The sequence below is a fragment of the Saprospiraceae bacterium genome (assembly GCA_016717265.1).
Lineage (GTDB): Bacteria > Bacteroidota > Bacteroidia > Chitinophagales > Saprospiraceae > Vicinibacter.
Genome location: JADKFX010000001.1, coordinates 3,097,987 through 3,155,657 on the forward strand (window position 1 = coordinate 3,097,987; position 57,671 = coordinate 3,155,657).

A 57,671-nucleotide genomic window follows, 5' to 3' on the forward strand; every position below is an offset into this window, starting at 1 on the left:
AGATATCCAGTGCATAAAACGAAGCCAAATTTCATTAAATCGTTCCTTCAATAATGGGTAGGAATCATTAAATAAAGTAATTTGAGCAGAAATAAGATAAACTATACTTAATACTACTAAGATTGCTAAAAAAACTACAAATGAAATGGCAACTACGCGATTTATATTCTTGCGCACCAACAAATTAACCAAAGGATTTAATAAAATTGCTATGATGGTTGCATAAATTAAAGGAACAATAATATGTTGCCCGAAATACATAGTACAAACAACTGCAGTCAAGCCAATAACAATAAAGGCAAATTTAGCGTAAAAAGGAAATTTCAAAGTGGTATTCATAGGCAAGCTAAAGGAAAATAAAGTGTAAACCCCAAGCATTTATTTATCCATACAAAAATATCGAAAGAATTAGATATTAAACTTACATAAAGTAATCAATTTATTACATCTATCACATATGTTCATGCTTGTTGCCGGTTTAAACCAATCGCTTATACCCAAAAAATACTATATTATATAATCAGTGCTTTCTAGAGGTTTAAAAATTCTACCATATTGCTTATTCCCGAACATTACCCAGATTAAATTAAATCCAAAAGACAATTCCTGCCAAGATTTACAAATTGTTTTTCTTTCCAATATGGCTTCTATACATCCTGTGGGAACAAATAATGTTAAACAACTTTTATAAAGGAACACTTTATGCCGCTCTTAATTTCAAGCTTAATTAGATTTTTTTTCTTTGTTACGCTTGCCGAATATAGATTCAATAAAATTCTTCTTATCCGACTTAAAACTAGCATTTTTAATACTAATAGTATGATCTAAATTAGGTTTCAATGCTTCAATATAGGCATTAACAATGACATATTTCAATGCAGTCCATATACCAACTTCTGTATTTTTAAAATCACCTTCCATATTTATTTTCGTTGCAAATTGCTCCTTACTTTGATTCGTCAATACAGAAGCTAAACTGGCTACAATAGTTTCCCAGACTATTTGAAAGAAATTACCTTCCTCCTTATTCCATTGAACCACATCAAGATCTTTCAATAATGGTTTAATATAACCTTTAAATCTGCCATCCCTACCAGCAAATTCAGCATATACATTAAAGGAACCTTTTGCAACATCAAAATTACCGTATGCTTTCAGAAATGTATTTATTCGAGACAATTCTAAGTTTTTCAGTTCTGCATTCAAATCAAACGTAGGATGCTTATTTATTGGATCCAAATTAATGGTAGTTGTAAACGTTCCTCCATAGGAATTTCCACTGCCAACAATTTTGGCAGGAAGTAAAACATCGCTGTTTAAAACATTTGTTAAATTGGTGGCTGTACATTTGATATGATTCATTTCTATGTCCACTTTTGGTTTTGAATAATTGTCGACATAATGAATTTCACCATCGTCAAATTTTAAGGTATTTATAGTAAGTGGAATTAATTGACGAATTAATTTATGAAATGTTGCAGTATCTCCCTTTAAAGTAGAAGCATTCGACTTATGATTTCGAAATATAATAATTGGTTTATTCATTAAAATTTCACCAGTTAGTCTCCGGTGAAACAGAGATTTCCATTCCAATGAAAGATCCATTATAGCTGCTTTAAAAAAAGGAAGCGAATCCTTTCCTTTAGTTTCACTATCCGTTTCCCATATATGAATATCTTTTATAGAGTAAGCACCTCTTATGAGTCTTACATCAATATCTTTTACATGTCCATTATAGCCTTTCATATCTGCCAATGAATTATTGACATAACGCAGTAATATATACGGTAATAAAATTCGAAAAACAATCAAAATGCAGATAATCAAGAGGACCCACCATTTAAACAATTTTCTAAACTTCCGTTTAAAAGTTAGCCATCTATTCATACGATCCGCTTAATAGAAATTCTATGTTAGAAAATGAAATATAAAAAATTACAAATTTTCCTCAAACTCCCTCTGACAATCCAGTGCCAAAACCGAATCTGCTTGTAAATCCACAAGCGTTGAAATTGCCCAGGCTTGAATATCTAAATCAAAACTTTGGTAAGTAGCTTCTTTGAAAATATCAACAGCAACTAAATGACTCCTTACTAATCTTTCACAATACCATTTATTAAAATCTGGTCCAGATTTAATTCCTAAATCATTATATTGTATTAGCGCTTTATCAGTAGGATTTGTAGGAATTAATATTGCTATGCTTTTTGAAATTTCTATTAAAGATACCATATATTTCTCATGATGAACTTCTATTATATTTGCTGCTTTTTTTACAAAACTCAAAGTACTTGTTTTTTGCGCTAACCTACCTAATAGTGCTTCCTCTAAATTAATCTCAGCAGCATTTACAAGAAATAATGCATCCAGTTCCTTGCTTTTGACAATAATATTTGCTTCATTCTGTTCCTGAGCAATTACCTTCGTATCTTCAGCCTTTTGGTTAAATCTACAGGCCGCAAGAATAGAAAATAAAATTAATATTAAAACCAAATTAGACCCTTTAGGTTTCACTAAATAACGCTGCCTATTAAACAAATATTTCATTCAATTCTTTATTTAAAATTAAAAAAATCATGTAGATTAAAGGATCTCCTTTGAAAGAAAAAGGAATTCCCTGTTAGCTCCTATTATGCCCACAGCAACAAGCTAAATAAGCTTGCATTTAGGTCCAACAAAATTGATGATTACTATAGACAATAAATTACAAAAAACGATGAAATAATTACATAATTTACACTACAATTATGAATTGATTTTCTTTCAAAATACTCCAAAAAAAGAAATAATATAAAAATATTTGCTAGCAAGATAATTTGACTTCTATAGAGTTCCTGTGGAATACAATGAGCCTAGACAAATATTTCAAGCTTGGAATTGAAATATCTAATTAAATAATACACACGTGATAGAAATATAATTCTTTAATAGAAGATATCATTAAAATCAAGGCTTCTTCTCTGCCCATTTTTCTCGAATAATATTAAATAATCCTTTGCCTAAGTCTTTAATTTTATCAGGATGTTTGGACACAATACTAGAAATACCAAACATTAAAGCAGTCCCTGCTAACTTTCTTAATGGACTGTGTGATAACCCTTGAAATAATATTTTAGAAATATATCCTGTAGCAAGTCCGATAGAAGAATTAAGAAGGTCACTTCTCATTTCTTTCGAATCAGCTATATCTTTAAATGTACTTTTTATTAAATTAATCGGTTTGACACTTTCATATGTTAATTGAAAGTGATTTCTTAATTGCTTACCTTCTTCTTCATGCTGCAGTTCCAATTTACGAATTGCCTCCCTTAATTCATCTAATGTATTTATTGCTTGCATAATCTGTATTTTAAAGTGCTTGTTCAATAATCAATTCACTTACTGGTTTTCTAATCCACTTATGAAGATAGAAATGAAATATAATTGCTAACAGCAAATAAAAGCCTGCCACAATAAAAAATCCATAATACAATTTTCCGAGAAGTTCCCCTAAGTAATAAGCAACGCCTAAACTAAAGACAAAGACAAACATACTTGTCATAAGCAGAAAACTGATTTTTGAAATCAGAACCGTTGCTACTTTTGTTGTTTTTTCTACAGATCTAAGCTTTGAAAGTTCGTATGTACTTTTGCCATATGCTTCCACTTTATCAATCAAGGTTTCTATTAAACTCGCAGGAGTCTCCATTATACTTTTAATTTAATAATATTATAAAATTGGTATATAATCCTAAATTATCTTAATAAACAGAAACATTTGTTATAATAATCAAAGTAAGAAAATTATAGAATTAAACTTTAGTCGAAGTAAATTTTTTAGAAAAATCATCTACTTTATGTTTACCATTTTCGGCGGCATCATTTAAATCGTCCTGTACTTTTTCAATTTTATTTGTGACATTCTCCACAAATTCATTGAATTTATTCTCTAATTCATCAATATAATCATCTCGTTTTTGAGATAATTTATGTCTTAATGACGAACCTTTCTCTGGAGCAAATAAAATACCTAATGCTGCACCTGCAGCAAATCCAACTAAAACCCCTAAAACTAATTTTCCTGCACTCATGATTTAAAATTTTATAGATGATCAATAATATATAACAAGGAAACGAAATAAGGCGTTCAATAATTTAGTGAAATAATTTAAAATTATTGGTATAAAAATTATATTTCTCAGAAAATCAATTGATTACAATAAATAACATGAAATATAAACCGTTTTTTACACAGTTTTAATAGGAAAAATATTAAATTTCTGTACCGAGTAAAATCAGCTTTAATTACAAACTTTAGCCGATCGAAGCTATTCCATAAATTGCAATTACAAATTGGTAGCGAAAAATATATTTGCATATCAAACTTTAACGGGCAACATTTGCTATTCGTCATAATTTTACCTCAAATAAAGAAAAACTTCCTTCACTGGTGAAGGAAGTTGCTGTAACTATTTTAAACTCTATTTTATTAATATTAATTTTCGATTTATGATTTGTGTACCATTTATAATTCTATAGAAATAAATCCCGTCCATTAACTTTTCAGAACTTAAATCTACCGAATACGTCACATCCTTTTGCACCGTCCCATCAAACAAAGTACTTATTTTATTACCGCTTACATTGTATAATGCAATCGTTATTTTGGAACTTGCTAGTGTATTTTGAAATAACATTATGGCTGTTGTACTAAATGGATTTGGATAAACATGAACGTCGATATTTCCATTTTCAAGGGAGATCGTATCCATTTCAATTTCAGACCTGGATGTTGAACCTTTAGATAGGTAACTTACAGTTGCAGAACAAGTGCTGGTGCATCCATTTGCATTTGTAGTGGTCACAACATAGGTACCAGAAGTATTTACGGTGATACAGCAAATTGTTGATCCCGTACTCCACTTATATGCTACCAAACCCGGTGTTGCACACAGTGTGGTACTTTTTCCTTTCCATGGATGTAGATTTCCTGTGATAACACAGTTCGGATTTGGTTTTAAAATAATGGTTTTACTGCACGTGCTTTTACAGCCATTCGCAGCAGTTACTGTAACAAAAAATTTACCTCCGGTACTTACTGTTATGCAATTTGTTTTAGCTCCTGTGCTCCATGAATATGAAGCAGCTCCAGAGCTTGCACATAATTGAACAGTTTGGCCTTCGCAAAGTATTGTATTTCCAGTGATGGTGCAAGCTGGCAGTGCATTAACAGTCACTAATTTAGTACAAACATTTGAACACGTTCCATTTGTTACGGTAACGGAATAGTTGCCGCCTTGTGATACGATAATATTTGAATTTGTAGATCCTGTACTCCAGAGGTAGGTATTCCCTGAACCTGTTGGTACACTTAATAAAGTAGATGAACCTTGGCAAATTATACCATTTCCAGTAATTAAACAAGAAGGGGAATAAGACACCGTCCGACTGCATACACTGCTACATCCATTAAAATTTGTTACCGTTATTGAATAGGTGCCAGCAGTATTTATTATAATACAATTTGAGCTTGATCCGGTACTCCACAAATAATTTGCAGAACCTGTAGTTGCACATAATTGAGAAGATTGTCCTTGACAAATTGTTGAATTACCAGATATAATACAATTCGGAAATGGAATTACGGTAACGGTAACTGAATGTGTATTTTGACAAGCTGTGGCTGTAATTGTTTCGGTTAATGTGTATATGGTTGTTACAAATGGATTTGCTAACGGATTTGCAATGGTTGATGAACTCAAACCAATTGCTGGAGTCCACAGATAGGTATGTCCTGAAATCGGGGCTACCCCAAGCATAACACTATTGCCATTACTATTTGAATTACAAATTGTTGAATTTGGTCCTACTATTGCTAAAGGAAATGGATTTACAGTTACTATAATATGATTTGATTCATCGGTTCCACAACCATTCGAAACGGTAACAAAATAATTGCCGCTTGTATTCACTGATATGGTTGGAGTAGTTGCTCCTGTGCTCCAGGTACCACATATGTTTCCAGATAAAATGACAGACTGCCCTTCACATAATAAAGTACTACCATTTGCGGTGATCGTAGGTGCTAATGGCTCCATTCCAATGGTTACAACATTATTATGAAGTGAAATTGCACCTGCTCTCGACAAAGCTCTACCTAATAAAGAAGATCCTTCTAATAAACTAATGGCGCCATTAACGAGCAATGTACCTCTAAAAACACTACCATCACCTAAAGCAAATGCACCATTAACTTGCCAATAAACATTACATAATGACGCCGAATTAAGGAGCACTACATTAGAAAAAGTACTCGTAGATAATGCACCATTTATTTTAAAAATAAATATAGCATTTGGATCCCCTTCGCCATCTAAAATTAAATCACCATTTAAACTGGAAGCGGCTCCTAAACAATAAATATTAGGTGTTAAAACTTGATTATTTCCTAAGGTAGTTCCGATGACCATTCCACAAGTGAGACTACTTAAATAACTATATGCAACATCAACGTCCGTTGCAGCTTGGGCAGAGGTAGCATCCGCAACATGTATTTCACCTACTAAAATTCCAGGAGGAAATCCTGAAAATGCTCCTACATCTGTTCCAATATCGCCGACAATGGAAGTATTACCTAAATTATTAAAAGCTCCTGCAGCCGTAAAAAGTGCAAAACTTGTGGCCTCTCCTAAGTTCGGAATTTGTCCGAATACAAAATTCGGCATCATAAAAAGCAGCCCAAATAAAATACTAAATAAATTCTCTCTTCTCATGGTTTGAAATTTAATTCCCGCAGATGGCGGGGCATTGGTGAAACAATTTTCAACTACTAAAGATGAGAATTTTTAAATCACAGAAATTACATAAATCTCCGAAAGAATTACATAGTTTCCATATTTAATTTATTATAATATAATTTAAACAAATAGATAGAATAGCCTTTATTTAATCAACTCATCAAAATTGCAAAGGGATAGCTTCACAACTAGAACTTATAGTAAACACAACAGTACTTAATGCAGAAAATATTTTATACTTAAACTTGTATGTTTATTGTGCCAAATAACCGCCTTCAATCTCCAAACTAGTTCCAGTAATAAATGAACTTTCATCTGAAGCAAGAAAGATAAATGCATTTGCAATTTCTTCAGATTTTCCTAAGCGTTGCATAGGATGTAAACCAATAATACGCTGTTTAACTTCCGGGCGATCATCGATTCCAACTTTTTTCAATAATGGGGTATCAATAAAACCAGGACAAATTGCATTGATTCTAATTCCTTTTGCTGAATATTCTAATGCAGCTGTTTGCGTTAATCCTATCACTCCATGTTTAGCAGCAACATAATGAGCAGAACCAGCGATGCCAACTTTACCAAGAATAGACGACATATTTACAATAACACCATGCTGCTGTTTAAGCATTTCCTGCAATTCAAATTTCATGCAATTAAAAACACCATTCAAATTTACTCCCATTACTTCTAGCCAGTTTTCCAGACTCATATCTCCTATAACGGCAGATTTTCCACCAATACCTGCATTGTTTAATGCCACATCCAATCTGCCAAAGGATTGAATAACTGTATCCATTGCTAATTGCACTTGCGCAAATACAGAAACATCACATGGAATAAAAATTGCAGTAGGACTCACTTTCAATAAGGCATCCATAGTCTCACTCAAAAGATCATTCTCAATATCAAGTAGCGCAACTTGAGCACCTTCATTTACTGCAGAAAGCGCACATGCTTTCCCGATTCCAGATGCTCCACCAGTAATCAAAACTACTTTGTTTTCAAGTCTTCTCATAGTAATTTAACAAAGATACAGAAATATATTTCAATAAAAAACCTTCCAAATTAAGCAATCTGGAAGGCGAATTTTAAACTATTAATCTAGTCTCAAATATTTTATTTTGATTTAGCTTCCGTAAATCCTTTGAAGGCACTGCCAAGTTCATCCATATCCTGTTTAAACTCTGTCTTAAATTTTTCCCAATTATCCTTCCCTTCTAACTTGTAATCATCCAATTTCTTCTTAATATCAGAATTTTTTTGCTCTAGCTCTGCAATTCTTTTCTGATACTCAGCTTTCGCTTCCTTCTTCTCATGCTCAATCCTTGATTTAAATTCTGAAATATTTTGTTCATTGGCAGCAATTTTTTGTGCCGTTTCGCTTTTAAAGTCTTGCATATCCTGGATATACTCCTGATTTGCCTTTTCCAAGTCAATCTTTGCTTGTGTCACTTCATTCTGAGCATTCGTCACTTTTTCTGCCGGACTATTACAATTTGTCAATAATGCACATGAAAAAAAAGCAAAAGTTACTCCTGTTAAAATTGATTTATTCATTTAATTAGATTTTACGGTTAGTAATATAAAAATATTTAATTTTATTGATCCGCAAATGCTACAATTCCATCCTTGCAAAAAACTTTGTAATTCAGAAATAGGAGATTACTCTATGTTTTAAACGTCGTAATATGTTACACTTTCTTAGATCTATTTACGATGATCAATATAATTCCTGAGACCAATAACAAGGCACCTAAAATAGGAGACCATTGTACTGGATTATTAACTTCTTTAGTAATTTCTATGGGACCAATATCCACAATTTTTTTGCTGGTCATAAAATGAAAACGGGTATAGATCATCATGACAACCCCAAGTACTACGAAAACTATTCCTATGGTTCTTGTTTGCATAATATAATTTATTTCATTCTTAACTTTAAAATAAATAATTTAAGTAAATAATAATCCAAAAATTTAAAAAGCAATCTCAAAAACCAAAGTCATACTTATAAGTCAATGGTTATTGGACTATTAGGTTAAACAATACAGGGACAAACAATTAGAAGAATACAATAAAACGAAGAATTCTAAACTGGTTCCTTTCCCTGGATAATTCTTAATAGAATTACAATAATTGCAATTACTAAAAGAATGTGAATAAGGCCCCCTGTACCATAACCTAAAAAGCCAATAAGCCAAATAAGTATTAAAATAACTGCTATAAAGTAAAGTAAATTCCCCATTGAATTGCAACTTATAATTTCAAATATTCAAAAATAATAATAACAATCGCACCATAATGCAATAGGATTAAAACAATAAAATTAAAATTAAAACGATAATAATTATTGCGCCTACGGAAAGATAAACTCCACTAAATCGCTGCAACTTATTCTTTATATCTTGTAATTCTTTACGAACTTGTTTTTTCTCTGTATTGTTAAGTTTTGATCTATCCAATGTTTTAATCTCATTTACACGAAGTAAAAGCGATTTGTATTCAGTTGATTCTATAGGCTTTGAATTCGTCCTTGAATTTAAATTAGAATCTGAACTAGCGCTTAATTGCATTGGCAACATAGACATCAACAGAAGAGCTGCCAACAAATAATTTCTTACTTTTTTCATTTTGTTAAGTTTAATAATTAAATAATTTAAAGTAAGCAAAGATCCACATAATGAATGCAGATACGTTATACAAAAAATAGTATTAGTTACATTTTTTACAGATTGAATGGAGATTTCTATGATAAAATAAAGTATAACCCAGTCTTCTTAATGAATTCGAAATGACCATGCAGACTTTTTATAAAATACTAGAATTCAAATAAGGAAAATAGACATTTGAAATAAAATTACATTCGATCCATATACCAGTTTAATTCGGACTCCATAACTTTAAACCGAATTATCCCATCGAATATCTTTTGTAATCTTAAAAAAGCAGTTTCACTTTTGACTACATAATCCATAGCCAAATGATGCATACAATTTATGGCTATTTCAATACTATCTTGAGAAGAAAGCATAATAACTGCTATATCTGCGTTCCTTTGTTTTATAATATCTAAAGTATTTAGACCATTCATCGCATTTTTTTCAATACCATTAAGCCAATAATCCAAAACAATAATATCGGGTTGAAGATGCAAATTTTCAATGCATTGCTCCCCTGTAATAAAAGTTTGTATTTCAAAGTTTTCAAGCGCTTTAAATTGAAGTTCCAAGGTCTTCAAATAAAGTGCATCGTCATCTACTAGAAATACTTTTGCTTTGCGATTATTCATGACTTTATCGATTTATATATTTTAATCTCTTCTTCTAATTCAATACAAGCTTGCAAACAAATAGTTTCAATTTGTTGGACCATATCATGAATTTCTTCTGAAAATTGTTGCGCAATGGCAAAATCTTGTATTTTTTTTGCAATATTCTCAAAATCAGAACTTATACCTACAATTGAAAAGGAAGGAATCATCTTGTGAATAGCTGCATGTAAAGCAGACCAATCACTATTTTGCAGACTTTTTTTCATTTCCCGAATTAACGGAGGTGTTTGTATCAAATACAATGATATCATTTCCTGCATTAATTTAGGATCTGACTTTGTCCTATTCATTAAATAAGCTAAGTTTATGCATTTCAATTTTCTGTCCATACCATTTTCCAATATTTTCGATTCTGTATCCACGTTATATTCCTGACTTTTTAATATGGTAACCATTTTACTAAACAATAAGCGGTCATCCACTGGTTTAGAAATATAGTCATTCATCCCAACTGCTTTACATTTTGACAAATCTGCTGTAGTCACATCTGCAGTAAGTGCAATTATTGGAATATTTGACCTTAGTACGTTCCGAATATATTCAGTAGTTTCAAACCCATTCATCTCTGGCATTTGAAGGTCCATTAATATAATATCAAATTTCATTGGGTCACCGAATTTATCATTTTGTGCCAATTTTTCTATCGCTTGTTTACCATTTGATGCTATTTCGCATGTAAAACCAAAATCATCCAATAAAGTTTTCATCAGCAATTGGTTCAAAGCAATATCTTCAACAACCAGGACATTTAATGCATATATTCCTGTATCCAATTCCTCAATTCCCAATTCTGTAACCGCCAAGCCATCTGTCTTTTGAAAACTTAAATCAAAACTAAAGAGGGATCCCTTTCCCTCAGAACTTTGAACTTGAATGGCACCCCCTTGATGCTCCACTAATTGTTTAACAATAGCCAGACCTAGTCCTGTACCCCCATAAAGTCTTGATGTGTCACTACCAGCCTGCTGAAAATTTTCAAAAATAAAATTAATTTTATTCTCGGCAATCCCAATACCTGTATCTTCTACAGAAAACATAATTCTGACCGAAGTATCATCAGCCTCCAACATATGTACACCTACCGTTATACTTCCTTTGCCTGTAAACTTCACAGCATTACCCACCAAATTTAAAATAATTTGATGCAATCGAACGGGATCACCCATTAATACTTCCGGAATGTTTTTATCATAATTTACAATTAGCTTCAAATTCTTTTCATGAATTTTTGTCTCAAACAAATGGAGCATTGCAGAAATAGATATGGCCAATTTAAAAGAAGTTTTTTCAAAAATCATTTTTCCTGAATCAACCTTAGCCAAATCCAATATATCATTAATAAGCACAATGAGTGCATCTCCACTTATTTTAATAGATGTTAAATACTCTCTTTGCTTTTCTGTTAAATTAGTTTTTAGTATCACCTTGGTAAATCCGATGATAGCATTCATAGGAGTCCTGATTTCATGACTCATATTAGATAAGAATTGCTGTTTTGCTTTGACTGCATCTTCTGCAATTTGCGTAGCTCGTTCAGCCTTAAATTTTGCCTCTTCAGCAATACCTGTAGCGAGCTCCGCAAAGATCATTGCTTCTGTAAGCTCTCTTTCAATCCTTTTGTGCTCTGTTATATCTCTAGCAACAACAACAGCCCCCATAACATTTCCTAATTCATCCTTATAAACAGAGCCATTAAATAAAACCTCAGTAAGTTGATGATCTTTAATAGTGAGTGGATAATTAGTTACAAAACCTTTCGCAAAAACCTCCTGGTAGACTTGTCTAGCTTTACTAGGATCTGTAAAATAATCTTTAAAATCAGTACCTTTAAGTTGCTCCCTTGAAACACCGGTAATACTGGTTAAAGCCTCGTTCATATCTGTAATCTTGCCTTCAGTACTTATCGTAACTAATGGGTCTAAACTTGCTTCAATTAAACTTCTAGCATACATCGACTTTTGTTTTGTATCCATATTTTTAAGTGCATTTATTGAAATCTTAGATTAAATATCTTTTAAAATAATTTCCTGCGAAGCTTTATACCGCTCTTCTTTCACTAATTTAAAATGCGAAGGAGAAAGACCTGTAATTTTTTTAAATTGATTTGACAAATGCGCTACACTGCTATAGTTTAATTTCCATGCAATTTGCGTAATACTTAATTCTCCGTAAATTATAAGCTCTTTAATTAATTCGATTTTTTGAATGTGCAAATATTGCAAAATAGTAATTCCTTGCATTTCTGAAAACAAGGAGGCTAAGTAATTGTAATCTAAATTTAATTTTTGACTTAAAATTGTTGAAAATTCTGCCTTGTTAAACTCCCCTTCAAGGTTTAAAATTTCAGCAATTGCAATTTTAATACGTTGAATCAAAAGTCCTTTTTTATCATCCATCAATTCAAATCCAAAACCATGAAGCAACTCTTTTAAGGTATCCCATTGTTGAATCGACAAGTCCTCCATAATCTCAACTTCCCCTAAATCTATAACAATAAAATGAAGTTTCAATTTATTCAATACCTCCTTCACTGCTATTTTGCAGCGGTTACTAACCATATATTTAATATGTAATTTCAAATAAGAAAAAATAATAGTGAAGAAAGTACAAAGTTCAATCAGATCAGCACTAAATATTTACATCTAAATTTCAATAAGTTACATTTATCACATATATTCCTAACAATTTGGAATATATGAATAAAAAACGAGCCCATGACTGATCCTCGATATATAAAACTAATGGAAAAGCTTCATATTTTTAGAAATTCTTCTGATTACCCTGAAAACAATAAAAATATTAGAAGATTCAATACAAAAAAATAAATACATTCTAAAGCTTGAATTCCTTTAGTTCTGGATTGAAATATGCGAAATTAATATTAAAAACAGCAGCAAAACTCCAATTAAAGTGACACTAATCATCACGACTGATCTTCTAATGACTATGATCTCAGTTTGTAATTCGTCAAGTTCTTCTAGCTTGATATTTCTCATTGGAACAATTAAATAAATACTATTAAATACAAAGATTAAACAACAAAATAAATAAAAGTTATATTTAATTAACGATAAATTGCATTTTTCACTGAAAATTAATATAAACTAACAGAAACATTGAATTGCATTATGGCAAAGAAAAGGCAGTTTAAACTTGAAAATTACCAACTCGCATTTTAAACAAGATTATTTAAATGGCGTTCAAGTCTAAGATTAATTTCCTTAAGCAATTCAAACTGCTTTTCTTGAGTATCAAAAAGGGTTTTTATTTGGTCTTCTAGTAATAAGTCCATTTTTTGATGAAGACTTCTGATTTGCATTTCAGCTTTTAAATTTATCAAATAATCATTTTCACTTCTCATGCGATCTTTTTCTTCCTGACGATTTTGACTCATCATTATAATAGGAGCTTGCAAAGCAGCTATACAAGATAAAATTAAATTCATAAAAATAAAAGGATAGGGATCAAACTTAAATTTATGAATAATAAATATATTGAACAATATCCAGATAAAAAGTACAATAACAAAAAGCATCATAAAACGCCAACTTCCTCCAAACCGAGCTATTTTATCTGAAATCAATTGACCCTGACTCAAGGTTTCAATAGGAGGGTTCAATAAATTTTGTATTATTAATTCTTCCGATTCCAAAGTATTCTTTACAATCTCATGCAACTTATTTAAATGATTTTTCTCCTCCCAAAGAAATTAATCCATTTCATTATTTGTCTTGAGTGTCATAAACAATTCTTTAGATCTTTTATTTAGTGCCAAATGAAACAAGGTGACAACCTAGAACACGTAAGCCCATTACGATTCGTAACGGGCTTCGTGCTCTATTAGTAAAGCTATTTCAATTAAACCAATTGATTTTTAAAATAAAATGGATACTCCAATATATCCTGAATAAGTTTTTAAATGTGTACGATCCAATATATAATATGAATTTGTAGATGTAGAACCACTATTATCACTGATATCGATTATTCCCAGAACACCTCTGAAGCCTAAACCAAGTCGGAATAATTGATCTGCAGTAATTCCAAAGTCAAGTCCTGCTCCATAAGCAAAACCTAAATCTCCTTTTTTAACAGAAAGAACTGCTTGTGACGACCCATTTCCTCCAGAAGTAAGTAATTTACTTCCAACGCTTATGCCGATTTGTGGCCCCGCTACAATGTTTAAATTCACAGCATTTGTTTTACCAGTGTTAAGTGAAAGCAACAAAGGAATATTAATATATTTCAATTTGATATTTTGCTCAACATCTTGCTCTTTATACTTTTGATTCAAAGTACTGTAGATCAATTCTCCCTGAACACCTACATTATCAGAAAAATTAAATCCCAATAAGGCACCAATTCCATATCCTAATGTTACTTCACCAGAAACGGTTCCTCCTGAAGATGATCTTAAGCCAAAAGATGTAAATGTTGGCATAAATCGCAAACCGAATTCAGCTTTTTGAGCATCGCTAATAAATGAACTGCATACAAACATAGTCACAAAAAAAATGCTTGCGTAAATCTTGTTTTCCAAAGTTTTCATAATTAATAATTTAAGATTAGATTTCATCACAAAATTGAGACTATAAAATTTAATCCAGTTACATTCTTAAAAGAAAGAGTTACATTTTTTACATATGACTGTTCAAAAATTTTCAAAGGTTAATTTTGAAAATAAGAATGCACTATATTATTTATACAATTCTCCGTTTGCAAGTTCTTTGATATTTAACCACAAATGTGAGAAATATGTAAATATTTAATAAATTTATGTAAATCAAACCACCCTTAATGTTAAGTATCTTTGAGAAGTTTAATTTTAAACCAATTAAAAAACAAAATCATGGGAAATTTACTTTATATCATTGCAGTAATTCTGGTCATTGCTTGGCTTATTGGATTTGTGGGTTACGGAACAGGAGGAATCATTCATATCCTTTTAGTAATTGCGGTAATTGCTATAATCCTTAGAATAATTCAAGGAAAACGGATTATTTAATTAAAACTCAATATTTAGTTCTGAAATTACTAACTGAAAGTAATTTTGTCATTAATATGGCGGGGCTAATTCGTTTTATTATACCAACGGATACTTTCCTTTTATTTTATTCAAACTTTAAAGCATTTAAATCCTAATGATCAAAATGTTGTCAAAGTAAAATACACAATAATCTCATGAATCCAACAAACATGGCTAACGCTGACAATTCAAATAAAACCAAATGGGGAATTGACCTTGCACATAGTGAATTTGGCTTTAAAGTAAAACATTTAATGATTGCTAGTATTCGCGGTAATTTTAAAGAAGTTGAAGCGAGCATTTATACTACAGGTGAAGACTTCATGACTTCCGAAATTGATCTGTGGTTAAATCCAGCAACCATTGAATCCGGAGATCTTAAACGCGATGAACATTTAAAGGGTCCGGATTTCTTTGATGTAGAAAACTATAAAGAAATCAATTTTATTGCAAATACATTTGAAAATTTAGATGACGATGGAAGCTATGAAATGCATGGTGATTTAACGATTAAAGGCATTACAAAAAGAATTAAACTTCAAGTTGAATTTGGAGGTGTTGTAAAAGACCCCTGGGGAAATCATAAGGCTGCGTTTTCAGTGCACGGTAAAATCAATCGGAAAGATTGGGGCCTCAACTGGAATGCACCATTAGAAACAGGTGGCATCCTGGTTAGTGAAGAAGTTTCTATTGTTTGCGAAATTCAATTGGTAAAACAATCTTAATTTTCCAGATGTTTTAAATTTAGATGCTATAGAATTTATAATTTTCTATATCTGCTTCCTAAAGCTTTCACGCTTGATCTTCTATCCTCCATTCCGCATATGAATTAGTTGTTTCATCTAGTCTAATAGCAACTAATTCAAGTTCGTCTGGTATATCATTACATATTAGTTTCATAAAATCTATCAATAAATTTTCACAGGTTGGCTGGTCATTTAAAAGTACTAATTTTTCATACCGCTGTCCGATTTTATGAACAATTTCCTTATCTTCTTTATCCGATAAAACCAAGCAATGATCAAATTGATCTAGAATTTTCTTTTCAATAAGTTTTTTAATATTTGAAAAATCATATACCATACCATCCTTTGGATGTCCATGATTATGCATAATCAAACCTCTAAAGGTAACGGCTAATTTATAGGTATGACCGTGAATGTTTTTACAGGGTCCGTCATAACCAAGTAAAGCATGCGCCATGTCAAAAACAAACTTCCGTGTTATTCGTATTCTTTGCATATCTATTATAATGTTCCTCGACGACTTTGTTCCTCTTCGATACTTTCAAATAAGGCTTTAAAATTTCCTTTACCAAATGATTTTGCTCCTTTCCGTTGTATGATTTCAAAAAACAAAGTAGGACGATCCTCTACGGGTCGGGTAAATATTTGCAATAAATAGCCATCTTCATCGCGATCCACCATGATACCAAGCTTATGCAATATCTCCATATCCTCTTCAATTAAACCCACACGTTCACCAACCGTATCATAATAATTTCCAGGTACATATAAAAATTCTACGCCTCGTCTACGCATTTCACTTACTGTAAAAACAATATCATCCGTAGCAACTGCGATATGTTGACATCCCGGACCTTTATAAAAATCAAGATATTCTTCAATCTGTGATTTTTTTAATCCGTGAGCAGGTTCATTAATTGGAAACTTAATACGGCCGTTCCCATTCGTCATCACTTTACTCATTAATGCCGTATACTGTGTAGAGATATCTTTATCATCAAATGTTACTAAATTTGCAAAACCCATGACATCTTCATAAAATTTGGCCCATTTATTCATACCTCCAAGTTCCACATTTCCAACCATATGATCAATATACTTTAAACCAATTGAATCCGGACAATATTCAGAATTCCAGGAAACATAGCCCGGCATAAATAGACCTTTATAATTTTTTCGTTCAATAAAAAGATGGATGGTATCACCGTAGGTATGAATTCCAGATTTAACAATTTCTCCATATTCATCTTTAACTACAGAAGGCTCTAAGAATGATTTGGCACCTCGGGAAACTGTTTCTTCATAAGCCACTCTGGCATCATCAACCCAGAGTGCTATATACTTTACACCATCCCCATGAATCCGTATGTGATGAGAAATTTCACTATCCGGATTAAACGGTGTTGTTAATACTAATCTTATTTTATCTTGTTGCAAAACATAAGATGTTCGATCTTTATTCCCGGTTTCTAATCCAGAATATGCCAATGATTGGAAACCAAATGCAGTTTTATAATAATGAGCAGCCTGCTTTGCATTCCCTACGTATAATTCTACGAAATCGGTCCCATTAATAGGCAGAAAATCTTTTGCTTTTGCAAATATTTTATCACCAGCATAATTATAATTCTGTACAGTAGTGAGATCTTTCATAAAGTCAATTTATCTTATAATTAAATATAATATTATACCTTGAATCCTTTGTATTAAACAAAAGCGGGTTCTTCTAACCAAGATTTATAATAATCTTTAACTTCGATTTGCATCGCATCTTTTGTAATACTAACCGGGCTAAATGGATCAATCATTACAGCTAATTCTTGGGTCTCTTTTTTACCGATACTGCGTTCAATAGCACCTGGATGTGGGCCATGAGGTATACCTGAAGGATGCAAGGTCAATTGTCCTTTTTGAATATTATTCCGACTCATAAAATCACCATCAACATAATACAAAATTTCATCAGAATCGATATTAGAATGGTGGTAAGGAGCAGGAATAGCATCCGGATGATAATCATAAAGCCGCGGTACAAAAGAACAAATTACAAATCCTTTAGCCTCAAACTGCTGATGAATCGGTGGAGGCATATGAATTCTTCCAGTAATTGGCTCGAAGTCAAAAATAGAAATACCATAAGGATAATTATAACCATCCCACCCAACAACATCAAAAGGATGATTTGCATATAAAAAAGGATAAATCATACCTCGCTTTTTGATACGCAATAAAAACTCCCCTTCTTCATCATGCGTTTCTAGATTTTGTGGCAACTTAAAATCGCGTTCACAAAATGGAGAGTGTTCAAGATATTGGCCCATATTATTTCGATATCGTGAAGGGGTTCTAATAGGCCCATGAGACTCAACGATGAGATGTCGGTTTTCGGTAGTATCAAATTCCATCTGATATACTGTTCCTCTGGGAATAATTAAGTAATCCCCATACTCAAAGGCAACCGTTCCGTAACTTGAAATTAAACGCCCTGATCCCTGATGAATAAAAATCATTTCATCAGCATCTGCATTCTTGAAAAAATAGGAATCTAGATTCGCATTCGGAGCTGCAATACTTACAGACATATCATGATTTAAAAACAATGTTTTTCTACTTTCTATATAATCAGCATGCGGCAAAACCTTAAAGCTTGAAAAACTCAATGCTTGTAAATTATCTTGTATGGCAATTTCAGGTCTTATGGACCAAGGTTTTCCAATCTGGCGTACCCTTGTGGGTGGACGAAGATGATATACTAATGACGAAGTAGATGAGAAACCTTCTGTTCCAAATAACTCTTCATGGTATAAACTACCATTTTTTTGACGAAAAACTACATGCCTTTTGTGGGGTATTCTACCCTGCGTATGATAAACTGCCATACAAGATTTTTTACATCGCAAATAAACTATTTTACTACCTATGAAGGTATGATCAACATCATTATATAAAATGACCTTGATCAACCTAAAAGAAGATATTCAATTAGAAATTCAAAAAAAATAAAATTTGTTAAATCCAATAAAAACATTTAGACACAAAAACAAAAATATTATCCATTCCATGAGCTAAAAAATAAATATACTTATAAATTCAATACCCCAATAATACTACTCTAATTATACGTTTAACCAAAATATAAATAGCTTTAAGAATCTGTAAACAATTTAATATTGCTTGCTGTTATTGAGTATATGAAAATACTTGCATTTGCTGGAAGCAATAGTGTCCAGTCTATCAATCGGAAACTTGTTATACATACACTTACTTATTTTCAAAATATAGAAATCAATCTTTTAGATTTAAATGATTATGAAATGCCTTTGTTTTCTGTCGATCGACAGTTAAAGGATGGATTTCCTCAAAAAGCCTATAATTTTCTTGCACAAATAGAGTCTTGTGATGCTATAATTCTATCATTAGCCGAACATAATCGATCTTATACCGTAGCTTTTAAAAACATATTTGACTGGTGCTCCAGAATTGATATTAATATTTTTAAATCAAAACCGATGTTTATCATGAGTACTTCACCGGGAGGCTTTGGCGGCGGCAACGTAATGGCTGCGGCGATGGCTTTCTTCCCTAAATGTGGCGCTGAAATTATTGAAAGCTTTTCGCTTCCATTATTTAATCAAAATTTTAAGGATAAAATTGGGATAACCAATGAGGAATTAAAAGATCAATACGAAACTAAAATAAGCAATTTTAAAAACAATCTCGAAAATCAAAAATTGCTAATAACTTAAGTTTGTAATCAAATCAAAAACCACTAATTTTATAAAATCCTGAACAGACATGATGAAAATTATTTACTTTGAAAAAATAATTAAAATCAAAATTATCAATACCTAGTAAGTTCTTATAAAATTATTAATTATGTTTAATTCCTGATCGCATGGCAACTATCATAGATTTTAACCCAACCAATAGAAGCGCTATTAAAACTTTAAATATCGAATGGCTTGAAAAACACTTTAGTGTCGAACCCTTAGATCTTATTCAACTTTCTGATCCAGAAAATGAAATTATACTTAAAGGCGGTCATATTTATTATGCCAAGATGAATAATGCTATTGCTGGGACTGCCACCCTTCTTAAAATAGATGAATTTACATTTGAGTTAGGCAAAATGGCGGTTACAGAAAATGCGCAGGGAAATGGCATTGGAAACAAATTAATAGAACATTGTTTGCAAAAGGCCAAGGAATTAGGGGCAAAAAAAGTCATCCTCTTTTCAAATACAAAATTAATTCCAGCTATTAATCTATATAAAAAATATGGCTTTAAGGAATGTGAATTTAACAATTCACATTACAAAAGATCAAATATTAAAATGGAACTTTGTTTAACTTAAATAATTTTACCATATGCTAGAAATAAGACCTATTTGTGAAAATTGCGGAAAGGACTTAGCAAATGAAAGTAAGTTTGCAATGATTTGTTCTTTTGAATGCACCTTTTGTTCAGATTGTGTTGCCAACATCCTATTCAATGTGTGCCCTAACTGCGGAGGAGGATTTGAGAAAAGACCACATCGACCAAAGGAAGCTTTATTAAAATACCCCCAAAACCCAGAAAGGTATTTCAGACCAATAAACTTAAATAAATTTAAAATTACCTTTATAAAAAATAACAATATAGATCCAAGTGAAAGATGAAAGCAGATCCAAATTTTATTGCAATTTAAGACCTAAAAACAAAATCCAAAGAAAACTATAATTGCGTCTCACCGCAATTAATTTTGAAATTAATATAATTATTGATCACCATATTGCCAGACAAGACTTCCAAATAGGAACTTTAAAATGATAATAAATGCAGCCACTTGTTGATTTTGAAATTCTATCAAACAAACAATTATCAAATTTATGTAGAAAGCATGGGCTGCTTTCTTTCAAACAAGCAGCTATATATATCCAGCAGCTAGCTTACAAACGAAATCAAAACAAACTAGAGTTCTCTAGTCTATTTAATGAGCAATGTGGTACCTGTAGTACGAAACATGGATTTCTCAAATTACTTGCGGATGAAAACAATTTCAACAAGCTAAAACTTAAACTGTGTATTCTAAAATTGAATTCAAAAAACACCCCAAAAATAGAAGCTATACTATTAAATCATAAGTTAGTATATATTCCGGAAGCGCATACTTATCTACAATTTGAAAATCAAAATTTAGATTTTACCTTCCCAAATTCAAATTTTTTTAACTTCAAAGAAGATATTTTAACTGAAATTGAAATAAGTCATACTCAAATAGAAGACTTTAAAACAAGGTATCATAAAACATTTCTCGAAAAATGGTTATGTGAAAACGAACAATTAAAACTATCTCTAAATGAACTTTGGGCGATTCGAGAGCAATGTATTGCGGCACTTTCCACATTCTAAATTGCGAGCCTGTATATTACCATTGGAAGCAACTAAAATACAAATACTTTAAATAATCTAAGCGACCTGAAGCATCTCTTAGAATAAAATCAAATATTCGATTACAGCAAGCCATGAAGTCATAATAGTTTGGTTTTTTGCAAACTAAATTAGCAGCTAAAAAGTATACTTAAAGTCCTGGGTGAATAGCTTATTGACAAAAAAAACAGCTCTGTTAAGAATCAGACTATTCTAATTCATAAATTCTCATGGCAAATAATTTATAATTTTACCATGAAATAGATTCTTTATATTTTTAAAATTGAACAAATTACAATACCCTATTCTGGAACGCTCTAATGATGCTTTTGGTTTTTAGAATGAATCTAAAAGAAGTACAAATAACAAGCTTAAAATAAAAAATAATTATTAGTAATTCCTGCTAATATGGTCATTCTATCTTATATTTGTTTTTGTAGAGATTAATCAATTCATTCAAATTAAAAATTTGAAAACTGAACCGTTTTATACTTAAATTTTATTCATTCATAAAATAAAATATAATAAAATGAAAAAATCAAGAAATTTACTTTTTATACTCGTTGGACTTCCAGTTAGTATATTCATGTTTTCATTAAGTTCTTGTAATGAGAACAAACCAACTCAAAACGAAACTAAAATTCAAGAAGTGCCAAAACCTGCAGTCCCAACTGAAGTTATTTGGCATATTAAAGCAATCCATCCAGAGGGAAAATTATTAGATGTAAAAGCATTTGATAAAGATGGTAAAATTTATGATGTAAAAGCGATCGTTGAAGAAGGAAATTTACACCTTATCGACATCAAAGCTCTTCTGGGTGTTAAAAGGCTACCTGTCAAAATGCTAGCAAGTGCTGATAAATATGCACCTGTAAAAGCTATTGGCGAAGATGGAATGATCTATGATATTAAAGCAGTCGGTTCAGATGGTGAAAAGTTAGATGTGAAAGGTGTCAGTAATAACGGAAAAATTGTCAATATAAAAGCGGTGAATAAGCAAGGTGCTTTTTATGGAATCAAAGCCATTTCACCAAATGGACAATTCTATGATGTGAAAGGAATAAAAATGACGAATGATAAAATAGAAGGCAAAACCAATGGGGTCGATATTTATGCGCATATTAAGGCAATACCACAAACAAACGGATCTAAAATTGATTCCATTTGGCATATAAAGGCAATTCACCCCGATGGAAAAATATTAGATGTTAAAGCGATTGATAAAGATGGGAAAATTTATGCTGTTAAAGCGATCGTAGAAGATGACAATCTACAATTAATGGATATTAAAGCTTTAGTTAATGGAAAATTACTTCCAGTCAAAGTGATCTCCAGTGAAGATAAATACAACCCAGTGAAAGCTATAGGCGAAGATGGAATGATTTATGATATTAAAGCATTGACTTCAGAAGGCGAAAAACTTGATATTAAAGGAATTAACCGAGCTGGAAATATAATTAATATTAAGGCAATCGGTAAGGATGGGCAGTTTTATGGTGTTAAAGCAGTATCCCCAGCAGGTAATTTACATGATGTAAAAGGAGTAAAAATGACAAATGATTTGGTTGAATCCAAAGTAAATGGAGTCGATGTTTTTGCACATATCAAAGCTTTACCAGAAGTTATACAATAAAAAATATTTAAATTCTTTAAAATAAGACAGGCATTAGATGTAAATCCAATGCCTGTTTTGTTTAAAAAATACTTATGCATTATTCAAGATGAACTGAATTGTTTATACTACTTTCGGAATCAGTATCAAAATAAAGTCAATAAATAATTTCCTATTTACATACTATGATAGCTGATTTAATTCCAATTCCGTTACTTTTACAATAAATTGAATTAATTCAATTAGAAAATACCTGAAATTTCTTCAGCTATTTAAGGATACAAAACAAATATTGTGCGCTATGAATAATTTTATTAACCAGGCTTTGATTTTAATATTTCTAATTTTGTGGTCCGCAATTCAAAGCCAAATAGCAACACCAAATTTACCGAATACCTCATCGATTTCAAGTTGCTTTCCTGATACAACAGGATATCTTCGTTTTACAGTCGGGCCTACAGGTCGAGATTTTAAAGATTTGCAACTTGCAATTAACACCGCACAGCCAGGCACCGTTTTGATACTAGATGCAGGTGCCCGATTTAATGGTGGATTTACACTTCCTGCAAAATCAAATGCCCCGGGTTGGATTATCTTAATTTCGTCTCGAATGGATTTACTCCCAAAAGAAGAAATTCGTGTGGCTCCTTTTGCTAGTACAGGAAATATGACATTTAAAACACAAGCGAGTGTCATGCCTAAAATTGTAACATCAAATCTTTCAGGAATCCCCTGTCTAGTCACGCAAACAAATGCACATCATTACCGAATTGTTGGAATAGAAATAACAGCGGATCCAAGCGTTTTAAATAGTTATGGTTTGATTAATTTTGGAGATGGATCTTCTGCACAAAATTCACTGACTAATATTCCACATCATTTGATTGTAGATCGCTGTTACATTCATGGACACACCAAAGCTACCATTATGAAATATGGTGTCCGTTTAGATTGTGCAAATGCTGCAATTTTGGATTCCTATATTTCCGATTTTCATAGCATTGGATTTGATGCCCAGGCAATCTCAGGAATCAATGGACCAGGACCTTTCAAAATTATTAATAATTATTTGGAGGCTTCCGGAGAAAATATTCTTTTTGGTGGCGCTGCTACAGCAATTCCAGGACTTATTCCGTCTGATATTGAAATTCGACAAAATTACTTTTACAAACCCTGGTCCTGGAAAGTTGGACATCCAAGTTATGCAGGAACCCATTGGACAATTAAAAATTTATTTGAATTAAAAACTGGAGTACGCGTTTTACTGGATGGAAATATTCTTGAAAACTCATGGGCAGATTTACCAATAGGTCAAAGTGGTGCTGCTATTTTACTGACGATTAGAATTGAAGGAGGCAGCTCGCCTCAAGCAGATGTTAGTGATGTCACAATCACGAATAATATTATAAGACATGCAGGCTCCGGAATTTCTCTTTCTGGAAGTGATGGTGGCCTCGGAACGATCTCTAAAAGAATAAAAATTGCAAATAATCTTTTTGAAGACATAAATGGTCCTGCATTTGGCGACCAAAATATTGCTGGTCCTAATGATGGAATTTTTATTAAAATCGGTGAACCAATGGATATCATTCTGGATCATAATACCATTTTTCAAACAGGTGCAATTACCTGGGCTTATGATATCGCAAAAAACTTTACATTCACCAATAATATTTGCAATAGCTACGTATCTGCAGGTGGATATCAAGGAATTTATGGACCCGGTTATTCACAAGGCAATAATACGATTGCCCATTATTTTCCTGACATTACAGATTCCAATAAACGCTTTCATAAAAATGTACTTATCGGCGGTGATGCCAGTAAATATTCGAACTTCAAAATGATGAGTCAAAATTATTTCCCTGCAAACGTTTCCAATGTTGGTTTTACAGACTATCCAAATGGCATTTTGGATTACAAAAATTATAAATTAAAAAGCAACAGTTTGTATTTTAAAAATGGGACCGATCAATTAGATCTTGGAGTTGACTTCAACAAACTCGATTCAGCTTTTTTTCAATCCAGAAATTGCCCTCCAATAACAACGTATACAACAGAAAAAGCGAATCCTGAATTCATAAAAATTGAGCATTTTGTAAGCAATGATAACATATCTTTCAAAATACAAGGAATGAAAGCGAAATATATCTTGCTAACGGACTTAACCGGAAAAAGAGTTTTACATAATAATATGAATTCAAATGCATTTGAATTAAAAACAAACTCATTTTTACCAGGCCTATACATTGTAACTTTTGCCTCTGATCTTAAATCAATTAGTAAATTAATTAGTATTCATCCTTAATAAAATGCTTAATCAGAAAATTGTCAACAACCAACAGGTTTGCCAATTGGAAATTATCGTTAATCCAAAGGTTTAATAAATGAATTATAAATCCGGAAGATTTGAAAAAATAATGACTACACGATTTAAGCAGATTTTTTAATCATCATCGGGTCAATGCGTTCCAAGACATAAGGTCGGTCAATCATCAATTTTCTATTTTTTTCATTCCGATCCGTTTCAAACATTGCTTCCTTTAAGATGGTTTCACATATGGAGCGCAATCCTCTTGCGCCTAACTTATTTTCAAACGCGAGTTCCGCTATAGTAGAAATTGCCTCCTTCTTAATATCTAACTGAATCCCATCCATTGCAAAAAGTTTTTGGTATTGCTTTATAATTGCATTTTTTGGTATAGTCAGAATTTCCATAAGCGAATCTTTTGAAAGATTTTCAAGATATGCTAAAACGGGAAGTCTTCCTAATAGCTCCGGGATGAGCCCAAATTTTTTTAAATCTTGATGGTTTACATATTTGAGTAAACTTTCAGTGTCTGTTTCTTTGCGATCACCAGCTTGTGAATACCCAATTACATGCGTGTTTAAACGTTTTGCAATAATCTTTTCCAGACTATCGAAAGCACCGCCACAAATAAATAGAATATTCTGTGTATTGAGTTTTAAAAATTGTTGCTCAGGGTGTTTGCGACCACCAGCAGGTGGAACATTAACGTCGGCACCTTCAATAATTTTCAACAATGCTTGCTGAACACCTTCTCCTGAAACATCCCTTGTAATCGATGGGTTTTCACTTCTGCGTGAAATTTTATCGATTTCATCGATATAAATTATACCCCGCTCAGCTTGACCAATATTATATTCACAGGATTGCAACAATCTACTTAACATCCCTTCTACATCTTCTCCTACGTAGCCAGCTTCTGTAAATGAAGTTGCATCTACAATTGCAAAAGGAACATCTAACAATTTAGCAAGTGTTTTTGCAAGTAAGGTTTTACCAGTTCCTGTTGGACCAATAAACAAAACATTTGATTTCTCTATTTCAACTTCATTATCACTTACTTCCGTTAATCGCTTATAGTGATTATAAACTGCAACAGACAATGTTTTCTTGGCTTCAACTTGTCCGATGACATATAAATCAAGATAATTCTTAATAAATTTTGGTGAAAAATGTTCTGGTAATTTAAATTTATTATCTGATTGCTTTGTAGTTTTAAACTGGCTCACTTCTTCTTCCACTATTTGATACGCATGCATAATACATGCTTCACAAATCGAGGCATTTTCACCCTGCACTAAAATACTAACTTCAGTTTGTTTTTTTCCACAAAAAACACAACTTTCTTCTGGGTTAGAATCCGACTTCTTTTTTGCCATACTATGCTATTTATTTTTTTGCCCGGATAAGCACTTCATCAACAATTCCATATTCTTTAGCTTCAGAAGCAGACATCCAATTATCTCTATCACAATCCTGTTCTATGGTATCAAAATCTTTTCCAGTATGTATAGCCAAAATCTCATACAATTCTTTTTTCATAGTTTTGATTAAGTTATATGAAATTTCCATATCACTAAATTGACCTTGCATCCCGCCGGAAGGTTGGTGAATCATGACCCTACTATGTTTAAGACAAGTTCTTTTGCCTTTTGTTCCAGCACATAAAAGAACAGCACCCATGGAGGCTGCTAATCCAGTGCAAATAGTTGCAACATCTGGATTTACATATTGCATTGTATCATAAATACCCAATCCATCAATCACAGAACCGCCAGGACTATTGATATACATTTGAATATCCCGTTTTGGATCTGCAGAATCCAAAAAAAGCAATTGAGCCTGGATAACATTGGCAACATAATCATTAACAGGAACTCCCATAAAAATGATCCGATCCATCATTAATCGACTAAACACATCCATCCCTACGACATTCATTTGTCGTTCTTCAATAACCGTTGGCGTAAACCCAGTGATATCCGGCACTGAATGTTCCATATATTTCTCTAGATGGATGGAAGACATTCCCATATGTTTAACAGCGTATTTCTTAAATTCATTTTTTGAAAACATAGTATTTAATTTAATTCATTTAATTAATGGTTGTGCGCATTGATTTCCTTTACCTTATCTCTAAATTCATCCAGTGTAATCTCTGCATTACTTAAACTAATATTATCCTTAATCCATTGCAATGCCTTTTGATTTTGAGCTTCAACAAAATAATGCATAGATTTTTCTTTATCGGAAAGCGTTCTTTTTGCTAATTCCTGCCAAGATTGATCTGGTAATTGAATCCCTGGATATTGATTTTTCATTTCTGCGATTACAATTTCCGCAACATCTTCATATTTCAATGTAAGCGATCCTTCTTCCAGGATCTTATCCCGTAGTATTCTCCAACTCATACCCTCCTTAAAATGATATAATTCATGTTCCAATTCATGGCCTTGTTTCTCAGCCCATTCTGGATATGTAGCTTGCAACCATTTTATCAGAAATTGATCTGGATAGTTCATTCCTGATTCGTGGACAAATTTCTTTACCAATTCTATGTCAAGAAATTTTGAACATTCATTATCAAAATAAGCTTCTAAATTCGTTCTTAGACTTGCTCTCAACTCAGTTTCATTGGTAATGACGGTATCCGGACCAAAAGCCTTTTTGTATAATTCCTCTGAAAGCTCCGCAGGTGTTTTACGCATTACTTTGGTAATCGTGGCTCTGTAAAAATTTCCTGGTTTAAAATCTTCGGATTGGTCATCCGGTATTTTTAATAAATACTTGCGAATTTCCTTTTCAGATAGATTTTTTTCAATTTCTTCAACATTTAAATCGAATACATCTCCTTTTTTTAAGCCCTTCAGTTTATTTGCAAAATCGTCTAAAGTATGTTCGCCAAGAGATACCGGAAATTGTGTTTTCCAACCATCTAATTTAACCTGGCCATTTTCCAATTCCTGAGCTTCCAATTCTATAAAATCTTCAGCTATAATTGAATCTTCCGTTTCCGCAGATTCACCCAATTTATCCTGCAAATGCTTAACTTCTTCATCAATTCGATCATCTGGAATTTTTACATTAAATCTAATAAGGCTAAAACCTTCGATAATTTTGGCGATCTCGGGTTTAGGAGAAATGCCAATTTCAAATTTAAACTCCAGGTCATCTACAATCTCTTGATTAGCCTCTAAAGGCACCGGGATTAGATCCCCTAAGAATTGAAGTCCTTGCTCTTTTTGATAATCTTCAATAGATTTATTAAGGAGTTTATTTAAAATGTCTGCTTTAATTTCATCGCCATAGAGTTTTCTAACCATCCCATCTGGGACAGCACCTTGTCGAAAGCCTTTAATCTGAGCTGATTTTTTAATTCGTTTCAACTCATCATTTACTTTTGGCAAATAATCATCAACGCTAAAAGATACTACTAAATATCCATGTTGGTTTGTAATCGGTTCAATCCGTATATTCATGAATGTAAATTCGAAAATTAAATAAATTGGAAATAAAACAAGATCTGTATCAATAAGGTTTTGAAACAGTGCGGGCGGAGGGAGTCGAACCCACACGCCTTTCAGCACCAGATCCTAAGTCTGGCGTGTCTGCCAGTTTCACCACGCCCGCAAATGCGCGGCAAAGTTAATCATTAAGATCAGATTCTCTAAGGAGTTTTAATTTATTTACATATTAAATAAATAAATATGTGTTTAGGCTTAACAACAAGCCCTCTAACTAAATTAATACTTGGAAAATCCTTAAAAATCAACAAATAATCCTTAATTTTGTAATTCTAATATGTCTTCATCTGATTCCATGATCGCAGATGTCCAATCCCAACAGGAAAAGGACCAACGGCTTATCCGGGCTGCTTATAGAAGATTATTACGCGCTATTGGTGATAATACACTCCAACTTGAAGACAAAACTCAAATTCGCGCTGCTTTTGAATTTGCTATGGAAGCCCATGGTAAACAACGACGAAAATCCGGTGAACCCTATATTACCCATCCACTTGAGGTAGCTAGAATCTGTTTTGAAGAAATGGGACTCGGCCCTACTGCTGTAATTGCAGCGTTATTGCATGACACAGTTGAAGATACTCCAGTTGAGTTAATAGATGTGGAGCAAAAATTCGGTCCGAAAATTTCTAAAATTGTAGATGGACTAACAAAACTTGATGGTTTATATAACATTGAAAGTCCGCAAGCCGAAAACTTTAAAAAAGTACTGTCTACTTTAGTAGAAGATGTGCGAGTCGTATTGATTAAAATGGCCGACCGGCTGCATAACTTGCGAACCATAGACATTATGCCTCGGCATAAACAACTAAAAATTGCAGCTGAAACAAGCTATATCTATGCTCCACTTGCTCATCGATTGGGTTTATATAATTTGAAATCTGAATTTATGGATCTCTGTCTTAAAATAACAGAACCTGAATTATATCATGAAATCAATAATAAATTAAAACAAACACAAAAAGACCGAAACAAATTTATAAATGACTTTATCAAGCCTTTAAAATTTGAATTAGATAAATTAACAATTCCCTATAAAATTTATGGCAGACCCAAATCGCTTTCTTCCATAGCCAATAAAATTAAAACGAAAAAAGTTGGATTTGAAGAAATCTATGATCTTTTCGCTGTAAGGATTGTACTTGATGTTCCATCGGATAAAGAAAAATCTGCCTGCTGGCTTTGTTATAGTATCGTTACAGACGTCCATCGACCCATTCCTGAGCGATTAAAAGATTGGATTACCACTCCAAAATCTAATGGATATGAATCCCTTCACACTACTGTTATTGGACCAGGAGGGAGATATGTTGAAGTTCAAATCCGATCCCGAAGAATGGATGAAATTGCTGAAAAAGGATTTGCAGCACATTGGAAATATAAGGAAATTAACAGTTTACAAAGCGTTTATGATCATTGGTTTGATAGTATTCGAGATGTTTTAGAAACACCTCATAATGATGCGATTGAATTTTTAAATGATTTTAAAGCAAACTTATATGGAGAAGAAGTTTATATCTATACTCCTAAAGGGGATATGAAAGTACTCCCAAAAGGTGCAACTGTATTAGATTTTGCATTTTCTATTCATACAGATGTGGGTTATCATGCATCTGCATTTAAAATCAATAATAAGTTGGTTCCAATGGGTTACACTTTGGATAGTGGTGACCAAGTACAAATTATTACAAATAAAAATCAAAAACCAACTGAAGATTGGCTAAAATTAGTGGTTACTGGAAAAGCCCGGGCCCGCATCCGAACTGCCTTAAAAGAAGAGCAACGCAAAGTTGCTGATATGGGTAAAGAAATCTTAGATCGAAAATTAAAAAATGCAAAATTAGACCTCGATGAAAATTTAGAATCCCTTACTAAAATTTTAAATTTCAAGTCCAGATTTGACTTATACTTTTCAATTGGGGAAGAAAAAATTGATATCAATGATAGTCTGAAACTATTCAATATTGAAAAAGGCAGATTGATTGAAAAAAAATCTGAACCCGCTGAAGATAAAGAACCTGTAACAAAACCAAGTGCAAATCCTGTGTTACAAAAAGTAGGGATCCTTGTGAATGGAGAACCCGCACGTCAATATAATTATACTTTAGCCCATTGTTGCAATCCACTGCATGGAGATGAAATCTTTGGTTATGTTACTTCAAGCAGCGGTTTGCGAATTCATAGATCCAATTGTCCGAATGCCGAACATTTAATGGTCAATCATGGTTACCGTATTTTAAAAGCAGAATGGTCGGATATGATTGAAGAAGCCTTTACAGCTGAATTATTAATCATTGGAATTGATGATGGCCCTGGCGTCATTGAACGATTATCGCATCATATCTCTGCAAAACTAGGTGTTAACATCACTTCCTTTAGTATCATTGGTCATCAAGGCACATTTGAAGGTAAAATTGGTTTAATTGTGAATAACCGAACTCATCTAAATCATATAATCACGGCACTTTCTAAATTGGAAGGAATTTCCAGTGTACAACGAATTGATCATTAAAATAATCAGATTTTTCCATTTTCTGCCTAAGATTGTACAATTTCAATGCATTTGAACTTTAATAAATATTAAAAATTTACTATATTTATCTACCTTCGCGCCTTACCAAAGCTCAATATTTATATGCCGGTAGATGCCATTTTAGGATTACAATGGGGGGATGAAGGAAAGGGTAAAATTGTAGATTTTCTGGCTGACAAATACCATGCTGTTTGCCGGTTTCAAGGCGGACCTAATGCTGGTCATACACTTTGGATCGAAGGCCGCAAATTTGTTTTACACACATTACCATCTGGAATTTTCAGAAAAAATACTTTAAATTTAATAGGTAATGGTGTGGTAATTGACCCGATTACCCTGGCTCGTGAAATTCAAATGGTATCCGAGGATGTTCCAGATCTCCACCAACGATTATTCGTTTCCCAGAAAGCACATCTAATCTTACCTACACATCGTTGGATTGATCAGGCATCAGAACTAGCGAAAGGTAAAAATAAAATTGGTTCAACGCTTAGAGGGATTGGTCCATGTTATATGGATAAAACAGGAAGAAATGGTTTACGTATAGGAGATCTAAATTTATTTAATTTTAAACAAGATTATTTTTCACTTAAAGAAAAACATCTACAATTTTTAAAATTATTTCCAACTACTGATTTTAATATTGAAGCGGAAGAGAAAAAATGGTTCGAAGCAATCGAAACAATTAAAGAACTTCAAATAATTAATGGAGAATATTGGTTAAATAATTTATTAGATAAAAATACTGCAGTGCTTGCAGAAGGTGCACAAGGCACAATGTTGGATGTTGATTTTGGCACCTATCCTTTTGTTACTTCTTCTAACACTATTGCAGCGGGAATTTGCACAGGTCTTGGTGTGCCGCCTAATAAAATCAGAAAAGTAATTGGCATTGCAAAAGCCTATTGCACTCGGGTAGGTTCAGGGCCATTTCCATCAGAATTAACAGATGCTGTAGGTGAAAAACTTCGTATCGAAGGGAATGAATTTGGATCCACCACAGGAAGACCTAGAAGATGTGGGTGGCTTGATCTTGTGCAATTAAAGTACAGCACCATGATCAATGGTGTAACAGACCTTTGTATCACAAAAGTAGATGTATTAAACTCTTTTGATGAAATAAAATTAGTGCAAACATATACCCTTGATAATTTAATTACTACGAACGAATTACCTTTTCATTTGGATGAAATAAAAGAGGTTAGTGCTATTTCTTTACCCGGCTGGAATCAAAGTTTAGCAAATTGTAAAACTAAAGATGCGTTGCCAACTGCGGTCCAACATTTATTAAATACTATAAATGAACATAGTGGAATTCCAGTAAAACTACTTTCTACCGGACCAGGTCGAGATGAATTATTACAACTTTAATGTGTATTTGGTGAATTAAAAATAATTTAAAACTTTTAGCTAATAACGTTGTACTCATTTTCTTTTTATTAGCGCAAGAATTTACAATTAAATCAGATGCTCTTCATCACTCAGGTACAGCAATAATAATATACTGATATTCTAATTTCAAATCATCTGATAATATCAATTTATAACCTGCGTCCATAAGTTCTTGCTCCACTTCAGATTGAGCCATCCGATTTTTTTGCAAAGGTCCAATGGGGGTCATCTTCTTTTTAAAATCTACAATCATAATTCGGCCATCGGCTTTAAACTTCGATTTGAGATTTCTAAGATAATTAATTCTATCTGGAATATACTTAAAGGTATTCGCAATAAAAACTATATCTACTTCATTAGGATTTAGTTTTGGATCATTCGGTGTTGCTAATCGCGCTTCAAATTTATCTTGCAATTCAGATTTGTAAAATTTGCGTTCTTGATCCATTAATTGGATTAATTCAGGAACAATATCAATTGCAATTACATGTGCGGCTTCATAAATAAATCGAAAAGAAAAATATCCACTCCCTGCACCAATATCCGCAATTGTCTTTCCTTCCAGGCTACCCATCATATGAATAATATCATATGGTTTTTGCCATATTGTACGATCCCTGCTATCCTGCTCTTGATTAGATTCCTCCAGAATTCGCAAGCTGTCTTGTTCCCGTTTAATCTCAGAAATATCTTTAGGTTTATTCCTATTGGTACAATGGATAAAAAGCATCGCAAACATGAATATTCGTAGAATCATAATTTGGTTTTCATAAGGTCATTTACAAAATTTCCGATCATTCGGTTCATCGTTTCTCCACTGCAGCTATAATGATTTACAATTAAACTTATGGCATACTTAGGTTTATTATCTTTTACAAGGTAGCCTGCATAACTTCTTACACGTTCCATAGATCCGCTTTTCAGCCTGAGTTCCACTTTTTGTTTTGGCAATATTTTTAAATACTTCGACAAACTCCCCTCCTTCTTGTTATCTGGCAAAAGCATCCAATATTTTTCGAGCTCCTTTTGTTTATTTATCCATTGTAAATACTGAACCATTCGAAATGCTGAAATCATGTTTTTTGGCGACAATCCACTCCCATCTTCAAGTATAAAGTCGGCTTCACAATTCAATATCCCTTTAATTTTTTCATTTAGTGTATCAAGAGCTTTTTGACGATTTGTACTACCATTCCAAATAAATCCAAGCGTATGTAAAAAACTCTCAGCATATAAATTCACGCTCTTTAGCATCGCTCTCTGAACCAATCGATTTAAAGAAGGAGATGCATATTCATATAATAATTTTTTCTCATCCAAATGTTCTCCTTGCGATTCCAAAAAGCGAATCCCTCGAATTCTTAAACTCGATAACAAAGCTTCTCCAAATGTTTTTGCTGGTTGCATTAAAGCAGACCTTATGACTAATGTATCTTTTGTACAACACTTCCATTGTCCTTTAATTGCATGTATATTTGCTTGAGAAGTTCCTAAAACATACACTTCATTTAAAGCAGGTTGCTGTACTCCAATTACACTGGAATGGTAATGATGTTTAAATAGCGCAGGTTGAATATTTCTAATTTCGCATATTCCACCATTTATTAGTGATGCATCCAAACTAATTTTAGCTTCATTTTCTAAATAATTTATGCTATAACACCCGGCACCATAATAATTACCCAGATCATACCAAAGCCATTCTTTATTTTCCGGAATATCAGAAATGAATTGTTCGTCCAATTTAATGGTTCCTGTGAACGTATTTATTCCTTGAAGCAGCAAACGATTTGCTATTGTATCTGCAAGTTGGGACATAGTATAGGCGTCTGATAAATATTCTGATCCTAAACTTGGGTCCCCTTTTCCTATGACCACCAGGTTTCCTTGAAATATGCTACCAGAATCTTTTATGCCTTGCAAAAAAAATGGGGTTCGATATTTAAAATCAAAAGATGTCTCCTTCAATATAAAGGAACTTGCAATAATTTTTTGTATAGAAGCCGGTACCAAAGCTCTATTTTCATCATACGATGCAATCTTCTGTCCGTTTGATAAGTCAACGAGATAAAAACTTATACTCGTTTCATCAGGCAAGGTATCGGCGACAAAGTGCTTAATGAGTTTTTTTATTTTCTTCCTGGAATGCAAGGATTGTGCATGGATCCCTATTGAAATTAAGGAACATAAAAAACCTAAACAAAATACCTTAAATAATACTTGCATAGCGTTCTTCTTCAAATGCAAAATGAAACATACCATCACCCACATTTACTAAGGGTGCATTATTATGGCTTAAAATAAAACCATCTCTGGAAGCATGCATACGAATTTCTCTTTGTGCAAAAGGATCTGAAATTATTGCGAGTAATTCACCTTTATAAATATATACACCTGCTTCCCGTTTATAGGTTACAATACCTCCTTCCTGAGCTCGTTCCCAACTTGTTTTCTTAAATAATTTTTTTACAACTTGATTTTTAGTGCCCGTTTTCAACATTTGATGTGCGGATAAAATATCTTTAATCAAATCGATCCCATTTTGTATTGCAAATGCATCCAACTTATTAGACTCGCCACCTTCATATACTAAAATTGGAATTTTTAAATCCTTTGCAATTTTTCGCATTGATTTACCAACCACAGGTTTTTCAACGAGTAAATCAAAATTGGATTTAAGTGCCAATAATCTGGCTTCATCATGTTTTGAAGAAAACCGTAATTGTGGATAATTATAATGTTGTTCTCCGCCTGTATGAAAATCAACACCAAAATCAACTAATGGCAAAATTTTACGCGTAATTATTTTAGCTATTCTAGATGCTAAAGATCCCGACCCAGTTCCTGGAAAGCTTCTGTTTACATCTTTGCCATCCGGTACATCTCTAGAAAAATTTATAAATCCAAAAATATTTAATAATGGAATTGCGATTACTGTTCCAGCATTTAACTGACTAAACAAATGGGATGCTATTGCTTTTCTGATAATTTCGACACCATTGATTTCATCCCCATGCATGCCCCCTAAAAATAATACAGTAGGCCCAGGATTCTTACTTCTAAAAATATAAGTGAAAATTGAAATCCGGTTGCCAGATGGCAATTTCCCGGCGTTAATTCTTACTAAACCTGAACTGCCCAAAGGGAATTCCTGACCTTGTAAATTGAAACTTGTCATTAAAGAGTTTTCATAAATTTTATAAACACGATTCCTTATTTAGTTATTTAGCGCTTGCGATATTTCGTTCTACAAACTCAATAATTTTTCCAGCGATATCGACTTTAGTTGTTCCTTCGATTCCTTCTAAGCCTGGGGATGCATTCACCTCAAGAATCAAAGGTCCTCGACCAGATCTCAATAAATCTACACCAGCAATGGAAAGACCCAATAATTTTGCAGCTCGAATCGCTATTCGCTGTTCTTCCTTGGTCAAATCTACAATATATGAGCTCGCTCCCCGGTGAATATTCGAACGAAATTCTCCTGGCAATGCCTGTCGGATCATTGCCCCTACAATTTCTCCATCTACGACAAAAGCTCTTATGTCTGAACCTTTCGCATCCGCAATAAACTCCTGCACTAATACATCCTGACCCACCCTATGAAACCCTTCGATAACTGATATGCCTTGGTTTTTAGAATGCGTTAAAATTACACCAAGCCCTTGTGTACTCGAAAGCAATTTAACCACAGCTTTTTCTTTTGAAATTTGATCATAAACCATGCCCGCGCAATAATCACCTCCAGAAATTCCAGATTTTGGCACATCAATCCCTTTAGAACTGAGAAACTGCATACAATGGAGCTTATTTCTTGCTTTTAATAATGCTTCAGAACCCACGGTGGAAAAGATGCTCATGTTTTCAAGTTGGCGAATCACTGCAGCTCCATAATCGGTTGCAGAAGCTCCAATTCTGGGAATCACCGCATCTATAGGCCCAATAGGATCAAGTCCAACATATAATTGCGGCTTGTTCTTTTCTATTATTATATTACACATTAGATGATCTGCAATTTGGACCTGGTGACCCCGCTTTGTTGCCGCTTGAATTAAACTTTGAGTGCTGTAAAGTGTGGCATTCCTGGACAAGATCAATAACCTCATAAAAACAAATTCAATTAATGTTAAAAAAATTCAGAAATCTAAAGAGCTGGCAAATTAAGTTTTTTATCAGTTAGTCCGAAGTATAATTTGTATTCTTGTAAAATTAATCTTCAAACAAAATGGAAACTTCGAAAAAAGCAGAATTAGGCTGGGTTTTATTTGATTGGGCAAATTCCTCCTATTCTTTGGTAATCTCTACTGCTATATTTCCAATATATTTTCTTGACAATACGAATCCTGTAATTGAAATAGGAAACCTTCAAATGTCAAATGCTTCCATATATGCATTTTCAGTTTCTTTAGCGTATTTATTCATTAGCTTTTGTTCTCCGGTCCTATCTGGAATAGCCGATTATGGAGGACATCGAAAAGTCTTTATGCGATTATTTACCACTTTAGGAAGTTTAGCCTGTATGGCCTTATTTTTCTTTAAAGGAAATGAGACTATCTGGTTAGGGGTCATCGCATTTTTAATTGCGACCTCGAGTCATGCTGGTTCTTTAGTTTTTTATGATTCCTATTTATCGCAATTAGTTCCTCCAAGTCGAAGTGACAAACTGAGTGCAAGAGGCTATGCTTTTGGATATATTGGTAGTGTGATTTTGTTATGCTTGAATATAGCAATGATTCAAAAACCTGAATGGTTTGGTATTCTTGATGGAAAAACGGCTGCGCGTTTATCATTTCTTTGTGTCGGAATTTGGTGGTTAGGATTTTCACAATTTACATTTGCATGGTTACCAAATGATATAACGACTTCTGGAAAAAGCTGGCATCTGTTTCGTGGAATTGAAGAATTAAAAAAAGCATGGAATTATATAAAAAAAGATATCAATTCTAAAAATTATTTGATTTCATTTTTCTTTTATAGTGCTGGTGTACAAACTGTAATCTATTTAGCATCTGCATTTGCAAAAAAAGAATTGCATTTTGAATCTGCTGAATTAATTATCGTTATTTTAATTCTGCAACTAGTGGCTATAGCAGGTGCTTATATTTTTGCAACGGTTTCAAATAAAACACACAATTTAATTGCAATGAAAATCATGATAATGATTTGGGCTATTATCTGTCTTTTGGCATATTTTGTTTACACTCAATATCAGTTTTATTTTTTAGCAGCACTCGTTGGAATGGTATTAGGAGGAATTCAAGCTATATCGCGTTCCACATATTCTAAAATCATACCGAAAGATCATCCGGATGTCACCTGTTTTTTTAGTTTTTACGATGTAATTTATTACGCTTCCATCGTATTTGGAACGTTTATCTTCGGATTTATCAATCAATACACAGGGAGTATGCGCATGAGTGTTTTGGCACTGATGATCTTCTTTATTATTGGCTTTTTCTTTATAAATCGCGTTAAAAAACAATCGATCCGCTTGACATAATAGGAAGTAGTAAGGATAGCGTAGTGAAAACGTGTTTTGTTAAACACTCGTTTATTAGCCAAATTTTTTTTTCATTTCATGCGACTGTTTTCTAGTGTGCGTTATATAGAAACTACTTTACAAAATACTCATAACATCCAATATCTGGCATTAGAACATCTCTCGTTCTATCATCCAGATCTGTGGTTATACCTGGAATTGGAATCGCTTTTTTTTCCAAAACGGATAAAGTATCCGGGTGAAAATTGTCATTTGAAATATCTTTAAACAAAGAATTAAAGCGCTCATAATTAATACAGTCAAATGCGTATAGGGAATTAAATTGAGGAAACTCTTTAATTAAATCTTTTATTCGGAATAAACAGTTTTGAAATTTTGGCTCAAAATTCGATGTTGATTTTTCCATCATCCACAATTCATCCTCATCGGATCCTGTGATTACTGAATTCACAAAAGTTGATTTCAGAGGATATTCATAAATTTCACTACAAAAAGGAACGTCAATACATCTTGCGTTACTCAAATATACCGATGGATCCGTATTTCCAAAATTTACCAATGTGCAATAATTCACTTCATAATTTCCACCTGTTGTAAAGTATAATGAAGAAGATCCTTGATTATAAATTAAACAATTAGACATAAACAAATCTGCTGAAGAAGCATACACCCCATACAATGAATTATTATAAATTATCGTATTTTGAATTTTACATTCTGATAAAGAGTCTGCAATGATCCCAATCAAATTATTTTTAATTTCAGTATAATTAAATTCATTTCCTCTACTCTTCTTATCTAAAAAAATACCTGACCATTGACCCGGAATATTCTGATAAAAAGGTTCTAATCGAACCCCTTGAAATACGACTGGTTTTTCGTTAGTCCCTTCCACTTTAATAGAAGCATTTGGACCGATGATGATTCTGCCATCGTTATAGAAAAATGAATTTCCATTTCCATCAATTGCTTTCGTTAATCCACCCCATAAATAAACTTTAGTACCTGCAGGAATAATCAAGTTGCCGTTATCTATATATATAATTCCATAAACGATATATGGGCGTGGATCATCCCAAATTTGGGTGCTCCCTTTTAAATCTATTAATTCAACTCCACCTTTATTCGATTTTGAGGGTATGTAATTTGCATTTTGCCCATAAGCCAAGAGTAGAATTTTTTGTTGATTGCTATTATATTCAAGAAAAACAGAATCCGTTTTAATAAAAGGACTAAATTCCACTGGATCATTTGGATTTACTGTTACTTCAAAAAACATATAAATACTATCTTCTGCCCGGATTTCAATATTTTCAATTGTATTACCAGAAATTCCATCGAGGTTCATTTTAAAATCTGATTGATTCCCATTTTTAATGTAAACCCGATCGATTCGAATGGATTGTTTATGAGGGTTATAAATTTTAATAAACCGGGTTGCAGAGCCTATTGTAGAAAATACCGTATCAAAACTGACGGTGTCGTTTTCAAATCTTAAAAATGCTCCAGGGTCTGTATTGAAATCTTCTTCATGGCAAGCGGTAATTAAAAACCATGTATAGAAAGCCATACTGGCTATTTTATAAAGAACTTTTCTATTATAAATCATAAAAACGCTTAAAGATAGATTCTAAAATAATACTATTTTTGCCAAATAATTAATAACCCATGTCTGAAAAGAATGTTTCTCATCGTAGCGATTGGCTTTATTTCTTAATATCAACCGTCGGTACTGTATTTTTATTATGGTTTTATCCAGCTTGGTTCTGGGTGGGTCTTCCATTTGTGTTAACATATTTAGTTAAAGCCCTTAACGCCCTTTAATTGAATCACACTAGTATGCTATCGATTTTACCGAAGTTTTGATAATAGATGTCATCATTCCTGCCTTAAATGAAGAAAAATCTATTGGATTTGTAATAAAGGCTATTCCTAAAGGATTTGTTCGAAATATTTATGTTTGTGACAATAATAGCACTGATGCAACCACAGTCCGGGCTTTAGAAGCCGGAGCTCAAGTGTTGGTTGCTGGTAAAAAGGGTTATGGCTCTGCATGTCAAGCAGGAATTCAAAAGATTATTGCAAACGGAACAGCGAATTATCCAGATATCCTGGTTTTTATTGATGGCGACTATTCCGATTATCCTGAAGAAATGATATTACTTGTTGACAAAATGCAAACCGAAGGTCTTGATCTTGTAATCGGAAGCAGGATTTCAGGAAATTTAGAAAAAGGTGCTTTAACGATAGTTCAAAGATTTGGAAACAAACTGGCTACCTATTTAATCAAAATTTTGTTCCACTATCATTTCACTGATTTAGGACCATTTAGAGCAATCCGATTTCAGAAATTATTGGAGTTAAAAATGGAAGATCCAAATTATGGTTGGACGGTTGAAATGCAAGTTAAAGCTGCAAAGCATAAATTTAGAGTCGGAGAAGTGCCGGTTAGCTATCGAAAACGGATTGGAATTTCTAAAATTTCAGGCACTTTTAAAGGAGTTATAGGTGCAGGTTCAAAGATTCTCCTTATAATATTCAAAAGTTTTGTTAAAGGTTAAAATTGTGTTAAAAAATTAGAGCCAACATACGTTATGGCATCTAAGCTCTGATTAATTTTGCCTTTATATGGATCAATTTCAAATAATTCTGATTTGCATTTATACTGCATGTCTTTTATACATTACTGTTTTCTCCATTCTTCAACTTAATTTGTTGAAGGCTTATCGAAAACAAAAAAAGGAAAAAGTATTATTACCGCCCCTAAATGATTCAGATGAACACCCCATGGTAACTATTCAGTTACCAATTTATAATGAACTGTATGTCATTGATAGATTGTTAGATAATATCAGTAAAATGGATTATCCAAAAAATCGAATGGAAATTCAGGTTTTAGATGACTCTACCGATGAAACGGCTGAACATGCTCGTAAAAAAGTTGGTCAATATCAGAACCTGGGATTTGACATCCACCATATCCATAGAACGGATCGGAGTGGTTTTAAAGCAGGTGCTTTAAAAGAAGGTACTAAAGTTTGTAAGGGTGATTTTATAGCTATTTTTGATGCCGACTTCTTACCTGAACCAGACTTTCTTAAAAAGAGTATGCCCTATTTTAATAATCCTAAAGTAGGTGTGGTACAAACGCGTTGGGAGCATATCAATGAAGATTATTCCTTATTGACGAAATTGCAAGCATTCCAGTTAAATGTTCACTTTACGGTAGAACAAGCTGGACGTTGTGCCGCTGGGCATTTTCTCCAATTTAACGGGACTGCTGGTATTTGGCGTAAAACTACCATTGATGAGGCCGGTGGTTGGCAATCTGACACTTTAACAGAAGATCTTGATTTAAGTTACAGAGCACAGCTGAAGGGGTGGAAAATTCAATATGTTGAAGATATTATTTGTCCTGCAGAATTGCCTGCTGAAATGTATGGTCTAAAATCACAACAATTTCGCTGGATGAAAGGTGGGGCAGAAAATTCAAGAAAGTTATTGCCTATAATTTTAAAATCAGATCTTCCATTTTCTACAAAATTTCATGCGATTATGCATCTGATAAGCAGTGGCATTTTTCTAATGATCTTTTGGGTCGCTTTAATTAGTGTTCCAGTACTTTACTCTATGGATAATATGGAATTAAAAGCAACTTTTTTAGGCTTTTGTTTATTGGGTACTTTATCGGTTATGTCTGTTTTTTATGAGGCCAATAACATGATGTGCTGGAAAGAAAAACATGTAAAAAATAGATTTCTTCGTTTTTTAACATTGTTTCCAACATTTATGGCAATATCGATGGGCTTTAGCTTTCATAATAGCATCGCTGTTCTGGAAGGATACTCTGGTAAAAAATCAGCATTTATTCGAACTCCAAAATTCAATTTAACAACTTTAAAAGATAATATTTTACAAAATAGTTATTTGGTTCAAAAAATTACCATGAGAACCTGGGTAGAAGCATTTATTTGCCTCTATTTTATTTTTGCAATTGCTATGGGAATTTATATTGAATATTATTCATTTTTACTATTCCATGTGTTATTGATGTTTGGATTCGGTTTAAATTTTTATTATTCTGTTAGGCATCTCAGTTTTAAATAATCTGACGCTCGATAAATGGAGTTATGAATCTTAGGAAATCTACATTTCCTATAATGATTTTTGCTTATGCAGGTTCGATCATTTACCTGAGTTATTATTCTGTCCAAGACTCCTTGGTCTCTATATTGATGCCAGGTTTCATTGCATCTATTAGTTTTTACATATTGTATTCTAGACAACTACAAGAACAGACAACGTTCCGGTTTATACAGTTTATAATCCTTATAAAACTGACACTTATCTTTGCAATTCCAAATCTTTCAAATGATTTCTATAGATTCTGGTGGGATGGTTACTTGAGCTCCCATGGCATTAATCCATATTTATGGACTCCTGCAGAAATATTAATTCAATACCATTCTCAGCATTTAGGAGATGCTTTGCAAGCTCAATATAATCAGCTTAACTCACCGGAGTATCATACCGTTTATCCTCTATTAAGTCAATTGATATTCTGCATAAGTGCAAAAATCGCAGGGACTCATTTGCATATTTTTAGTATTATTTTAAAACTATTTGTACTCATAGCGGATCTTGGAATTCTGTTTTTTAGTATTAAAATATTAAGGCAGCTAAAGCGTCCTCTAAAATATATCCTCTTGTTTTTTGGGAATCCACTTTGCATAATGGAACTCAATAACAATTTGCATTTTGAAGTATTTCTAATACTATTTCTAGCTTTGAGTATATACTATACGCTTCATAGCAAAGTATTTCTGAGCGGTTTATCCATTGGATTTTCTTTTATTTCAAAGCTGACTTCGCTTTTATTATTACCACTATTTATTCAATGGCCTTTCTTTAAAAAATATAATATTTTAATAATAATTGGCTTCCTATTTCCTACACTGTTATTTATAGCTTATTTAATTCCTGGTCTTTATGGTTATCAAAAAAGCATGGGATTGTATTTTCATCAATTTGAATTTAACTCCTTGCTATACGGACCTATTTCCAATTACTTTGATATTCATAAATGGTATTTGCTAAAACCAAAAATAGGAATCTATTTAATGTCCATTTTTCTATTAATTTATAGTGTCATTTTGACTTATAATTGGGTATCTAATAAAAGTTTTTTTTCATTTAAACATGCTTGGTTGATTCTATTTTTTTATTTGATTTTTAGTTCCACTGTGCACCCTTGGTATATTACCCCGATTCTCTTTTTGAGTTGCTTTGTATTTCCACTTTCCAGTTTCGCCTGGAGTTTTCTGATTCTTTTTTCATATGCCAGATATGATTCATATTTTATAAATTATGAGCCAATATTGCTTTATTTAGAATATACCATTGTCTTGATATTGCTAATTTATGAACTTCATAAGCAGCAACATAAGAACATGCAGAATGAATTCGACATTAAAAATACTGCACACTTGCAATAGCATTTGACTCGTTTTGCCTTACATCGAATTTTAGAGAAATACAGTGTTCCTTTCCAAGAATTGGCATTTTTATCAAAGTTAAAGAAGCCATTTATATTTAATGGTCGGCCATAAATGGCAATGGATTAACTTTATTTATGGATGGCTACTTAATATAAAAATAAAAGGCTGCTTTAATCAAAAAGCAGCCTTTTATTTTTAAGAATAAGCTTCAGAATTAATAAGTCCAAAGATCATGTTCTCTATTTAATATTTCATTTTTAATCTTTTCTGATTCCAATAATAATTTAACACCATCATTTTCACCTTTAAAGATATCTGTCAAACGATTATCCTGTACGTTTGATTCTTTAATAATATAGCTAGAGAAAAAACGCTCATCAAATACATCTGCCCAAGTACCAGGTGCTGCATCATTTTGATCGTTAAATACTTTTTCACGAGCTAATAACTTACGTGCTTCTGGATAATAAATCCAAAACATAGGTAAGGTATATTTCAAAAGTCCAGCATCATCATACTCATCTTTAATAGGCGCTATTCCTAACAACCTACATTCCAAGCGAGATGTTTGTTTATTGAAATACCACATTTCCTTTATACGATATGTTTTAATATCATTAAAGTTGATATCAGATTTACGTATTTGAACGGTTTCAACATAGGTATCAGGATCCATTACTACAACAGTATCTACCCGGTGCAATAATTTATCTAACTGTTCGCCAGTTACAAACTTTTTAAAATTGTCTTCATTGAAGATTTTAATATCTCCATTTTCAGCAGCTTGAATCAGAATTTGGAAGAATGGTCTTACAGGATAGACGAAGGGCAAATTCATTTTCTCTCTCACATCAATGACTCTCCAGATCCTTTTATCCCAAACGATATCAGCTTCCCGAATCGGTTGGTAATCCAATATTCGTTGGTCCTTTATTAAAGAACGATCAACAATATCGTCAAGGTAGCCGGAATCCTCTTCTTCTTCACTAGCTTCCGTTTTTTCTTCTTCTGTCTGTGCTATTAAATTGATATTAAGCACTGTAAAAAGCAAGAACACTAAAAATGAAATCCTGAACTTATACATGAATCAAAATTTTTATTTAATTTGAAATGACATATCACCAAGATCACGAGCTGCAACATCTCCAGGACATCTCCCTTTAATACCTTCAAACAAGTAACGATCACCAGGTTTTGCTGAATTGATCAACGTAATAGCCTGAGGTGAAAAACGCCCACCTGTGTTAGCTACGATCTGTGCATCTTGTCTAGGTGCAACCCTTACCACATTATATGCTTGAATTTGACATTTTGCATCAAATTCAAAACCTTCTAATACAGGAATTACACCAGCTTGTGCTTTAAAAACTCCATTTGCCATTGCACCACCTCGTTTATCACTTAGCATAGGTACCGGAGTTGGAATTCTTTTCACACGAAACTTAAAAGAAGTAGCTTGTAAGCCACCACCACTTAAAGTAATATTTGCCTCACCTGGAGCACTAACGGTTGCAACATACTTGCCAGTGCCTTGCTTAGCCAGATTGATACCACCACCTGTTGCAGCAACATTTAATTGTGCAGATGGAATACCTGCAGCAGAAATTGCAACTGGGTTTTCAACACCGATATAGAATACGTTCATTTTTTCAGCAGCAACGTTACAAGAACGTTCTCCAACTTCAAATTCGAATTCTTTACGATAGGTATCTGTTTTTTGTGTAACTGGATTTGTTACAGAAGCAACTGCAGTATATTTTTTTATACCAACATCCCCTGGAACTGTTCTCCAAAGAGCTTCACCCTCATTATTAACCGCTAAGCCTGTACCATTTACAGAAAGGCTAACCTTTGTATTCGTAGATTTTGAGGTTGACGCAGCTAATGAAATCGCGGTTTCAAAGGGCTCTCCTTTAATTACATAATTCTTCTTAGGTGAAGAAATTACAGTGAATTTATCTAAAACGACGTCTTCACCACCCAATCTTTTGCTAAAATGATTCAAAACTGCATTCTCTGAAGCTTTGGCATCATTAATAAATTTTGTAAAAATTGGTTGGCAAGCACCTAATGGCATCATTTTAAAAGTAAACTCTTCCCAGCTCTTTTTGTTTTTTGAATGTCTCCAAGTTTCGTCATCTATACTTAAAGCAATTTCATTTTCCATTGATGTTCTAACGGTATCATCAATCAATGAAAGAAATTTACCTCTATACTCTAAAATTTTATTTTTAAGCTCGAGACCTCTTCCACCATTTACCATGATTCTCGTGGTAACATCTTTGTTTTTCTTTCCTTTCATATCTTTATGATCGCCAACGACCACATAATCGCCTTCATCTACGGAGCCGTTCATATTGCCAGACTTATCTATAAGGTCATCAACAACACTTTTAATATATGCTGCAAATTCATCTCCGTATTGAACTGCTAATGGTGCCCTTTCTGAAAATCTTGCAAATTCTGGTTTAGCTAAGGCTCTTTTCTTAATTGATTCAGGTAATGCGCCATTGGATTGATCCAAAGAAGCATTGGATTGTTCCAAGCCCTTATTTACCAGCTTGAATGCATTGAAAATCTCCGCAGAAACGTTCAATGCCAGAAGCGCTGTAAGTACCAGATACATGATGTTAATCATGAGCTGGCGCGGCTGCTTAGGAATTGACATATTTTATTCTATTTATTGGTTATATAAATTAGATTTCTAAATAATAATTAATGACCACCCATATTCTTGTAAGCAGAAAGAATATTTCCGTATACAGAATTTAGATTTGTCAAATTTTTGTTTAAAGCAGCAACCTGATCTTTATAATTTTTTGTGTCTTCTAAAGATGCACTCATTTCAGACATTGCATCATTTAAACGAGCATAAAAGTTACCCATTGCTTTTACTTGATCGCTTGTTTTACTAAAATCAACTTCTTGTAATGCTTTTAAAGAACCCAAACTTTTTGACATAATTTGTAATTCTGAAAGCATTCCTCCTAATTGGTTTTCAACTACTTCTCCATTTGCTGGACGGGAACCACCTTTCATGGGTCCTTCTGTTAACGGATTAATTCTTGATTCAGCTTCACCTAATCCTGGGTATAATTTATCCCAATAATAATCTTTATCTGGTGGAATAACCCCAAGTACGAAGAATAAGATAGCTTCTGTTACCAGACCTGCAGTAATCATAGCATCTCCTCCTTCCCAGGACATGATTTTATATAATGCACCCAACATAACGACAGATGCACCAACACCGATCACCAAATTTTTAAGGTATTTAAACCAATTTTGTTTGTAAATAGCCATTGTTGAAATTTTTTTATGAGTTTAGAGAAAATTGTTTGTGAATAATAATATAGATGACAGAAAGATTTTCATCTTTCCCCCACCTTTAATGAACATCATTTATTATCTGAAATCATTCTCGGATCTACCCAAGAATGCTAATACACAACGGAATCCTATATAAGATTTAGAAGTATCCTGAAATTCCCAGTTACGAGTACTTGTATGCAAATAATATGCAACGTCTTTCCAGGAACCACCGCGAATTACTTTTCTTTTATAAGATTCTGGGTCTTCTGCTTTCGCATCGTATTTGATATCAGGATTCTGATCATGCATTATAATATGTGCATTATCAGAATACGCTGATTCCGTCCACTCTGCTACGTTACCGGACATATTATAGAGCCCATATTCATTTGGGAAATAGGCATCTCCTTTTACTGTATAATAACCGCCATCTTCAGGATAGTTTCCACGACCTGGTTTGAAATTGGCAAGTAAACATCCTTTTGCATTTCTTGGATAATACGCACCCCACGGAAATGGAGCTTGTTCTCTTCCACCTCTAGCTGCCCATTCCCATTCATGTTCTGTTGGCAATCTGAATTCTTCAGAATTTGGTTCTTCCTCTGCTTTGAATTTATTCCATATAGAAGTTCTCCAATAACAGAATGCACGACCTTGTTTCCAGGTAATACCTACAACTGGATAGTCATCATAAGCAGGATGGCTAAAATAGTTCCGAGTCATCGGTTCATTATAAGAATATGCAAAGTCTCTTACCCAGCATAAGGTATCCGGATAAATATTCGTTTTTTCCTTATTGATTATTGCAGATCGTTTTATATCCCTCACATGTGCAGCTTTTTGCCAATCTTTCCATTCCCATTCATAAACAAATTTACGGGAATCCAGTTCTTTCACTCCTTTATAGGCATCTGCACCTTGGAAATATAAGTCATTCAGGGTTTCGTCTTCCCAATCTATTTCTTGTTCCCAGTCAACTTCTTCCGTTTGACCATCTTCTCCTTCCACAAAATGACCTAAAGCTTTATGTGCTAATTCATCCTTAACAAAATACACAAATTGCCGATATTCGTTATTTGTGATTTCGGTGTCATCCATAAAAAAGCCTGAAATAGAAATGGATTTTTGTGGTTGGACCATGGTATTAAAGAAATCCTGGTCACTCTGGCCAATCGTTAAGGTGCCACTGGGCACATAAACCATCCCATAAGGATTAATACCTCCCCACTTGGGACGGTCAATAACACCTGTTACCTGACCTTCTTGCTTATTCTTGCCGCAGGATGCCATTAATAATAGCATTAACGCCGCAAGATAGAGATTCAATTTTCTCATCTTTATTGAAATTTACCTACTTTGTCTTTATAAAAAGTGGCGTAAATATAAGACATAAAAAAAAGTTTTACTAATTTTTTTTTTTGCCGAATATTTTTTGCCCTACTGTTAACAATGCGAACTCTATTTGTCTGGTAAATATTGTATTACAATTAAATCTTTTTTAGATTGTATCAATTTTCTACCCTGCAAAACTATTAAATTCAATCAGAATATCTAGGACTATGTATTATTTTAGGAGCTTTTCCTAATCCAAATGCTCTCCCAAAGTTATAAAAAATTCCTAACTCTTGACTTCCCCCATTTAATTGCTGTGGAATTGAACCCATATAAAACTCATGGCCATATGCCATTTTAAGCTGTTTACTCAATGAAAATCCAAAAGAAACGCCTAAAGATTCAAAGGAATTACCATTGTAACCTCTTACATGTACACCTCCAAAAATGTTGCCATTATATTCAAACCCTGAAAAAAAATCAATTTGACTTTGTTTGAAATCTGATAGAACCACAATTTGCTCTATAAAATTTATTGAAAACCAGTCAAATTGAGCTCCCATGAATCCTTTGACTGTCCTATTGTTTTGCCAGGGAAAAACCATTTCATCCTTTTTGGATTCTAAAAGCTTTTCAATCGCAATTCCCAATTCAAATGGACCCCGTTGAACAAAACATGAAAGTCCAAGATCCATTAGGTTTATGCTTCCATTCAAATTAGAAATTTGATTATCCTTATGATCTAAATTTCCACCTTGATATTCTCCTTGTGGAGTTCTTACTGCATTCGAATTTAAACTAAACCAATAAAATTCTGATTGCAATCCAATGGAAACTAACCAAGTACTTGATTTCCAAACTTTATTTATACTTGGCTTAACATAATGATTTTTTTGGATGCCTAATTTATCTTGTCCAAATGTAATTCCCATTCCACTTCCAAACCGATATAATGGACAATTAAATGAAATGTCCATAGTTTGAGGATTACCTTCAAAATTTTGCCATTGATTTCGATAGATCCCAGATGCAAAAAGGGTTCCTTCCAAACCTGCATAGGCCGGGTTAATACGATATTTATCTTTATAAATCAGGGTACTTAATGGAGTTTGTTGCCCGAACCCCCGCAAAAGGCTGAGTACCAATAAAACGCAACTTAGAATTTGTGGAATCTTATACAACGCCTAAATTTAATTTAGATATTAAAGATACGACATCTTTAGGATTCTCCTGTGCAGGATAACATTGATTAGAATAACAAATTTGAATTCCAGAAAAATTATCTTTTAAAGGAATCCTAATAAAGTCAGGTAAAAAACATAAACTACAGATGTCAATGTATTCAGCATTCGACTTAAGTTTTATAGTTCCAGATCCAAGGTCATTTTCAATGGCAAGTTGAACCCAGGATGCCATATGCAGTGGATGTTGCAAAGCCTGTGTTTTAATTTCATTCTGCATTCCAATGGATTGAAGCTGATATTTAGTTTCTAAAGTACATTCATAAAAGTACTTTGCCATTTTACAAAATACTGCATTAGGGTTCGGATAGCTTGTTTCAGCCCAATCGACAATGCTGTGATTAAAATCCGGATAAGCATTAGATGCCATATTTAAAAGGAACGAGTCCTGATTTTTAAATGCAATCAAAACAGCATCAAATAAGCGTTTTGCAGTGTTATAATAATGTAATTCCATGTCCATCGAATAGATTTCAATCAAGGCTTCAATGGTGTATCCATAATCTTCTAAAAAACCAGATCCTTTCTTTACTCCATCGATTACATATCTACAAAGTTCATTCTCTGTATAAAATACCTGAGCTCGTATGCTCTCCATTAAATTCACTGCTTTTGTTTTATACTGTACTTCTCCGGTAAACTTATACCAGGATACATAGGCTGTTACCAGCATTGCATTCCAGGATACTATCATTTTATGATCTATAGAAGGCTTTTCCCGAAGTTCACGATGCGCTTTCAATTTTAATAAAGATTCTGAATTGAGATCCAAAGATTCCTTTATGGCCACATCCGAAATTAAGTTGTCAATCAATCGCAACACTTTTTTATCAGTATTTAAATGATCCAGGCTTGTCATGGTGTAACTCTTTCTAAAGACCTGATAGTCACCACCTAAAATTTTCTTTAAAAGTTCTTCCTTCCAAATATAAAAACTACCTTCCTCCCCTTCTGAATCTGCATCCATGGCAGCATAAAATAATCCATTTGGATCCATCAAGTTGCTTTCGAAAAAAGAGAACGATTGATCCGCTATACTTTTAATAAAAGGACTTTTACGAATTTGATAATAGACCGAAAGTACTTTCATAATTTGAGCATGATCGTACAACATTTTTTCAAAATGTGGAACGTTCCAGGATTCATCAACAGAATATCTGCAAAAACCTCCTGCGATATGATCGTAAATACCACCCTGGCACATTTTAAACAAGGATTTTAAAGCATGGTCCAATGCCTCCTGATTTCTTGTCTTATAGTAGATAAAAAACAATAATTGAAGAGCTTGTGTATTTGGAAACTTTGGGTGTGAACCGAAACCACCATGTTCAACATCCATGGATACTTGAAGTTTTTGTAAAACAGCATGGAGATCAACAGCTTCAGAGGGTAGGTTTTTTGGGTGCTTACTGAGTTGCAACTTCTTTAAGTGATCCCCAATTGTTTTTGCCTGTTCCAGGATGTGACTTTCTTTTTCAACAAACGTGTTTTGAATTGACATGAGCAACTGATTCCAGGAAGGTCTGCCATATTTTGGTACCGGTGGGAAATAAGTTCCTCCAAAAAATGGAATTCCTTCCGGGCTTAAAAAACAATGCAAGGGCCAACCGCCAGAAACACCCATTGCTTGAATAGCATCCATAAAATAATGATCAAGATCTGGCCTTTCTTCTCTATCTATTTTTACATTTATAAAATGAGCGTTCATAATTTCAGCTGTCAATGGATCTTCAAATGATTCATGAGCCATTACATGGCACCAATGACAGGTAGAATAACCAATGCTCACCAGAATCAGCTTATGTTGCGCTCTTGCTTTTGCTAATACCTCTTTGGACCATGCCTGCCAATGCACAGGATTGTCTTTGTGTTGCAATAAATAAGGGCTTGATTCTAAATTTAATAAATTCATTTTATATGGAAATTACTAAACCATCATAAGCTAAACGGATATCCGGCTCAAGAATTTCTTCCACTTCATGGTGGAGCCCTAATTGATGACTGATATGCGTCAAAAAGCTCTGTTTTGGTTGTATTTTATGTATTATATCTATTGCTTGCGTAAGATTTAAATGACTATGGTGTTCTTTATGACGAAGTGCATTTATGACCAATACTTCACAATGTTTCATTTTTTCAATTCCAGCTTCATCAATATGTTTTGCATCGGTAATATAAACCAACGTTCCAATTTGAAATGCCAGGACACCAAGTGTTCCATGCCAAATACGAATTGGAAGTATGGGCTCGCTATTAATTAAAAAGGGCTGATCTGCTATGATTTCTCTTAACTCCAGTTGAGGCAAGCCAGGATAATTATTTTCTCCAAAAATATAATAAAATCGCTTTTGGATATCTAAAAGTACACGCGCTTCTGAAAAAAGCGGAATTTTATGTCCCATTTCAAAACAAATTGGGCGGATATCATCCATCCCAGCGGTATGATCTGCATGCTCATGGGTCAATAAAATAGCATCTAATCGTTTAATTCCATTGGCAAGTGCCTGTTGTCTAAAATCCGGACCAATATCAATTAAGATTGAATTTTTATCGGTTTGTACCCAAAGTGATGATCGGAGTCTACTATTTCTAGTGTCCAGTGATGTACATACTTTGCATGTACAATTAATTACGGGAATTCCCTGAGAGGTACCGGTGCCTAAAAATCGGATTATCAAACTACTGATTCTTGCAAAGAACGCAAGGAAATTGCTTTATAGTACAAAGATTTCGTTTCATCGGAAATATCTTCCAATTGTATTTTCAATTCTGGTAATAAATCCAGGATACAGTTCATCCGGCCTTCCAAATCAAAAAATTTATTGATAACAATAATATTTCTAGAGGATACGATACAATATCCGGATTGAAAATGCCCCTGTTCATAACGCACTTTATAGGACAACTCTGCACAAAGGTCTTCTAACTTCTTGAGGTTATTTCTGGTATATTTCATATGGCTTCAAATCGTCTCTTACCAAACTGGCGTAAAGCTATAATAAAAACGTTTATTATTAAAAATTAAATATGTTACAGCCTAATAATAATTGTTTAATGTATAATAAAAAAAAGATATAAAGAATTCATGAAATGGCACGTTATGTATTAAACAATTACATTTGAGCTATGATTAAAAAAATTGGAATTTTTATTTTTGGAACCCTGGTTTTCATAAATATCCTTCATGCACAGCGATTTGGAGGTGGCTTAAAATTTGCAGGCACCCTATCCCAAATTGATGGAGATGATATTTTCGGTTTTCATAAACCTGGCTTTGAATTGGGGCTTTATGGACGAGCGAGACTTTCTAAAACGATAGATTTGGAAATCGATTTTTCATTTAATCAAAGAGGGAGTCTAAGTACCAAAAATGATATACAGCAAATTAAATTTAACTTAAATTATATAGATATACCGGTTCTTTTGGTTATTAAAGATTGGCTGAATGTAGAAGCAGAAAAGGAGTATTATAGAATGCATTTTTTTGGTGGACTTTCTGTGGGACGGTTGATTTCAAGCAGCAGTTATAGCGGGGTTGATGAAGATTTCAATAAAAATGATCTAAGTTGGGTTGTAGGAACAACCTATTATTATTCTCGGAATTGGGGAATCACGGCAAAATATTCCCGTTCATTCACTTCTTTATATGAGTATTACAAATTGAATAGACAAGTCAATATGATTAGTTATTTTATATCTTTGGGCTTCAATTTTAAATTTAATTAATGGACATTAATAATGTGTTTATGAGAACTTCAATTCTAATCTGCTTTGTTTTGATGATGTTTGTTTCGTGTAAAACAGATGGAAATAAGAATTCCAATAGCAGCCCAAATTCTGGTAAAAAAGTTGATTTAAATGCATTTCCTGCAGATAAAATTACGGAAATCAATAAAGTCTGTACTAGTATTGACCTGATTTCTTTAAAAAAGGATGTAAATGTGTCCATGAGCTTTGATAATCCGCAATCCGTAGCAATTATACTTTCCTTTGTAACTGATGATGCCGGTAATTTAACCAATATGTGTGCCCCTGAAGCGCACCTAATGTTTCAAAATAATGGAGAAATCATACAGGAAATGGATTTGTATTATAAAAATGGATGCAATGCCTTGGTGTTTTTAGATAAAGAAGGTAAGCAAATCGGAGCAAATTTGATTAGTAATGAAGGGGTTGATTTCTTTCAAAACTTCCTTAAATCAAAAAATAGCCAGGACAGTCTTGGTAGACCAAAATAATCTCCAGCAATCTTTTGTATAATAAAAAATATAATTTAGACTAATCTAAATTATATTTTTGGTACCTTTGAATCACAAATAGATTCAAATGAATGACACATTTAACTATCTCATTGAATTTTTTCAATCCGATTTAGGCATTCGTTGCTTAGTGATATCTATGTTGGTAGGTACGATGTGTGGGCTATTAGGTTGCTTTATAGTTCTTCGAAATATGGCTATGATAGGAGACGCATTGTCCCATGCAATTTTACCCGGTATTGTATTAGCGTTTATTATCGCTGGGTATTCAACGCTTGGGTTTTTTATTGGATCCGTATTAGCGGGACTCCTTTCTGCTTTTATGATTACTTGGTTACAACAAAAAGTAAGAGTAAAAAATGACGCTGCAATTGGTATCATTTTTACATTTATGTTTTCTTTAGGCATCATTGGTATCTCCTGGATTAGTGGCAAACAAGGGGTTCATTTAGACTTAAAGGATTTTCTATTTGGAAACCTGCTTTCTGTTTCTCAGGAAGATTTAATTATGACTGCTACGATGGCTGTGCTCGTGGTGTCTGTTATAATAATATTTTACAGACAGTTATTCATAACTACATTTCAACCCGTTTTAGCTGGCACTATGGGAATTCGAGCTCCTCGAATTCATTATTTATTAATGTTATTATTATCTCTTGTTGTTGTTGCATCTTTGCGAAGCGTAGGCGTAATATTAGTCGTCTCTATGTTGATTACACCGGCTTCTGCTGCGCTCCTATTGGCCGACCGTTTATCAAAAGTTTTAATTTGGGCTAGTTTCTTAGGTTCTTTATCTGCAATTCTAGGCCTCATTTTATCGATTGCCTTTGATTTTCCAGTGGGGCCTTCTATGGCCGTCATGACTACGTTCATCTATGCAATAATTGCTTTGACAGCTCCAAAAAGAGGATTTATACCACGATGGCAAGCACGAAAAAATCTTCAACAAAGAATTCTTATTGAAGATCTATTAAAACGCTCGTATAAATCGGGCAAAAGCTTACCCTATTCATTAGATCAATTGGCCGAATTAACTGGCAACTCAAAACATTCATTGTCCAAATGGATGCAAAGATTAGTAAAACTCAATCTGTTTGTTAAAACCAACGATACTTTTCTAATAACAGAAACTGGAATTTATAGAGCCAACCAATTGATTCGGGCGCATCGGCTCTGGGAAACATTTCTAGTGGAAGAGTTAGGATTAAATGAGGATCAAATTCATAACGATGCAGAAGATATTGAACACCATCTTTCGGAAGAAGATCTACACCGCCTAGATGAACAACTCGGATACCCGGAAATTGACCCTCATGGATCTCCAATACCAAAAGCTTAAAATCAGGAATTGTTAAGCAAAAAGAAATGAAGTTTTTAATAAGCTGAAAAGGCTTTCTCTCCAAACTGCATTGAAGCGCCTTGAATCCCGACTAGATTAGCTTGTTATCATATTCTTGATCGCACTTCAATTAATAAATGAACCTAATTTGATTCAAAGCTTATATAGCCTGATTACGAATTGGGAGTGTTGGTATCAAATTTTTTAAATAAAGCCTCCACTTTATAGACTTCATCCATGGTATCATCTATGTAGAATTTCATTTCAGGCATTGCTCGAATTTGCTTTTTCAAACGACTGTGCAAGGCTTGCTTTAAACGCGCATAATGCTCTTCCAGGAGATGTAAAACTTCTTGCTTGTTGTCTATATTAAAAATACTTAAATAAATTTTAGCCAAGGCAAGATCGGGACTCATCATAACCTGGGTAACTGTCACAAGAGCTTTCGTGCCGTAGACATATTGACCTTCTGCAATTAAAACCATACTAAATTGTCTTCGAATTAATTCTCCAACCTGCTTCTGTCTAATGCTTTCCATAGAATTATACTTAATCTGTGTCAAAACTATTTAAAATTAATTAGAATCCAGCTTATTTTGCATGCTCGTCGGCAAATATGAGCTATACCAAATTAAATTTAAACAACCCTATTGAATATGTAAAAGGAATTGGACCCAATAAAGGTTCAATTCTTCGGGAGCAACTTAATATCCAAATCTTAAGTGACTTAATTCATTATTACCCATTTCGCTATATTGACAAATCAAAAATTACACCCATTGCCGAAGCGAAAACAGATGGTCAGTATATTCAAATTAAAGGGATCCTTAACTGGCTAGAAGAAAAAGGATTTGGTAAATCCAAACGAATGATTGGTTTTCTTGAAGATGAATCGGGTTCTGTTGAATTAATGTGGTTTCAAAACTATCAATGGATATTACAAAAGCTCATTCAGGGAAAAGAGTATATTGTATATGGAAAGATAAACATCGCTGGCTATCAAAAGAGCATTGCACATCCTGAAATCGAACTTTTAAATCAGAATCAAAATGAAATAGCCCTCCGATGGGATCCAGTGTATTCAAGTAACGAAAAACTTAATTCAAAAGGGCTTGATACAAAAGGATTCAGAAGAATTTTATTGCAAGTTTTTCAAACATTGGAAGAAAGTCAATTTGTAGAAACCCTTCCTGATTACATTCTACATAAATTTCGATTACAATCACGCTATGATTGTTTATATAATATTCATTTTCCAAAAAGTGAATTTGCTTTAAAACGCGCACAACAAAGATTAAAATTTGAGGAACTTTTTTTTATGCAATTGCGCATGTTACAAGCTATGCTTATTAGAAAAAACAAAAGCATTGGTTATGTCATACAATCTCAAAATGAGGAATTTCTTAGGTTTTATAATGAGCATCTACCTTTTCAATTAACGAATGCTCAAAACAAAGTGCTTGCTGAAATTCAAATTGATTTAACGACCGGAAAACAGATGAACCGCTTGTTACAAGGTGACGTCGGTAGTGGCAAGACAATTATCGCATTATTGGTAATGCTTTTAGCAAATACCCAAGGGTTTCAATGTGTCATTATGGCCCCTACCGAAGTTCTTGCAATGCAACATCTTCAAACCATAAAAACCTTGCTTGAACCTAGCAAATATACTTGCGCATTGCTTACTTCGAATATCAAAGGCAAGGAACGGGATACGCTATTAACCAATTTAAAAGAAGGAAATTTATCTATATTAATTGGCACACATGCGGTATTGGAAGATTCCGTACAATTTAAAAATCTAGGTTTGGTCGTGATCGATGAACAACATCGCTTTGGAGTAGAACAACGAGCCAGACTTTGGGCAAAATCAAAACCTTTTTTGCCGCATGTATTGGTAATGACCGCAACGCCTATTCCCAGAACCTTGGCAATGAGTTTATATGGTGATCTTGATGTTTCCATTATTGATGAGTTACCGCCAGACCGCAAGCCAATTAAGACACTCCATTTTACTGAAATTCTTCGCGGAAAATTAGTTCAATTTATGGAGACTGAAATTAAACAAGGCCGCCAAATATATTTTGTATTTCCACTGATAGAAGAATCTGAAAAACTAGATTTAGAAAATCTAGAATTGGGTTATGAAAAACTATTAGAATACTTTCCAATCCCAAAATATCAAATTTCTGTAGTACATGGCAGACTAAGGCCTAAAGATAAAGAGTCCGAAATGCAACGTTTTATTAAGGGCATTACCCAGATTATGGTTGCAACAACGGTCATTGAAGTAGGCGTCAATGTGCCCAATGCAAGCCTCATGGTAATTGAAAATGCAGAGCGATTTGGGCTTTCACAGTTGCATCAGTTAAGAGGTCGTGTGGGTCGGGGCTCTGATCAATCTTATTGTATTCTAATGACAGCTGACCATCTTAGTCCCGATGCAAAAGCTAGAATTCAAATAATGTGTAAAACCAACGATGGATTTTTAATTGCCGAAGAAGATTTGAGGCTTAGGGGCCCTGGTGATTTG

General features: G+C 33.3%; 55 protein-coding genes and 1 tRNA gene (2 of these 56 only partly in view). 18 read left to right on the forward strand and 38 right to left on the reverse strand.

The annotated features are described in order from the left end of the window. The 17 genes from IPO86_12135 to IPO86_12215 all read right to left on the reverse strand — a co-directional run. Positions 1 to 339: the beginning of an AI-2E family transporter gene (locus IPO86_12135; GenBank protein MBK9728855.1), read on the reverse strand. 765 nt of this gene lie to the left of the window's left edge; 339 of the gene's 1,104 nt are visible here — the first part of the coding sequence; its start codon is at positions 337 to 339; its stop codon lies beyond the left edge, outside the window. Between the two features lie 384 nt (positions 340 to 723). Further along, complete coding sequence (locus IPO86_12140) at positions 724 to 1,887, reverse strand: DUF748 domain-containing protein (protein ID MBK9728856.1); 1,164 nt, start codon at positions 1,885 to 1,887, stop codon at positions 724 to 726. Positions 1,888 to 1,935: 48 nt separating this feature from the next. Further along, positions 1,936 to 2,547 (reverse strand): DUF4142 domain-containing protein, encoded by a 612-nt coding sequence (locus IPO86_12145; protein MBK9728857.1) that lies wholly within the window; start codon positions 2,545 to 2,547, stop codon positions 1,936 to 1,938. 399 nt (positions 2,548 to 2,946) lie between these two features. Then, on the reverse strand, positions 2,947 to 3,339 hold the full coding sequence (locus IPO86_12150) for a hypothetical protein (GenBank protein ID MBK9728858.1): 393 nt from the start codon (positions 3,337 to 3,339) through the stop codon (positions 2,947 to 2,949). A gap of 10 nt (positions 3,340 to 3,349) precedes the next feature. Next, positions 3,350 to 3,688, reverse strand: a complete 339-nt coding sequence (locus IPO86_12155; GenBank protein ID MBK9728859.1) for a hypothetical protein — start codon at positions 3,686 to 3,688, stop codon at positions 3,350 to 3,352. A gap of 103 nt (positions 3,689 to 3,791) precedes the next feature. Further along, entirely contained in the window at positions 3,792 to 4,070 is a 279-nt protein-coding gene (locus IPO86_12160) for a YtxH domain-containing protein (protein ID MBK9728860.1), read from the reverse strand. Between the two features lie 390 nt (positions 4,071 to 4,460). After that, positions 4,461 to 6,752, reverse strand: coding sequence for a DUF3494 domain-containing protein (locus IPO86_12165; GenBank protein MBK9728861.1), 2,292 nt, complete (start codon positions 6,750 to 6,752; stop codon positions 4,461 to 4,463). Positions 6,753 to 7,029: 277 nt separating this feature from the next. Then, positions 7,030 to 7,791, reverse strand: coding sequence for an SDR family oxidoreductase (locus IPO86_12170; GenBank protein MBK9728862.1), 762 nt, complete (start codon positions 7,789 to 7,791; stop codon positions 7,030 to 7,032). 101 nt (positions 7,792 to 7,892) lie between these two features. After that, positions 7,893 to 8,333: a peptidase M23 gene (locus IPO86_12175; protein ID MBK9728863.1), complete on the reverse strand. Its 441-nt coding sequence runs from the start codon at positions 8,331 to 8,333 to the stop codon at positions 7,893 to 7,895. A gap of 134 nt (positions 8,334 to 8,467) precedes the next feature. After that, positions 8,468 to 8,689 carry a hypothetical protein gene (locus tag IPO86_12180; protein ID MBK9728864.1) on the reverse strand — a complete coding sequence of 74 codons (222 nt, stop codon included), beginning with the start codon at positions 8,687 to 8,689 and terminating at the stop codon, positions 8,468 to 8,470. A 176-nt stretch (positions 8,690 to 8,865) separates the two neighbouring features. Continuing rightward, a complete protein-coding gene (locus IPO86_12185) occupies positions 8,866 to 9,021 on the reverse strand; it encodes a lmo0937 family membrane protein (protein ID MBK9728865.1) in 156 nt (51 codons plus the stop codon). 67 nt (positions 9,022 to 9,088) lie between these two features. Further along, complete coding sequence (locus IPO86_12190; protein MBK9728866.1) at positions 9,089 to 9,349, reverse strand: hypothetical protein; 261 nt, start codon at positions 9,347 to 9,349, stop codon at positions 9,089 to 9,091. A 284-nt stretch (positions 9,350 to 9,633) separates the two neighbouring features. Continuing rightward, positions 9,634 to 10,065 (reverse strand): response regulator, encoded by a 432-nt coding sequence (locus tag IPO86_12195; GenBank protein ID MBK9728867.1) that lies wholly within the window; start codon positions 10,063 to 10,065, stop codon positions 9,634 to 9,636. Beyond that, entirely contained in the window at positions 10,062 to 12,080 is a 2,019-nt protein-coding gene (locus tag IPO86_12200) for a response regulator (GenBank protein ID MBK9728868.1), read from the reverse strand. The genes IPO86_12195 and IPO86_12200 overlap by 4 nt, the downstream gene beginning before the upstream one ends. Positions 12,081 to 12,110: 30 nt before the next feature. Further along, positions 12,111 to 12,665, reverse strand: a complete 555-nt coding sequence (locus tag IPO86_12205; protein MBK9728869.1) for a helix-turn-helix transcriptional regulator — start codon at positions 12,663 to 12,665, stop codon at positions 12,111 to 12,113. A 617-nt stretch (positions 12,666 to 13,282) separates the two neighbouring features. Further along, the gene (locus IPO86_12210) at positions 13,283 to 13,783 is read right to left on the reverse strand and encodes a DUF1003 domain-containing protein (protein ID MBK9728870.1); all 501 of its coding nucleotides are present in this window, start codon (positions 13,781 to 13,783) and stop codon (positions 13,283 to 13,285) included. Between the two features lie 198 nt (positions 13,784 to 13,981). Continuing rightward, positions 13,982 to 14,656, reverse strand: a complete 675-nt coding sequence (locus IPO86_12215; GenBank protein MBK9728871.1) for a PorT family protein — start codon at positions 14,654 to 14,656, stop codon at positions 13,982 to 13,984. 300 nt (positions 14,657 to 14,956) lie between these two features. Between IPO86_12215 and IPO86_12220 the strand changes: the two genes are divergently transcribed. Both IPO86_12220 and IPO86_12225 read left to right on the forward strand, forming a co-directional pair. Continuing rightward, positions 14,957 to 15,112, forward strand: coding sequence for a lmo0937 family membrane protein (locus IPO86_12220; GenBank protein ID MBK9728872.1), 156 nt, complete (start codon positions 14,957 to 14,959; stop codon positions 15,110 to 15,112). 191 nt (positions 15,113 to 15,303) lie between these two features. Continuing rightward, positions 15,304 to 15,858, forward strand: coding sequence for a polyisoprenoid-binding protein (locus IPO86_12225; GenBank protein ID MBK9728873.1), 555 nt, complete (start codon positions 15,304 to 15,306; stop codon positions 15,856 to 15,858). 67 nt (positions 15,859 to 15,925) lie between these two features. On the opposite strand, the gene IPO86_12230 is transcribed toward IPO86_12225, so the two are convergent. From IPO86_12230 to IPO86_12240, 3 genes are read right to left on the reverse strand one after another with little or no spacing between them, the layout of a single operon-like run. Further along, entirely contained in the window at positions 15,926 to 16,375 is a 450-nt protein-coding gene (locus IPO86_12230; protein ID MBK9728874.1) for a 6-carboxytetrahydropterin synthase, read from the reverse strand. A gap of 5 nt (positions 16,376 to 16,380) precedes the next feature. Then, complete coding sequence (gene hppD / locus IPO86_12235) at positions 16,381 to 17,532, reverse strand: 4-hydroxyphenylpyruvate dioxygenase (protein ID MBK9728875.1); 1,152 nt, start codon at positions 17,530 to 17,532, stop codon at positions 16,381 to 16,383. A gap of 53 nt (positions 17,533 to 17,585) precedes the next feature. Further along, positions 17,586 to 18,758 carry a homogentisate 1,2-dioxygenase gene (locus IPO86_12240; protein MBK9728876.1) on the reverse strand — a complete coding sequence of 391 codons (1,173 nt, stop codon included), beginning with the start codon at positions 18,756 to 18,758 and terminating at the stop codon, positions 17,586 to 17,588. A gap of 312 nt (positions 18,759 to 19,070) precedes the next feature. On the opposite strand from IPO86_12240, the gene IPO86_12245 reads away from it, so the two are divergent. The 6 genes from IPO86_12245 (at position 19,071) to IPO86_12270 (ending at position 25,208) form a co-directional block, all read left to right on the forward strand. Further along, complete coding sequence (locus IPO86_12245) at positions 19,071 to 19,625, forward strand: NAD(P)H-dependent oxidoreductase (GenBank protein ID MBK9728877.1); 555 nt, start codon at positions 19,071 to 19,073, stop codon at positions 19,623 to 19,625. 149 nt (positions 19,626 to 19,774) lie between these two features. Continuing rightward, entirely contained in the window at positions 19,775 to 20,233 is a 459-nt protein-coding gene (locus IPO86_12250) for a GNAT family N-acetyltransferase (GenBank protein MBK9728878.1), read from the forward strand. Positions 20,234 to 20,246: 13 nt separating this feature from the next. Next, positions 20,247 to 20,537: a DUF1272 domain-containing protein gene (locus IPO86_12255; protein MBK9728879.1), complete on the forward strand. Its 291-nt coding sequence runs from the start codon at positions 20,247 to 20,249 to the stop codon at positions 20,535 to 20,537. 157 nt (positions 20,538 to 20,694) lie between these two features. Continuing rightward, complete coding sequence (locus tag IPO86_12260) at positions 20,695 to 21,270, forward strand: hypothetical protein (GenBank protein ID MBK9728880.1); 576 nt, start codon at positions 20,695 to 20,697, stop codon at positions 21,268 to 21,270. A 547-nt stretch (positions 21,271 to 21,817) separates the two neighbouring features. Then, entirely contained in the window at positions 21,818 to 22,921 is a 1,104-nt protein-coding gene (locus tag IPO86_12265) for a hypothetical protein (GenBank protein ID MBK9728881.1), read from the forward strand. Between the two features lie 280 nt (positions 22,922 to 23,201). Further along, on the forward strand, positions 23,202 to 25,208 hold the full coding sequence (locus IPO86_12270) for a hypothetical protein (protein MBK9728882.1): 2,007 nt from the start codon (positions 23,202 to 23,204) through the stop codon (positions 25,206 to 25,208). A 125-nt stretch (positions 25,209 to 25,333) separates the two neighbouring features. Here the strand turns inward: IPO86_12270 and clpX are convergent, their stop codons facing one another. From clpX to IPO86_12290, 4 genes are all read right to left on the reverse strand, one after another. Continuing rightward, positions 25,334 to 26,587: an ATP-dependent Clp protease ATP-binding subunit ClpX gene (gene clpX, locus IPO86_12275; GenBank protein MBK9728883.1), complete on the reverse strand. Its 1,254-nt coding sequence runs from the start codon at positions 26,585 to 26,587 to the stop codon at positions 25,334 to 25,336. 10 nt (positions 26,588 to 26,597) lie between these two features. Beyond that, complete coding sequence (locus IPO86_12280; protein ID MBK9728884.1) at positions 26,598 to 27,284, reverse strand: ATP-dependent Clp protease proteolytic subunit; 687 nt, start codon at positions 27,282 to 27,284, stop codon at positions 26,598 to 26,600. A gap of 23 nt (positions 27,285 to 27,307) precedes the next feature. Then, positions 27,308 to 28,687: a hypothetical protein gene (locus IPO86_12285; GenBank protein ID MBK9728885.1), complete on the reverse strand. Its 1,380-nt coding sequence runs from the start codon at positions 28,685 to 28,687 to the stop codon at positions 27,308 to 27,310. A gap of 69 nt (positions 28,688 to 28,756) precedes the next feature. Continuing rightward, positions 28,757 to 28,838, reverse strand: a tRNA-Leu gene (locus IPO86_12290). A 189-nt stretch (positions 28,839 to 29,027) separates the two neighbouring features. Between IPO86_12290 and IPO86_12295 the strand changes: the two genes are divergently transcribed. Then, the gene (locus IPO86_12295) at positions 29,028 to 31,244 is read left to right on the forward strand and encodes a bifunctional (p)ppGpp synthetase/guanosine-3',5'-bis(diphosphate) 3'-pyrophosphohydrolase (GenBank protein ID MBK9728886.1); all 2,217 of its coding nucleotides are present in this window, start codon (positions 29,028 to 29,030) and stop codon (positions 31,242 to 31,244) included. A 123-nt stretch (positions 31,245 to 31,367) separates the two neighbouring features. Further along, positions 31,368 to 32,636: an adenylosuccinate synthase gene (locus IPO86_12300; GenBank protein ID MBK9728887.1), complete on the forward strand. Its 1,269-nt coding sequence runs from the start codon at positions 31,368 to 31,370 to the stop codon at positions 32,634 to 32,636. A gap of 106 nt (positions 32,637 to 32,742) precedes the next feature. Here IPO86_12300 and IPO86_12305 read toward each other — a convergent pair whose 3' ends face one another. From IPO86_12305 to IPO86_12320, 4 genes are read right to left on the reverse strand one after another with little or no spacing between them, the layout of a single operon-like run. Further along, positions 32,743 to 33,414 carry a methyltransferase domain-containing protein gene (locus tag IPO86_12305; GenBank protein ID MBK9728888.1) on the reverse strand — a complete coding sequence of 224 codons (672 nt, stop codon included), beginning with the start codon at positions 33,412 to 33,414 and terminating at the stop codon, positions 32,743 to 32,745. After that, positions 33,411 to 34,883 (reverse strand): D-alanyl-D-alanine carboxypeptidase/D-alanyl-D-alanine-endopeptidase, encoded by a 1,473-nt coding sequence (gene dacB / locus IPO86_12310; protein MBK9728889.1) that lies wholly within the window; start codon positions 34,881 to 34,883, stop codon positions 33,411 to 33,413. The genes IPO86_12305 and dacB overlap by 4 nt, the downstream gene beginning before the upstream one ends. Further along, on the reverse strand, positions 34,867 to 35,835 hold the full coding sequence (locus IPO86_12315; protein MBK9728890.1) for a succinylglutamate desuccinylase/aspartoacylase family protein: 969 nt from the start codon (positions 35,833 to 35,835) through the stop codon (positions 34,867 to 34,869). Before IPO86_12315 ends, dacB begins: the two co-directional genes overlap by 17 nt. Before the next feature lie 43 nt (positions 35,836 to 35,878). Further along, positions 35,879 to 36,763 carry a RimK family alpha-L-glutamate ligase gene (locus IPO86_12320; GenBank protein ID MBK9728891.1) on the reverse strand — a complete coding sequence of 295 codons (885 nt, stop codon included), beginning with the start codon at positions 36,761 to 36,763 and terminating at the stop codon, positions 35,879 to 35,881. Between the two features lie 119 nt (positions 36,764 to 36,882). Between IPO86_12320 and IPO86_12325 the strand changes: the two genes are divergently transcribed. Next, positions 36,883 to 38,157 carry an MFS transporter gene (locus IPO86_12325; protein MBK9728892.1) on the forward strand — a complete coding sequence of 425 codons (1,275 nt, stop codon included), beginning with the start codon at positions 36,883 to 36,885 and terminating at the stop codon, positions 38,155 to 38,157. 112 nt (positions 38,158 to 38,269) lie between these two features. Here the strand turns inward: IPO86_12325 and IPO86_12330 are convergent, their stop codons facing one another. Next, a complete protein-coding gene (locus IPO86_12330) occupies positions 38,270 to 39,727 on the reverse strand; it encodes a right-handed parallel beta-helix repeat-containing protein (GenBank protein ID MBK9728893.1) in 1,458 nt (485 codons plus the stop codon). Positions 39,728 to 40,019: 292 nt separating this feature from the next. On the opposite strand from IPO86_12330, the gene IPO86_12335 reads away from it, so the two are divergent. From IPO86_12335 to IPO86_12345, 3 genes are all read left to right on the forward strand, one after another. Continuing rightward, entirely contained in the window at positions 40,020 to 40,718 is a 699-nt protein-coding gene (locus tag IPO86_12335; protein ID MBK9728894.1) for a glycosyltransferase family 2 protein, read from the forward strand. A gap of 67 nt (positions 40,719 to 40,785) precedes the next feature. Beyond that, the gene (locus IPO86_12340) at positions 40,786 to 42,264 is read left to right on the forward strand and encodes a glycosyltransferase (GenBank protein MBK9728895.1); all 1,479 of its coding nucleotides are present in this window, start codon (positions 40,786 to 40,788) and stop codon (positions 42,262 to 42,264) included. A gap of 23 nt (positions 42,265 to 42,287) precedes the next feature. Then, complete coding sequence (locus IPO86_12345; protein ID MBK9728896.1) at positions 42,288 to 43,652, forward strand: hypothetical protein; 1,365 nt, start codon at positions 42,288 to 42,290, stop codon at positions 43,650 to 43,652. Between the two features lie 217 nt (positions 43,653 to 43,869). On the opposite strand, the gene gldN is transcribed toward IPO86_12345, so the two are convergent. The 8 genes from gldN to IPO86_12385 all read right to left on the reverse strand — a co-directional run bounded on the left by gldN (position 43,870) and on the right by IPO86_12385 (position 52,496). Next, positions 43,870 to 44,739, reverse strand: a complete 870-nt coding sequence (gene gldN / locus IPO86_12350) for a gliding motility protein GldN (protein ID MBK9728897.1) — start codon at positions 44,737 to 44,739, stop codon at positions 43,870 to 43,872. Between the two features lie 12 nt (positions 44,740 to 44,751). Continuing rightward, on the reverse strand, positions 44,752 to 46,323 hold the full coding sequence (locus IPO86_12355) for a hypothetical protein (GenBank protein ID MBK9728898.1): 1,572 nt from the start codon (positions 46,321 to 46,323) through the stop codon (positions 44,752 to 44,754). A gap of 47 nt (positions 46,324 to 46,370) precedes the next feature. Beyond that, positions 46,371 to 46,958, reverse strand: a complete 588-nt coding sequence (gene gldL, locus IPO86_12360; protein MBK9728899.1) for a gliding motility protein GldL — start codon at positions 46,956 to 46,958, stop codon at positions 46,371 to 46,373. Between the two features lie 102 nt (positions 46,959 to 47,060). After that, a complete protein-coding gene (locus IPO86_12365; GenBank protein ID MBK9728900.1) occupies positions 47,061 to 48,302 on the reverse strand; it encodes an SUMF1/EgtB/PvdO family nonheme iron enzyme in 1,242 nt (413 codons plus the stop codon). A gap of 203 nt (positions 48,303 to 48,505) precedes the next feature. Further along, a complete protein-coding gene (locus IPO86_12370; protein ID MBK9728901.1) occupies positions 48,506 to 49,480 on the reverse strand; it encodes a PorP/SprF family type IX secretion system membrane protein in 975 nt (324 codons plus the stop codon). Then, positions 49,473 to 51,452 (reverse strand): thioredoxin domain-containing protein, encoded by a 1,980-nt coding sequence (locus IPO86_12375; GenBank protein ID MBK9728902.1) that lies wholly within the window; start codon positions 51,450 to 51,452, stop codon positions 49,473 to 49,475. Before IPO86_12375 ends, IPO86_12370 begins: the two co-directional genes overlap by 8 nt. 1 nt (position 51,453) lies before the next feature. Then, positions 51,454 to 52,218, reverse strand: coding sequence for an MBL fold metallo-hydrolase (locus tag IPO86_12380; GenBank protein ID MBK9728903.1), 765 nt, complete (start codon positions 52,216 to 52,218; stop codon positions 51,454 to 51,456). Beyond that, the gene (locus tag IPO86_12385; protein ID MBK9728904.1) at positions 52,215 to 52,496 is read right to left on the reverse strand and encodes a hypothetical protein; all 282 of its coding nucleotides are present in this window, start codon (positions 52,494 to 52,496) and stop codon (positions 52,215 to 52,217) included. The genes IPO86_12380 and IPO86_12385 overlap by 4 nt, the downstream gene beginning before the upstream one ends. Positions 52,497 to 52,666: 170 nt before the next feature. On the opposite strand from IPO86_12385, the gene IPO86_12390 reads away from it, so the two are divergent. The 3 genes from IPO86_12390 (at position 52,667) to IPO86_12400 (ending at position 55,138) form a co-directional block, all read left to right on the forward strand. Beyond that, complete coding sequence (locus IPO86_12390; GenBank protein ID MBK9728905.1) at positions 52,667 to 53,266, forward strand: PorT family protein; 600 nt, start codon at positions 52,667 to 52,669, stop codon at positions 53,264 to 53,266. Between the two features lie 20 nt (positions 53,267 to 53,286). Next, complete coding sequence (locus IPO86_12395) at positions 53,287 to 53,778, forward strand: hypothetical protein (protein ID MBK9728906.1); 492 nt, start codon at positions 53,287 to 53,289, stop codon at positions 53,776 to 53,778. Positions 53,779 to 53,866: 88 nt separating this feature from the next. Then, entirely contained in the window at positions 53,867 to 55,138 is a 1,272-nt protein-coding gene (locus IPO86_12400; protein ID MBK9728907.1) for a metal ABC transporter permease, read from the forward strand. A 173-nt stretch (positions 55,139 to 55,311) separates the two neighbouring features. Here the strand turns inward: IPO86_12400 and rbfA are convergent, their stop codons facing one another. After that, entirely contained in the window at positions 55,312 to 55,677 is a 366-nt protein-coding gene (gene rbfA / locus IPO86_12405; GenBank protein ID MBK9728908.1) for a 30S ribosome-binding factor RbfA, read from the reverse strand. A gap of 77 nt (positions 55,678 to 55,754) precedes the next feature. Here rbfA and recG point away from each other — a divergent pair, with 77 nt between their 5' ends. Then, positions 55,755 to 57,671: the 5' portion of an ATP-dependent DNA helicase RecG gene (gene recG / locus IPO86_12410; protein MBK9728909.1), read on the forward strand. Its footprint extends 198 nt past the window's final position; only the first 1,917 of its 2,115 coding nucleotides appear in the window; its start codon is at positions 55,755 to 55,757; its stop codon lies off the right edge, out of view.

What these genes read in the sequence shown, in the direction of transcription:
- IPO86_12140 (MBK9728856.1), bottom strand. Translation starts at nt 1,887, where the DNA reads ATGAATAGATGGCTAACTTTTAAACGGAAGTTTAGAAAATTGTTTAAA.
- IPO86_12145 (MBK9728857.1), bottom strand. Translation starts at nt 2,547, where the DNA reads ATGAAATATTTGTTTAATAGGCAGCGTTATTTAGTGAAACCTAAAGGG.
- IPO86_12150 (MBK9728858.1), bottom strand. Translation starts at nt 3,339, where the DNA reads ATGCAAGCAATAAATACATTAGATGAATTAAGGGAGGCAATTCGTAAA.
- IPO86_12155 (MBK9728859.1), bottom strand. Translation starts at nt 3,688, where the DNA reads ATGGAGACTCCTGCGAGTTTAATAGAAACCTTGATTGATAAAGTGGAA.
- IPO86_12160 (MBK9728860.1), bottom strand. Translation starts at nt 4,070, where the DNA reads ATGAGTGCAGGAAAATTAGTTTTAGGGGTTTTAGTTGGATTTGCTGCA.
- IPO86_12165 (MBK9728861.1), bottom strand. Translation starts at nt 6,752, where the DNA reads ATGAGAAGAGAGAATTTATTTAGTATTTTATTTGGGCTGCTTTTTATG.
- IPO86_12170 (MBK9728862.1), bottom strand. Translation starts at nt 7,791, where the DNA reads ATGAGAAGACTTGAAAACAAAGTAGTTTTGATTACTGGTGGAGCATCT.
- IPO86_12175 (MBK9728863.1), bottom strand. Translation starts at nt 8,333, where the DNA reads ATGAATAAATCAATTTTAACAGGAGTAACTTTTGCTTTTTTTTCATGT.
- IPO86_12180 (MBK9728864.1), bottom strand. Translation starts at nt 8,689, where the DNA reads ATGCAAACAAGAACCATAGGAATAGTTTTCGTAGTACTTGGGGTTGTC.
- IPO86_12185 (MBK9728865.1), bottom strand. Translation starts at nt 9,021, where the DNA reads ATGGGGAATTTACTTTACTTTATAGCAGTTATTTTAATACTTATTTGG.
- IPO86_12190 (MBK9728866.1), bottom strand. Translation starts at nt 9,349, where the DNA reads ATGCAATTAAGCGCTAGTTCAGATTCTAATTTAAATTCAAGGACGAAT.
- IPO86_12195 (MBK9728867.1), bottom strand. Translation starts at nt 10,065, where the DNA reads ATGAATAATCGCAAAGCAAAAGTATTTCTAGTAGATGACGATGCACTT.
- IPO86_12200 (MBK9728868.1), bottom strand. Translation starts at nt 12,080, where the DNA reads ATGGATACAAAACAAAAGTCGATGTATGCTAGAAGTTTAATTGAAGCA.
- IPO86_12205 (MBK9728869.1), bottom strand. Translation starts at nt 12,665, where the DNA reads ATGGTTAGTAACCGCTGCAAAATAGCAGTGAAGGAGGTATTGAATAAA.
- IPO86_12215 (MBK9728871.1), bottom strand. Translation starts at nt 14,656, where the DNA reads ATGAAAACTTTGGAAAACAAGATTTACGCAAGCATTTTTTTTGTGACT.
- IPO86_12220 (MBK9728872.1), top strand. Translation starts at nt 14,957, where the DNA reads ATGGGAAATTTACTTTATATCATTGCAGTAATTCTGGTCATTGCTTGG.
- IPO86_12225 (MBK9728873.1), top strand. Translation starts at nt 15,304, where the DNA reads ATGGCTAACGCTGACAATTCAAATAAAACCAAATGGGGAATTGACCTT.
- IPO86_12230 (MBK9728874.1), bottom strand. Translation starts at nt 16,375, where the DNA reads ATGCAAAGAATACGAATAACACGGAAGTTTGTTTTTGACATGGCGCAT.
- hppD (MBK9728875.1), bottom strand. Translation starts at nt 17,532, where the DNA reads ATGAAAGATCTCACTACTGTACAGAATTATAATTATGCTGGTGATAAA.
- IPO86_12240 (MBK9728876.1), bottom strand. Translation starts at nt 18,758, where the DNA reads ATGGCAGTTTATCATACGCAGGGTAGAATACCCCACAAAAGGCATGTA.
- IPO86_12245 (MBK9728877.1), top strand. Translation starts at nt 19,071, where the DNA reads ATGAAAATACTTGCATTTGCTGGAAGCAATAGTGTCCAGTCTATCAAT.
- IPO86_12250 (MBK9728878.1), top strand. Translation starts at nt 19,775, where the DNA reads ATGGCAACTATCATAGATTTTAACCCAACCAATAGAAGCGCTATTAAA.
- IPO86_12255 (MBK9728879.1), top strand. Translation starts at nt 20,247, where the DNA reads ATGCTAGAAATAAGACCTATTTGTGAAAATTGCGGAAAGGACTTAGCA.
- IPO86_12260 (MBK9728880.1), top strand. Translation starts at nt 20,695, where the DNA reads ATGCAGCCACTTGTTGATTTTGAAATTCTATCAAACAAACAATTATCA.
- IPO86_12265 (MBK9728881.1), top strand. Translation starts at nt 21,818, where the DNA reads ATGAAAAAATCAAGAAATTTACTTTTTATACTCGTTGGACTTCCAGTT.
- IPO86_12270 (MBK9728882.1), top strand. Translation starts at nt 23,202, where the DNA reads ATGAATAATTTTATTAACCAGGCTTTGATTTTAATATTTCTAATTTTG.
- clpX (MBK9728883.1), bottom strand. Translation starts at nt 26,587, where the DNA reads ATGGCAAAAAAGAAGTCGGATTCTAACCCAGAAGAAAGTTGTGTTTTT.
- IPO86_12280 (MBK9728884.1), bottom strand. Translation starts at nt 27,284, where the DNA reads ATGTTTTCAAAAAATGAATTTAAGAAATACGCTGTTAAACATATGGGA.
- IPO86_12285 (MBK9728885.1), bottom strand. Translation starts at nt 28,687, where the DNA reads ATGAATATACGGATTGAACCGATTACAAACCAACATGGATATTTAGTA.
- IPO86_12295 (MBK9728886.1), top strand. Translation starts at nt 29,028, where the DNA reads ATGATCGCAGATGTCCAATCCCAACAGGAAAAGGACCAACGGCTTATC.
- IPO86_12300 (MBK9728887.1), top strand. Translation starts at nt 31,368, where the DNA reads ATGCCGGTAGATGCCATTTTAGGATTACAATGGGGGGATGAAGGAAAG.
- IPO86_12305 (MBK9728888.1), bottom strand. Translation starts at nt 33,414, where the DNA reads ATGATTCTACGAATATTCATGTTTGCGATGCTTTTTATCCATTGTACC.
- dacB (MBK9728889.1), bottom strand. Translation starts at nt 34,883, where the DNA reads ATGCAAGTATTATTTAAGGTATTTTGTTTAGGTTTTTTATGTTCCTTA.
- IPO86_12315 (MBK9728890.1), bottom strand. Translation starts at nt 35,835, where the DNA reads ATGACAAGTTTCAATTTACAAGGTCAGGAATTCCCTTTGGGCAGTTCA.
- IPO86_12320 (MBK9728891.1), bottom strand. Translation starts at nt 36,763, where the DNA reads ATGAGGTTATTGATCTTGTCCAGGAATGCCACACTTTACAGCACTCAA.
- IPO86_12325 (MBK9728892.1), top strand. Translation starts at nt 36,883, where the DNA reads ATGGAAACTTCGAAAAAAGCAGAATTAGGCTGGGTTTTATTTGATTGG.
- IPO86_12330 (MBK9728893.1), bottom strand. Translation starts at nt 39,727, where the DNA reads ATGGCTTTCTATACATGGTTTTTAATTACCGCTTGCCATGAAGAAGAT.
- IPO86_12340 (MBK9728895.1), top strand. Translation starts at nt 40,786, where the DNA reads ATGGATCAATTTCAAATAATTCTGATTTGCATTTATACTGCATGTCTT.
- IPO86_12345 (MBK9728896.1), top strand. Translation starts at nt 42,288, where the DNA reads ATGAATCTTAGGAAATCTACATTTCCTATAATGATTTTTGCTTATGCA.
- gldN (MBK9728897.1), bottom strand. Translation starts at nt 44,739, where the DNA reads ATGTATAAGTTCAGGATTTCATTTTTAGTGTTCTTGCTTTTTACAGTG.
- IPO86_12355 (MBK9728898.1), bottom strand. Translation starts at nt 46,323, where the DNA reads ATGTCAATTCCTAAGCAGCCGCGCCAGCTCATGATTAACATCATGTAT.
- gldL (MBK9728899.1), bottom strand. Translation starts at nt 46,958, where the DNA reads ATGGCTATTTACAAACAAAATTGGTTTAAATACCTTAAAAATTTGGTG.
- IPO86_12365 (MBK9728900.1), bottom strand. Translation starts at nt 48,302, where the DNA reads ATGAGAAAATTGAATCTCTATCTTGCGGCGTTAATGCTATTATTAATG.
- IPO86_12375 (MBK9728902.1), bottom strand. Translation starts at nt 51,452, where the DNA reads ATGAATTTATTAAATTTAGAATCAAGCCCTTATTTATTGCAACACAAA.
- IPO86_12385 (MBK9728904.1), bottom strand. Translation starts at nt 52,496, where the DNA reads ATGAAATATACCAGAAATAACCTCAAGAAGTTAGAAGACCTTTGTGCA.
- IPO86_12390 (MBK9728905.1), top strand. Translation starts at nt 52,667, where the DNA reads ATGATTAAAAAAATTGGAATTTTTATTTTTGGAACCCTGGTTTTCATA.
- IPO86_12395 (MBK9728906.1), top strand. Translation starts at nt 53,287, where the DNA reads ATGAGAACTTCAATTCTAATCTGCTTTGTTTTGATGATGTTTGTTTCG.
- IPO86_12400 (MBK9728907.1), top strand. Translation starts at nt 53,867, where the DNA reads ATGAATGACACATTTAACTATCTCATTGAATTTTTTCAATCCGATTTA.
- rbfA (MBK9728908.1), bottom strand. Translation starts at nt 55,677, where the DNA reads ATGGAAAGCATTAGACAGAAGCAGGTTGGAGAATTAATTCGAAGACAA.